50 protein-coding genes (2 of these 50 only partly in view) are annotated in these 57671 nt (G+C 36.7%); 25 read left to right on the top strand and 25 right to left on the bottom strand.

The annotated features are described in order from the left end of the window. Both FW781_RS11330 and FW781_RS11335 read right to left on the bottom strand, forming a co-directional pair. A protein-coding gene (locus FW781_RS11330; protein WP_149387538.1) for a TAT-variant-translocated molybdopterin oxidoreductase crosses the window boundary here: on the bottom strand, nucleotides 1-2704 show its 5' portion. Its footprint begins 356 nt before the window's first position; only the first 2704 of its 3060 coding nucleotides appear in the window; it begins with the start codon at nucleotides 2702-2704; its stop codon lies beyond the left edge, outside the window. A gap of 23 nt (nucleotides 2705-2727) precedes the next feature. Beyond that, nucleotides 2728-4086 (bottom strand): c-type cytochrome, encoded by a 1359-nt coding sequence (locus FW781_RS11335; protein WP_002982405.1) that lies wholly within the window; start codon nucleotides 4084-4086, stop codon nucleotides 2728-2730. Nucleotides 4087-4270: 184 nt separating this feature from the next. On the opposite strand from FW781_RS11335, the gene FW781_RS11340 reads away from it, so the two are divergent. Then, entirely contained in the window at nucleotides 4271-4828 is a 558-nt protein-coding gene (locus FW781_RS11340; RefSeq protein WP_149387539.1) for an SPOR domain-containing protein, read from the top strand. Between the two features lie 56 nt (nucleotides 4829-4884). Here FW781_RS11340 and FW781_RS11345 read toward each other — a convergent pair whose 3' ends face one another. From FW781_RS11345 to FW781_RS11370, 6 genes are all read right to left on the bottom strand, one after another. Next, nucleotides 4885-6162 carry a DUF6080 domain-containing protein gene (locus FW781_RS11345; RefSeq protein WP_228720187.1) on the bottom strand — a complete coding sequence of 426 codons (1278 nt, stop codon included), beginning with the start codon at nucleotides 6160-6162 and terminating at the stop codon, nucleotides 4885-4887. Between the two features lie 75 nt (nucleotides 6163-6237). After that, nucleotides 6238-7053: a T9SS type A sorting domain-containing protein gene (locus tag FW781_RS11350; RefSeq protein ID WP_172625710.1), complete on the bottom strand. Its 816-nt coding sequence runs from the start codon at nucleotides 7051-7053 to the stop codon at nucleotides 6238-6240. Nucleotides 7054-7139: 86 nt separating this feature from the next. Then, the gene (locus FW781_RS11355; protein ID WP_149387541.1) at nucleotides 7140-8681 is read right to left on the bottom strand and encodes a protein adenylyltransferase SelO; all 1542 of its coding nucleotides are present in this window, start codon (nucleotides 8679-8681) and stop codon (nucleotides 7140-7142) included. A 75-nt stretch (nucleotides 8682-8756) separates the two neighbouring features. Then, nucleotides 8757-11135, bottom strand: coding sequence for a transglycosylase domain-containing protein (locus FW781_RS11360; protein ID WP_149387542.1), 2379 nt, complete (start codon nucleotides 11133-11135; stop codon nucleotides 8757-8759). Between the two features lie 6 nt (nucleotides 11136-11141). After that, nucleotides 11142-11606 (bottom strand): gliding motility lipoprotein GldH, encoded by a 465-nt coding sequence (locus FW781_RS11365; protein WP_149387543.1) that lies wholly within the window; start codon nucleotides 11604-11606, stop codon nucleotides 11142-11144. After that, nucleotides 11599-12978, bottom strand: a complete 1380-nt coding sequence (locus FW781_RS11370) for a PSP1 domain-containing protein (RefSeq protein WP_149387544.1) — start codon at nucleotides 12976-12978, stop codon at nucleotides 11599-11601. Before FW781_RS11370 ends, FW781_RS11365 begins: the two co-directional genes overlap by 8 nt. A gap of 438 nt (nucleotides 12979-13416) precedes the next feature. On the opposite strand from FW781_RS11370, the gene FW781_RS11375 reads away from it, so the two are divergent. The 5 genes from FW781_RS11375 (at nucleotide 13417) to FW781_RS11395 (ending at nucleotide 19417) form a co-directional block, all read left to right on the top strand. Next, nucleotides 13417-14655 (top strand): OmpP1/FadL family transporter, encoded by a 1239-nt coding sequence (locus FW781_RS11375; RefSeq protein WP_149387545.1) that lies wholly within the window; start codon nucleotides 13417-13419, stop codon nucleotides 14653-14655. A gap of 12 nt (nucleotides 14656-14667) precedes the next feature. Continuing rightward, on the top strand, nucleotides 14668-16227 hold the full coding sequence (locus FW781_RS11380) for an SGNH/GDSL hydrolase family protein (protein ID WP_149387546.1): 1560 nt from the start codon (nucleotides 14668-14670) through the stop codon (nucleotides 16225-16227). Between the two features lie 85 nt (nucleotides 16228-16312). Beyond that, a complete protein-coding gene (locus FW781_RS11385; RefSeq protein WP_047380211.1) occupies nucleotides 16313-17251 on the top strand; it encodes a ribose-phosphate pyrophosphokinase in 939 nt (312 codons plus the stop codon). Nucleotides 17252-17307: 56 nt separating this feature from the next. Next, nucleotides 17308-17949 carry a 50S ribosomal protein L25/general stress protein Ctc gene (locus FW781_RS11390; RefSeq protein ID WP_149387547.1) on the top strand — a complete coding sequence of 214 codons (642 nt, stop codon included), beginning with the start codon at nucleotides 17308-17310 and terminating at the stop codon, nucleotides 17947-17949. 247 nt (nucleotides 17950-18196) lie between these two features. Beyond that, nucleotides 18197-19417 carry an aminotransferase class V-fold PLP-dependent enzyme gene (locus tag FW781_RS11395; protein WP_149387548.1) on the top strand — a complete coding sequence of 407 codons (1221 nt, stop codon included), beginning with the start codon at nucleotides 18197-18199 and terminating at the stop codon, nucleotides 19415-19417. 57 nt (nucleotides 19418-19474) lie between these two features. On the opposite strand, the gene FW781_RS11400 is transcribed toward FW781_RS11395, so the two are convergent. Then, the gene (locus FW781_RS11400) at nucleotides 19475-19600 is read right to left on the bottom strand and encodes a GNAT family acetyltransferase (RefSeq protein ID WP_149387549.1); all 126 of its coding nucleotides are present in this window, start codon (nucleotides 19598-19600) and stop codon (nucleotides 19475-19477) included. A 153-nt stretch (nucleotides 19601-19753) separates the two neighbouring features. Between FW781_RS11400 and FW781_RS11405 the strand changes: the two genes are divergently transcribed. Further along, nucleotides 19754-20578, top strand: a complete 825-nt coding sequence (locus FW781_RS11405; protein ID WP_149387550.1) for a T9SS type A sorting domain-containing protein — start codon at nucleotides 19754-19756, stop codon at nucleotides 20576-20578. Nucleotides 20579-20665: 87 nt separating this feature from the next. Here FW781_RS11405 and hemE read toward each other — a convergent pair whose 3' ends face one another. From hemE to hemA, 4 genes are read right to left on the bottom strand one after another with little or no spacing between them, the layout of a single operon-like run. Then, nucleotides 20666-21697: a uroporphyrinogen decarboxylase gene (hemE, locus tag FW781_RS11410; protein WP_149387551.1), complete on the bottom strand. Its 1032-nt coding sequence runs from the start codon at nucleotides 21695-21697 to the stop codon at nucleotides 20666-20668. 48 nt (nucleotides 21698-21745) lie between these two features. Further along, complete coding sequence (locus tag FW781_RS11415; RefSeq protein WP_149387552.1) at nucleotides 21746-22429, bottom strand: uroporphyrinogen-III synthase; 684 nt, start codon at nucleotides 22427-22429, stop codon at nucleotides 21746-21748. 57 nt (nucleotides 22430-22486) lie between these two features. Next, a complete protein-coding gene (hemC, locus tag FW781_RS11420) occupies nucleotides 22487-23395 on the bottom strand; it encodes a hydroxymethylbilane synthase (RefSeq protein ID WP_149387553.1) in 909 nt (302 codons plus the stop codon). Continuing rightward, the gene (gene hemA / locus FW781_RS11425) at nucleotides 23382-24656 is read right to left on the bottom strand and encodes a glutamyl-tRNA reductase (protein WP_149387554.1); all 1275 of its coding nucleotides are present in this window, start codon (nucleotides 24654-24656) and stop codon (nucleotides 23382-23384) included. The genes hemC and hemA overlap by 14 nt, the downstream gene beginning before the upstream one ends. Nucleotides 24657-25085: 429 nt before the next feature. Here hemA and FW781_RS11430 point away from each other — a divergent pair, with 429 nt between their 5' ends. The 6 genes from FW781_RS11430 (at nucleotide 25086) to FW781_RS11455 (ending at nucleotide 31438) form a co-directional block, all read left to right on the top strand. Then, on the top strand, nucleotides 25086-26111 hold the full coding sequence (locus tag FW781_RS11430) for a rod shape-determining protein (protein ID WP_045491741.1): 1026 nt from the start codon (nucleotides 25086-25088) through the stop codon (nucleotides 26109-26111). A 28-nt stretch (nucleotides 26112-26139) separates the two neighbouring features. Then, nucleotides 26140-26994, top strand: a complete 855-nt coding sequence (mreC, locus tag FW781_RS11435) for a rod shape-determining protein MreC (RefSeq protein WP_149387555.1) — start codon at nucleotides 26140-26142, stop codon at nucleotides 26992-26994. Continuing rightward, nucleotides 26987-27493: a hypothetical protein gene (locus tag FW781_RS11440; RefSeq protein WP_002982456.1), complete on the top strand. Its 507-nt coding sequence runs from the start codon at nucleotides 26987-26989 to the stop codon at nucleotides 27491-27493. Before mreC ends, FW781_RS11440 begins: the two co-directional genes overlap by 8 nt. Continuing rightward, nucleotides 27490-29535, top strand: a complete 2046-nt coding sequence (locus FW781_RS11445) for a peptidoglycan D,D-transpeptidase FtsI family protein (protein WP_149387556.1) — start codon at nucleotides 27490-27492, stop codon at nucleotides 29533-29535. The genes FW781_RS11440 and FW781_RS11445 overlap by 4 nt, the downstream gene beginning before the upstream one ends. Then, entirely contained in the window at nucleotides 29532-30761 is a 1230-nt protein-coding gene (gene rodA, locus FW781_RS11450; RefSeq protein ID WP_149387557.1) for a rod shape-determining protein RodA, read from the top strand. The genes FW781_RS11445 and rodA overlap by 4 nt, the downstream gene beginning before the upstream one ends. Before the next feature lie 101 nt (nucleotides 30762-30862). Then, entirely contained in the window at nucleotides 30863-31438 is a 576-nt protein-coding gene (locus FW781_RS11455; RefSeq protein WP_149387558.1) for a pentapeptide repeat-containing protein, read from the top strand. Between the two features lie 182 nt (nucleotides 31439-31620). Here the strand turns inward: FW781_RS11455 and FW781_RS11460 are convergent, their stop codons facing one another. Then, nucleotides 31621-32331, bottom strand: a complete 711-nt coding sequence (locus FW781_RS11460; RefSeq protein WP_077413391.1) for a C40 family peptidase — start codon at nucleotides 32329-32331, stop codon at nucleotides 31621-31623. A gap of 339 nt (nucleotides 32332-32670) precedes the next feature. Further along, entirely contained in the window at nucleotides 32671-34866 is a 2196-nt protein-coding gene (locus tag FW781_RS11465; RefSeq protein ID WP_149387559.1) for a glutamine synthetase III family protein, read from the bottom strand. Between the two features lie 478 nt (nucleotides 34867-35344). Between FW781_RS11465 and FW781_RS11470 the strand changes: the two genes are divergently transcribed. The 5 genes from FW781_RS11470 to FW781_RS11490 all read left to right on the top strand — a co-directional run bounded on the left by FW781_RS11470 (nucleotide 35345) and on the right by FW781_RS11490 (nucleotide 41283). Further along, nucleotides 35345-37036: a DUF6909 family protein gene (locus FW781_RS11470; RefSeq protein WP_149387560.1), complete on the top strand. Its 1692-nt coding sequence runs from the start codon at nucleotides 35345-35347 to the stop codon at nucleotides 37034-37036. 142 nt (nucleotides 37037-37178) lie between these two features. Then, nucleotides 37179-37649, top strand: a complete 471-nt coding sequence (locus FW781_RS11475; RefSeq protein ID WP_149387561.1) for a DinB family protein — start codon at nucleotides 37179-37181, stop codon at nucleotides 37647-37649. Between the two features lie 215 nt (nucleotides 37650-37864). After that, complete coding sequence (locus tag FW781_RS11480; RefSeq protein WP_149387562.1) at nucleotides 37865-39703, top strand: M1 family metallopeptidase; 1839 nt, start codon at nucleotides 37865-37867, stop codon at nucleotides 39701-39703. Between the two features lie 229 nt (nucleotides 39704-39932). Then, complete coding sequence (locus FW781_RS11485; protein ID WP_149387563.1) at nucleotides 39933-40691, top strand: type III pantothenate kinase; 759 nt, start codon at nucleotides 39933-39935, stop codon at nucleotides 40689-40691. A 64-nt stretch (nucleotides 40692-40755) separates the two neighbouring features. Continuing rightward, a complete protein-coding gene (locus FW781_RS11490; RefSeq protein WP_149387564.1) occupies nucleotides 40756-41283 on the top strand; it encodes a GNAT family N-acetyltransferase in 528 nt (175 codons plus the stop codon). 145 nt (nucleotides 41284-41428) lie between these two features. On the opposite strand, the gene FW781_RS11495 is transcribed toward FW781_RS11490, so the two are convergent. The 6 genes from FW781_RS11495 to FW781_RS11515 form a co-directional block, all read right to left on the bottom strand. Continuing rightward, nucleotides 41429-41860 carry a nucleoside deaminase gene (locus FW781_RS11495; RefSeq protein ID WP_149387565.1) on the bottom strand — a complete coding sequence of 144 codons (432 nt, stop codon included), beginning with the start codon at nucleotides 41858-41860 and terminating at the stop codon, nucleotides 41429-41431. Further along, nucleotides 41861-42478, bottom strand: a complete 618-nt coding sequence (locus FW781_RS11500) for a hypothetical protein (protein ID WP_228720188.1) — start codon at nucleotides 42476-42478, stop codon at nucleotides 41861-41863. Between the two features lie 53 nt (nucleotides 42479-42531). Further along, nucleotides 42532-43452, bottom strand: a complete 921-nt coding sequence (locus tag FW781_RS11505; RefSeq protein ID WP_149387566.1) for a helix-turn-helix transcriptional regulator — start codon at nucleotides 43450-43452, stop codon at nucleotides 42532-42534. A 558-nt stretch (nucleotides 43453-44010) separates the two neighbouring features. Further along, nucleotides 44011-44181, bottom strand: a complete 171-nt coding sequence (locus FW781_RS22430; protein WP_172625711.1) for a hypothetical protein — start codon at nucleotides 44179-44181, stop codon at nucleotides 44011-44013. A gap of 231 nt (nucleotides 44182-44412) precedes the next feature. Continuing rightward, nucleotides 44413-45450, bottom strand: a complete 1038-nt coding sequence (locus FW781_RS11510) for a patatin-like phospholipase family protein (protein WP_149387567.1) — start codon at nucleotides 45448-45450, stop codon at nucleotides 44413-44415. A 241-nt stretch (nucleotides 45451-45691) separates the two neighbouring features. After that, nucleotides 45692-46192 (bottom strand): M15 family metallopeptidase, encoded by a 501-nt coding sequence (locus FW781_RS11515; protein ID WP_149387568.1) that lies wholly within the window; start codon nucleotides 46190-46192, stop codon nucleotides 45692-45694. Nucleotides 46193-46393: 201 nt separating this feature from the next. On the opposite strand from FW781_RS11515, the gene FW781_RS11520 reads away from it, so the two are divergent. The 6 genes from FW781_RS11520 (at nucleotide 46394) to FW781_RS11545 (ending at nucleotide 52603) form a co-directional block, all read left to right on the top strand. Beyond that, the gene (locus FW781_RS11520) at nucleotides 46394-47977 is read left to right on the top strand and encodes a Na+/H+ antiporter (protein WP_149387569.1); all 1584 of its coding nucleotides are present in this window, start codon (nucleotides 46394-46396) and stop codon (nucleotides 47975-47977) included. Between the two features lie 194 nt (nucleotides 47978-48171). Then, nucleotides 48172-49443, top strand: a complete 1272-nt coding sequence (locus FW781_RS11525; protein WP_149387570.1) for a Y-family DNA polymerase — start codon at nucleotides 48172-48174, stop codon at nucleotides 49441-49443. A gap of 48 nt (nucleotides 49444-49491) precedes the next feature. Continuing rightward, a complete protein-coding gene (locus FW781_RS11530; protein WP_149387571.1) occupies nucleotides 49492-49764 on the top strand; it encodes a hypothetical protein in 273 nt (90 codons plus the stop codon). A gap of 232 nt (nucleotides 49765-49996) precedes the next feature. Then, the gene (locus tag FW781_RS11535) at nucleotides 49997-50857 is read left to right on the top strand and encodes a complement C1q domain-containing protein (RefSeq protein WP_149387572.1); all 861 of its coding nucleotides are present in this window, start codon (nucleotides 49997-49999) and stop codon (nucleotides 50855-50857) included. A gap of 10 nt (nucleotides 50858-50867) precedes the next feature. After that, nucleotides 50868-51680, top strand: a complete 813-nt coding sequence (locus tag FW781_RS11540) for a hypothetical protein (RefSeq protein ID WP_149387573.1) — start codon at nucleotides 50868-50870, stop codon at nucleotides 51678-51680. A gap of 11 nt (nucleotides 51681-51691) precedes the next feature. Next, a complete protein-coding gene (locus tag FW781_RS11545; RefSeq protein WP_149387574.1) occupies nucleotides 51692-52603 on the top strand; it encodes a hypothetical protein in 912 nt (303 codons plus the stop codon). Here the strand turns inward: FW781_RS11545 and FW781_RS11550 are convergent, their stop codons facing one another. From FW781_RS11550 to FW781_RS11560, 3 genes are read right to left on the bottom strand one after another with little or no spacing between them, the layout of a single operon-like run. Further along, nucleotides 52604-54163, bottom strand: a complete 1560-nt coding sequence (locus tag FW781_RS11550; protein WP_149387575.1) for a helix-turn-helix domain-containing protein — start codon at nucleotides 54161-54163, stop codon at nucleotides 52604-52606. Nucleotides 54164-54178: 15 nt separating this feature from the next. Then, nucleotides 54179-54790 carry a YdeI/OmpD-associated family protein gene (locus FW781_RS11555; RefSeq protein ID WP_149387576.1) on the bottom strand — a complete coding sequence of 204 codons (612 nt, stop codon included), beginning with the start codon at nucleotides 54788-54790 and terminating at the stop codon, nucleotides 54179-54181. Between the two features lie 5 nt (nucleotides 54791-54795). Further along, the gene (locus tag FW781_RS11560) at nucleotides 54796-55929 is read right to left on the bottom strand and encodes a serine hydrolase domain-containing protein (protein WP_149387577.1); all 1134 of its coding nucleotides are present in this window, start codon (nucleotides 55927-55929) and stop codon (nucleotides 54796-54798) included. 100 nt (nucleotides 55930-56029) lie between these two features. On the opposite strand from FW781_RS11560, the gene FW781_RS11565 reads away from it, so the two are divergent. Then, nucleotides 56030-57358, top strand: coding sequence for a M48 family metalloprotease (locus tag FW781_RS11565; protein WP_228720189.1), 1329 nt, complete (start codon nucleotides 56030-56032; stop codon nucleotides 57356-57358). A 131-nt stretch (nucleotides 57359-57489) separates the two neighbouring features. Here FW781_RS11565 and FW781_RS11570 read toward each other — a convergent pair whose 3' ends face one another. Further along, nucleotides 57490-57671, bottom strand: the 3' portion of a protein-coding gene (locus FW781_RS11570) for a hypothetical protein (RefSeq protein ID WP_077413417.1). Its footprint extends 1348 nt past the window's final position; the window shows 182 of its 1530 coding nt (coding positions 1349-1530); its start codon lies off the right edge, out of view — the gene reads right to left on this strand; the stop codon is at nucleotides 57490-57492.

The following is a 57671-nucleotide window of genomic DNA, read 5'->3' on the forward strand; positions in this document are numbered from 1 at the left end:
GGTTATAAGTAAACCAGTTGAAACGTCTTACTTTGTACGGACAGTTGTTTGCACAATATCTTGTACCGATACATCTGTTGTAAGCCATATGGTTTTGACCTTGCTTACCGTGTGAAGTAGCCGCTACCGGACATACAGTTTCACATGGAGCGTGGTTACAGTGCTGACACATTACAGGCTGGAAGATTACATCCGGGTTGTCTGCAGGGTGGTTTAGTGCACCTCCGTCTCCGAAAGCAGTACCATACAATTCAGGTACAGCCATTCCTTCTTTCAATCCTTCGTATACTTCTACTTTTTGTCTTGAAGAATAGTAACGGTCAATTCTTAACCAATACATATCTCTTGACATTCTTACCTCTTCTTTTCCTACTACAGGAACGTTGTTTTCTGCCTGACAAGCAATAATACATGCTCCACAACCAGTACAAGAGTTCAAGTCGATAGATAAGTTGAAGTGAGGACCATCTGTATCATCGAAAGCATCCCAAAGGTCAATTTTTCTTGCTGGAAGTGCTCCACTGATGGTGTGGTATTCCAAAGGCTTATTCCATCCTTTGTGCTCATCATCAAAAGCAACGTTAATGAATTCAGCTAAAGGAACTTCCTTCGCGATCTCATAACGACCCATTAATGTATTTTGAAGCTGGATCCCTGCAAATTCGTGATCTTCTCCTGTCTTCTCGATTTTAACACCTGAAAGAACAAGGTTAGAACCATCAAATAAAGGATAAGCATTTACCCCTGTATCTGCAGTTGCTCCTGAGTTTTTCTTACCATAACCAAGTGCAAGACCTACAGATCCTTCAGCTTGTCCTGGCTGTACAAATACAGGAACGTTTTCTATTTTTACTCCGTTTACAGTAAGGTTTACAATAGAACCATCTAGCTGCATTCTTGCGTTAAGATCATTGTCGATTGCAAATTTCTCTGCGTCTTTAGGAGAAATTGTAAGGTAATTATCCCAAGACATTCTTGTAATTGGGTCAGGTAGTTCTTGCAACCAAGGGTTGTTTGACTGAGTACCATCTCCCATTGAAGTCTTAGTGTATAATACTAATTCTAATTCAGAAGCTTTGAAGTTTCCTAATTCAGCAACAGCTTGTGCAGCGTTTCCACCTGCGTAAGATAAAGTTGCAGCATTTGTAGAAGGGTTGATACCGTTATACAATGCCTTATTGAAAGAAGTACCGCCTAAGAGTGAAGCTGAACTTGCTTTTAGATAATCATAGTAGTTGTTTGCAGCATTGTTTTTACCATTCTTCCAAACCAATAGAGACTCTTCAATCTGTCTTGATTTGTAGATTTTCTGAATAGTAGGCTGCATCAATGAATATACTCCTGTCTGTGGTTCGATATCTCCCCAAGACTCTAGCCAGTTAGCTACAGGAATTACAGCTTTCGCTGCTTTGTACATTTCATTTTTCTTATCTGCTACGGCAATTACGTAAGGAACTTTTGATAAAGACTTTTTGAAATCTTCTCCTTTTGGATGAGAGTAGATAGGATCTACGTTGTTGGTAACTAATACACCAACTTGCCCTCCGTTTACCCATCCCAGGAATTCCTGGTATCTAGCACCGTTAAATTCTTTCAGTAAGTTTGCTTTACCAGTGAAAGCTACTGAACCTAATTTCTGGTTGATTAAGTGCGCTAAAACCTGTGCTCCTTTAGAGCCATCAGCAAAAACAACAGCTTTGCTTCCTTTTGCTTTCAATTCATTAGCAATTTCAGTTGCAGTCTTATCAGAAGTACCACCACCTACGATTGCATTGTAAACTTCAACTAATGTTTTGTTTACAGCACTTGGTTTTAATCTGTATCTTGAGTCAGCATTAGCACCGGTTAATGACATGTTAGATTCCACTTGGATGTGTCTCAACATGCTTGCTCCCGGTTTTCTAGCTGCTGCATAAGAAGTTTCTAAGCTTGAAGCGTTATAGTCTCCTAAGAAATCAGCCTGGAAAGCAACTACCAATTCAGAACCTTTAAGGTCATAAACAGGCAATGCTCTTTGTCCGAATACTTCCTGAGCTGCATCTAATCCTGCAGAATAAGGGAAAGCATCATAAGTTACTAATTCAGCTGTAGGATATTTAGCTTTGAATTCAGCAAATAGCTTTTTGAAAGTTGGTGAAGCAAAAGAGTGTGATAAAACCACAATCTTTTTGCCAGACGCTTTAGCTTCTTCTAAACCTTTAATAACGAAACTGTCTACTTTATCGAAAGTTTCATCTTTACCGTCTAGTTTAGGCTGCTTTACTTTATCATTGTCATAAAGAGAAAGTACACTTGCCTGAGCTCTTGCATTAGTTTTACCTAAATCGCCACCAGCCGGGTTGGGTTCAATTTTGATGGGTCTACCTTCACGGGTTTTTACTAAAACACTAGCAAAGTCGAAACCGTCAAAATATGTTGAAGCGTAATAATTAGGGACTCCCGGAATAATATCATGCGGCTTTACCACATAAGGAATCGTTTTGATTACCGGAGCTTCGCAGGCAGCTAAAGTAACTGCTGCTGTAGAGAATCCTAGTAATTTAAGGAAATCTCTTCTTGAAGTACTTGATCCGTTTTTCTCAGCATCTCCAAGGAAATCTTCTACCGGAATTTCTTCCTGAAACTCTTTAAGAGCCAGCTTACCATTTAAAGCTGGGTCTTTAAGTTCATGAATACTTCTGAATTGTATTTTGTTTGAAGCCATTTATACTTCTAATTTTTTAGTTATTAATAATGACATTTACCACACTCAAGACCTCCAATTGCATCTACAGTGATCTTACCTCCATCTTGTGGATATTGTTTTTTCAACTTGTCATGTAGATTTTTGAAGTACTCTTTATTATAACCGTTGTTCATATCAACCTCAGTCGTTCTGTGGCACTCGATACACCATCCCATAGTAAAGTCGTTAGCCATTTGAACAACATTCATTGTATCAATTTTACCGTGACAAGCTTTACATACAACATCAATTTTGTTGTTAGGATTCTTTTTATTGAAAGAATTGATGATCGCTTGTTCTCCAGCAATTACGTGCTGAGAGTGGTTGAAGTAAACGAAGTCTGGCATGTTGTGGATTCTTGTCCATTCAACCGGTTGTGTTTTTCCTGTGTACTGTTGTTTTGCAGGATCCCAACCTGTCGCAGCGTAGATCTTCTGGATTTCTCCGTCATAGAATGCCTTATCTTTTCCTGGCTCCATGTAGTGATCTGCGTTGTATTCAGAAATTGTTCTGTGACAGTTCATACAAACGTTCATAGAAGGAATTTCAGATACTTTTCCGTATTTAGCACTAGAGTGACATAGCTGACAGTCAATTTTCTGTTCTCCAGCGTGAATTTTGTGAGAGAAGTAGATAGGCTGCTCAGGCTTGTACCCTTTGTAAACCCCAATCCACATCAACCAGTTCCATACTCCATAAGCGGCTAAAATAGCAAGGATTGCTAATAAACCTTTACCAATGTAGTGGAACTTCTCATACATTTCACTGAAAGAACGAACTCTTGTTTCGTTAAGTCCAGCTAAGTCTTCAGATTGACCCAGTTTTACCAATTGTCTTAGTTTTACCAAGATCCAAACCAGTAAAGCTGCGATCGCTAAAAGTGAAATGATAACAACGTTTGTAGTAGTTTTGTCTGCAGGTGCTGCCGCAGTAGCGTCAGTTGCAGGAGTTGCTTCCGGCTTTTTCTCTTCCGGAGCAGGAGGATTAGTCGTGAAAGCTAAAATGTCGTCAATATCCTTATCTGTAAGATTTGGAAAGACCTGCATTTCAGTCTTATTAAACTTTTCAAAAATCTCATTGGCGTATTTATCCCCAGAAGCTCTCAGAGCTTTGTTGTCTTTGATCCACTTGTGAAGCCAATCTTTGTCTACACCACCTTCTGTCTTTACTCGTTCTACAACCCCCTTTAATGGTGGTCCAACAACTTGTTTGTCCAGCGCGTGACATGCAGTACAATTCGCTTTGAAAAGTTTCTCTCCGTTTTTAGGATCGCCGTCTTGCCCGTAAAATGAAGCACTGGTTGATAGCAATAAGCCTATTGCGATCAACGTTTTTTTATAATGCTTTCTCCAACTAATCATTTAAATTATCTTATGTTAGTAAATTATTGAACATTCAATCAATTCGGCAAAAATAATATTTTTAACAGGAATTTAACGGTAAAGCGAAAGGGGAAAATATCATTTACGTTTAATTTGTATTGATTCTAAATAACCAGTTTGGTATAGTTTTTTAATTTGTATAAATTTGCGAAAACAAGTTTAAATGAAAAATTTGATTAAAATATTTTCGATATTATCACTATTTGGTTTTTATAGTATTGAAGCCCAGCAAGTTGTTAAAAAAGATACCCTTTCGGGTACTGAACTTGTTATGACAATGGATTCTAAAATAAATGCAGCCTTGGAAGGAATTGAAGGAAAATGTGCTAAAGTTACTCCTGCAAATTATCCCAAAGATTCCGGATCTAATGATATTGGAGTTTCTACAGGGATCAATACAAAACCTCCAAAGATTTTTGTGCCGAGCAGAGAACTTACCAATGCTGAAATCTGCAAGAAGAATCCTAGAATTTTAGGTTTTAAAATTCAGATTACCACTGTGAAAAGTAATGAAGAAGCCAATGAAGTAAAGTCTTATTTCAGAAAAAGATTCCCTAATCTTAAAGTGGAGACGGATGCTTCTTTAAGACCTAACTACAAGATTTTGGCAGGAAGTTATTTCACAAAACAAAGTGCAGCGAGTGATCTTTCGAGAATCAGAGAGTATTTCAAATCTGCAGTAGCCGTACAGTACAGAATTTTCTGTGCGGAAGCAAAATAGAATTGAATTCATTTCAACATAAAAACAAAAAAGCTGAGAAATTTTCTCAGCTTTTTTTATTGGTAATAGGTTTCCATAAACCAGAAAAATTCAGCCATTCGAAATAAATTGTTGGCCAGTAGATAAACAAATAATGAGATCACAGTTAATGTTAAAACTGACATTATTTTCGGGGACGATCTGTAGGCATAAAAAAGCCATCCCAAAAGAAGTGGGTACACGAAAACAAAATGTCCTCCATAGATAGATGAAGTATGAAGTCCAAATCTCATCACACAATGGATTACAATGTCAACGAAAAAAGAAATGGCAATAACCTGAACCCATTTATTTTTGAAATTTTTAAAATAACTCCAAATAATCAGAACCAATAATATGGCTATAAAAAAGTAAGGAAAAGGAGAAGAATAAAGGTCCATATAAAGCCCTTTGAAGTCGAATCCCTTCATATTGTGTTTATCCGAAATAATAAATCCCGGAAAAAGAATATTACCTCCGAAAAAGAAAGAAAGAATCATATCCCAGGTCGGCATTGACTCTACATTAGAGAATTTTTCGTACTGCTGGTTGGTCTTGGAAAAAATATTCTGATATTTAAAATCAATTCTGTTCAAATAAAGCAGTACAAAACAAATTACGGCAACAGTTATCCTAAACACTGCATTTCCGAATTTTTTCCAGTCTCTGAAAAGATTTTTTTCAAAAAGGAGGGGAATAAAAACTTTTACAAAATTGGTAATCGTAAGCCCGCCGATGGTAATTCCTGCAAGCGAAAGAGCAATTGCAGGTGTTTTTTCTTCCTTTCTGAGTTTTATAGCTGAATAATAATTGTATAACGAGAGTAAAAACAGGGTATAGGTGAAGTTTTCCGGAGTAAAGGACAATATGATATTGGTTGAAAAAACTCCAAAAAACAAAATGATTAAGCCACTTAACCATAGTGGGAGACAGATAATGTTCTTTAAATATTTAAAAACCTGAACAATGTTTAAGCTGATGATGATATTGCTGAGCCAGGCCAGTGTAAGCCTGAAGTTGGCATCCATTTTTCCGCCCGAAATGAATAATGAAAATTCTCTTACCCAATTGAAAAAATAATAGGATAGAGGGTGTCTTTCAAAGCTTCCTCCTGTCATAAGGATAGATTTGTTATCAAAACTGAAATATGCATCCCATGGAATTCTGCTGTCAAATATAATCCTGTAATGAAGGGCAATATATGAGCCTAAAATTCCATAGCAGGTCATAAAAAAGAGAAAAACTGCCAGTTCGGTGTAAGTGGAAGGGAAAATCAATTTAAAGAAATTGATGATTTTTGTTTTGATAAAAGACACGTGTCAGATTTTTTGCAAAAGTAAAATAAAAAAACCACCAAAGCTGGTGGTTGTGTAAAGATTGTATAAACGTTGTTATTGTTTGATTACTTTTTCTGTTTTCGAAGTTCCGTCAGAGAAGTCTACTTTTAATAGGTAGTTTCCTTTTGGAAGTGAAGAGATATCTAATCTTTCAGAAGTATTATTGAATACAGATTTTCCGCTCGCATCAATTACGGTAGCAGATTTGATTTTTTTATCTGTTTTGATGTTGATTTCTCCTCTTGTTGGGTTTGGATAGATATCAGTGATATCTTTAGCTTTAGCACTTGTTTCCTGGGTAGATAGTGTAGCACTTGATAAAACCTGTACATCATCTATTGAAAGGCTGTCTGCATCATTAGCAACATAATGGAATCTGAATTTAACATTTGCCTGCCCGGCATAAGGAGTTAAACTCACTGTAATTGCCAATGTTTCATAATCAATAAAGAATCCATAGTCTTCTTCAACCCATACCTGGTTCCATGTAGTTCCTCCGTCTGTGGATACTTCTACTTTTAAGTCTCCGTTAGGGTTGGGATCAACCATGTATTCATAGCCTATTTTGGCATTAAATTTCAGTACTGGGTTTGTTGTTCCTACTAAGCTGAAAGAAGGACTTGTTAAATGAGCGTCCTGTGCTTGGGCGATCCATCCGATCCCTGCAGATTTTCCTCCCGTGATATTAAATGTAAGCTGTCCGGATGCATTGAAGATAGTTGTTGTAAAACCCCAGGGTCTGGATGCTACATTTGTGCCTGTTGTCCATCCTGTAGGAGGAAATGTCGTACCTTGGAAAGTCTCTGAGAGAATTTGTGCATTCCCAAATATGAAAGAGACTAAGAACATGAATAGTAATTTTGTTTTCATTTGTTTTGGTTTTGAAGTTGTTAGTAAATGTAATAAAAAAATGAAAATAATTACTTTTTTTTGTGCTATTTGTGAATATTTATTATTTATGAGCTGCATGAAAGGGTTGAGCATCCCGCAGTGTCATCGTAGCCGGATGGTCTTTTTACAGAGAACTCAGGGTATATTTCCTGATAAGGAAATTGTAAAGCTTTGGTGAGTTTTTCCAGCATTTCTTTTTTGCCGTTACTGATCTCTTCAATGCATTCGTAAAGAAGATAGTTTCTCAGGATGAATTTTGGGTTTGTCTTTTCCATCAGGGCTAATGAAGCCTCTTTTGATATAGAATTTAAATCTAACCTTGCTTTATAACTCTTAATGAAATTATTAAGTTTTTCCAGCATTTGATCATTCAAAAGGTTATAAGAAACCTTTTTAAAATGTTCTTTTATGTCAGTCTCCGGAGTTATTTTTTGCAGTTGACTGAAAAACAGGGTGTAGTCTAGCTGAAGTTCCTGCATTAATCCCTGCCAGTTGGTGAAAAAATCCTCATCTTCTTTTTGAAGCTGATCAAATCCGAATTTTTTACAAAGCATCTGGTCATGAGCCTCCCAGAAATACGTTCCAAAATTATTTAAAGTGTCTTCTAAAAACTTTTCATCTTTAATTAAGGGATGAAGGGCATTAGCAAGCTGCCAAAGATTCCATTGGGCAATCTGTCCCTGTTTTCCGAATGCGTATCTTCTTCCCGGAAGGTCTGTGGTATTAGGGGTGAAATTCAAATCGTATTCATCCATCATGGAGTAAGGTCCATAATCAATAGTTAATCCCAGAACAGACATGTTGTCCGTATTCATCACTCCATGTACAAATCCTACTCTGAACCATTCCACCATTAAGTCTGCGGTACGGGTACAGATATTTTGAAAGAAATCTCTGTATCTCTGACTGTCTGATGATGTGATTTCCGGAAAATAATTTTCAATGGTAAAATCGGCAAGTTCCTGCAGACTGTTGTATTCTCTTTGAGCAGACATCAGCTCAAAATGTCCAAAGCGCAGGAAGCTTTCAGCGGTTCTGATAACTACTGCTCCTTTTTCAAGCTGAGGATTTCCGCTGTACATAATATCACGCATTACGTCTTCGCCCGTAAAAGCCAGACTGAGTGCTCTTGTTGTAGGAACTCCCAAATGATGCATCGCCTCACTCATCAAATATTCCCTTACAGAAGACCTCAATACGGCTCTTCCGTCAGCATGTCTGGAATAAGGAGTTGCTCCTGCACCTTTCCATTGGATTTCTGTCTTTTTCCCGGCTTCATTTGTGATTTCACCTGCAAGTATTGCTCTTCCGTCTCCGAGTTGTCCTGCCCAGTTTCCAAATTGATGTCCTGCATAAGCTGTAGCATAGGTTTTAACGTTTTCCGGGAGGTTATTTCCCACCAGAAAGTCCAGATCTTTATCTTCAAATTTTCCCAATCCTATTTCTTTGGACAGGATTTCATTAAAAGCAATCAATTCAGGTTGGTTAAAACCAGCAGGTTTGATGGTAGCAAATAAAACCTTTGGGGTGTTTCTCTGCATAGGGTTGTTTGAAAAATCACCTGGGAAATTCTCGATAAATGGTTGTCTGATACGTTCGATATTCATGCTTCAAAGGTATTAATTATAAAAGAAAAGACCTTCCAAATTATTGAAAGGTCTTGTGTATTTCTAAAAGAGAATTTATTTATTGAAATCTACTTCATCATTGGAATGAAGATTTTCATTGATGTTGTCCTCTTTCTTTTCTGTTGGTTTTTTAGGCGTAGGATCTGCCGGTCTTGGATTTTTGATCTCATCGATCGTCTGAAGACTTCCGTCATCTCCATATCCTCCGCTTAATCCTTTAAGGTTTGAACAGCCGTCTTTCCAATCGGAAGGTTTAACAAACTTATCATCAGGAGTAATTCCTAAGCTTTTATCTGCCCATACTTTCTTCATGAAAATTGCCCAGATCGGCAATGCCATTTTTGCACCCTGACCTTCACCGGTTCCAAAGAAGTGAGTTGCTCTGTCTTCCCATCCAACCCATGCTCCGGTTGCCAGCTTTGGCGTAATTCCCATAAACCATCCGTCGGAGTTGTTCTGAGTTGTTCCTGTTTTAGCAGCAATTTCTACTGCTTTTGAAATTCCTCTTCTTCCCAGCTCTCCGGAAGCGGTTCCGTATTGTGCAACCCCTTTCATCAGTTCAATCATGGTGTAGGCATACATTGGGTTCATAACCTCTTTTGGTTCTACATTTACTTCCTTGATTACCCTACCGTTGGCATCTTCAATTCTCCAGATCATTTCCGGCTTATTGTGGTTACCATAGTTGGCGAAAGTACTGTAAGCACCAAGCATTTCATAAATAGTAATGTCGGATGAACCTAAAGCGATTGTATTGTTTCTCGGAATATCTTCTGTTACACCCAGATCTCTTGCGGTCTGGATAACAGCATCTACTCCTGTCATTTCAATAAGTCTTGCAGCAACAGGGTTTTGAGAGTGTGCCAATGCATCTTTTAAAGTAAGCATTCCTCCTCTTCCCGGTACATGCCATCCGTTATGATCATAAGTTCCGTTAGAAACAGCCGAACAAGGAGTCATTCCCAGTTTCATGATCGCAGTGGCATACACGAAAGGTTTGAAGGTAGATCCTACCTGTCTTTTCCCTTGTTTGATATGGTCATACTGGAAATGCTGCCAGTCAATACCTCCTACCCAGGCTTTGATCTCCCCGGTTCCCGGAACCATAGACATCAGACCTGCCTGTGCAATTTGTTTGTGGTATCTGATAGAATCCCAAGGAGACATTTCAACTTCTTCTTCGCCATTCCAAGTGAATCTTGAAGTTTTGATTGGCTTTTTGAATTCCATCATAATGGAGTCTTCCGGCATCCCGTCAGCTTTTAACAGCTTGTATCGTCCGGTTCTTTTCATAGCCTGAAGCATCACATCTTTGATCTGTTTATCATTAAGATAGTAGAAAGGTCTGTTCTTTCTTCCTCTTTGTTCTGCGTCAAATCTTTTTTGAAGATCCGTTAAGTGTTCTTTGATTGATTCTTCTGCATACTTCTGCATCTTAGAATCAAGAGTAACATATATTTTTAAACCGTCTTTGTAAAGGTTAAGTTTTTTGCCGGTTTCTTTTTCATGAGTTTCAAGATATTTATCAATCTCTTTTCTCAGATAGAATTTGTAATAAGCCGAATATCCGTCAGTGATACTTTTAATAGGATGGAAGTCTACTTCGATAGGAGTGTTGGCTGCTTTTTCATAAGTGGCAGCATCAATATATCCGGTTTTCTGCATCTGATCCAATACAACATTCCTTCTTTCTTTTGCCTTTTCAGGGTATCTGTAAGGATTATTTTTTCTTGGATTTTCAAGCATTGCTACAAAGGTTGCCGCTTCAGGTAATGTAAGTTCCGAAGTCTTTTTGTTAAAATAAACTCTGGAAGCCATTTCAATACCGTTAGCGTTGAAAAGGAAATCAAATTTATTGAAATAAAGAGTGACAATTTCTTCTTTAGTATATCTTTTCTCAAGGCTTACTGCTACTACCCATTCTTTTAATTTCTGGAATGCTCTTTCAACTTTATTTTGAGAAGCATTTCCTGTGAAAAGAAGTTTTGCCAGCTGCTGGGTAATCGTAGAACCACCACCACGGCCGCCGCCATATGCCACGGCTCTGGCAATAGAATATAAGTCGATTCCCGAATGTTCTTTGAAACGCTCATCTTCTTTAGCCTGAAGGGCATAGATAAGGTAAGGAGGAAGATCCTTATAAACGATAGGCTGTGTTTTTTCCTTTTCGAATTTACCCAGCATCACTCCGTCTGAAGAAATAATTTCTGAAGCGACAAAGATATCAGGGTTTTCAAGTTCTTTTACATCAGGCATTTCCCCAAGAAATCCTTGAGAAACTGCAAAGAAAAGTCCTGAAATTCCCAAAACTACCGCAACGAGTCCAATCCAAATAAATGAAACCCATTTTCTCCAGGAGGTATCTTTCTTTTTTTTAGGAGGCAGGGGAAATGTTTTCCCCTTATTTCCTGCATTTTTTTTGTTTTCTTCCATGTATGGTTACGGTTTAGCCGTTTCTATTTTTACCCCAATATCCTCAATTCCCGAAAGGTTGTCATTTCTCATTGCCTGAGTCAGACCGATTTCATATTTTCCTTTTCCCGGAAACTGATATTTCAGTTTATACTGAAACAAAGTTTCCTTTGTATCACCAAAGCCTGTACCAAGCCATTCTCCATTGGGTTTTGCCAGTACATAATTCAAGGTATCAGTTTCCTTTTTTTTGTTCTGGAGATTGGTGAAATTCACAATGAATCTTATATTGCTGTAAGGATAACTATTGTTGTTTCTTACAACAAATATAATATTTTTAGGATTCTGCGGATCTGAAATTTCAAGATTAAATTTTTGCTCATTTTTCTTATTCCATTTGTTGTCAACGGAATTCATGATGACATCTCCTCCTGAGGAAGAGTTACAGCTAAAGAAAAGGATAAGGGAAAATAATCCTAAAATTTTATGCATTATTATCTTTTTTTGGAGGATATTTCTTTTTAAATTTCTTCTTGTTCGGGTTGCTTTGTGGCTTGTTGTCAGCGTCAGAATTGCCTTCTGCTTTTTCCACAGGCCCTTTTTGCTGAGGATGTTGTTTTTGAGGTCTTGGCTGGTTTCCAGATTGAGCATTAGGGTTTTCGGGTTTTTCAGATCTTTCCGGTCTGTTTCTTTTTTGCCCTTGTGGCTGGCCTTGTTGTCCCTGTTGGTGATTGTTTTGCTTATTCTGATTGTTTCTGTTCCTGTTTCCTCTGTTTTTCTTTTCAAAACGATCCACACTGTTTTCCTGAATCAAATCAATATTTTGAGCGGAAGCTTCTGGTTGTTTCAAGTCTTCCAGAGGAAGTATTTTTTCTCCTCTTTTATTTTTTGAAATCAGTTTTTTAACAAGGTCGATATCAAAATCATACCATGCCATTGAGCTGTCAACGTAAGCAAACCACATTTTCTTTTTGAAAACATCAATTTTGATACAAAATGCTTTTCCTTTCTCTGTCTCTAAAGTGGTTGAGGAAGAAGGAAAATTGCTTAATGCGTCCAAATAGCTGTCAAGCTCATAATTAAGACAGCATTTAAGTTTCCCACATTGTCCGGCCAGCTTTTGAGGATTAATACTCAGTTGCTGATATCTTGCAACATTGGTGTTTACTGATCTGAAATCCGTAAGCCATGTAGAACAGCAAAGTTCACGTCCGCAAGATCCAATTCCACCTACCTTTGCAGCTTCCTGTCTGAAACCGATTTGTTTCATATCGATCTTGGTACGGAATGCTCCGGCATAATCTTTAATTAACTGTCTGAAATCCACTCGGTTTTCAGCGGTATAATAAAAGGTGATTTTTGAAGAGTCACCCTGGTATTCCACATCAGTAACTTTCATTTCAAGGCCTATTCTCTGAGCAATTTTTCTTGCTTCAAGCTTTACGCCGTCCTCTTTTTTTCTTGCTTCCTGCCATACCTCAAGATCTTTTTGGTTGGCCTGTCTGTATATTTTGAGTGCCAATTCTTCAGAAAATTTTTTCTTTTTCATCTGAATTTTTACTAATTCTCCCGTAAGGCTTACAACGCCTACATCGTGTCCCGGACTTGATTCTACTGTAATTACGCTACCAATATGTAAAGGAATATTATTTACATTCTTATAAAAAGATTTCCTGTCATTTTTAAATCTAACTTCTACAAAATCACACCTGTTAGGTGCCGGATTGTTGATGTCAGAAAGCCAGTCAAAAACACTTAATTTATAACTATTCCCGCAGGTATTTACACTTTCACAGCCATTTGCGGTTTTCTTAGGGCCGCAAGAATGTGCAGAATCGCCGGATGTTTTACATCCACAACTCATATTACTATTATTTATAATCTGCAAATTTATGTATTTTTATCTTTATGCAATTCTAAAATACTTAAATAACCTGAATTCGGAATAAAACATTCATGTATTTTAAGCAAGAATGAAAGCTGGAGACTGAAAGAAGCCTGTTATAGAGGAAATAGTTGGAAAAGAGATTTTTTAACTTTAACATTTATTATCATTTGATTCCCAATTCTGAATTTTTGAGATAAGATATTTTGAAAGTTAAACGTTTGTTTAAAGTTAAACAGCGATATATTGGTTCTTTTTAAATGTTTTTAAATGCTTAATAATTAAAAATTTGGCTTTTGTTTATTTGAAGGTGTTATTTTAAACATAGTTTTCTTTTAGGATATTGTTTAAAATATTAGCAAATATTAACAGACGTATTCAAAATAATTTTATATTTGGCTTATATAATAATAGTCTATGAAAAAAATATTAGTATCAACTGCTTTATTGGCGGGCGTTCTATCTTACGCAGGAGGCTTCAGAGTTTCCCTGCAAGGGGTAAAACAATTGGCAATGGCGCATACTAGTGCTCATGCCGAAGACGCGAGTGTGACATTCTTTAACCCTGCGGGTATGTCATTTATCCCTTCCAAACTGAGTGTAGTGGCAGGAGGGTTTGGTGCAAGTAATAAAGTTACTTTTCAAAACTTCAATACTTTACAAAGTGCAGAAACAGATAACCCTATAGGGACTCCTTTCTATGCGGCGATTACTTATAGACCAATAGAGAAACTTACGGTAGGTCTTAGTGTTACAACGCCTTTTGGTAGTACAATAAAATGGCCTGAAAACTGGGAAGGTAAAGAATTGGTTCAGAAAATGGAACTGAAAAGTTTCTATTTCCAGCCAATGGTCTCTGTAAAACTTGCTCCTTGGGTGTCTTTTGGTGCTAGCTACATCTATGCAAGAGGAAAAGTAGATTGGGACAAGGCAGTAACGCAATTCGACGGGAAAGTTAATATTAATGACGAAAATGCAACCGGACATGGATACGGATTTGGTTTCTATTTCAGACCTGATCCGAAATTGGACATAAGTATTGCCTACCGCTCAGCAATAGATATGAAAGCTAAAAGCGGAACGGCTACATTCCAGTTTCCATCACAATCGGTTTATACACAGCTGAAGCTGAATGCTGCAGGACAAGATGGTTTCTCGGCAGTTCTTCCATTGGTTGAAGAATATACAATTGGTTTAACCTATAAAGTGACACCAAAATGGCAGGTTTCTGCAGACTTTAACTATCATGGATGGGAAAGATACAGTAAACTTACTTTAGATTTCGAGAATGCTCCTATTGGAAACAACCCATCGGATCCTACTATTCTTACCAATCCTAAAAACTTCAGAAACTCCAAAACATTCAGACTGGGAACTCAGTATGCGTTCACTGATATGATCTATGGACGTCTGGGAGCTTATTATGATGAAGCACCTTATACAACAGATAACTTCATTCCGGAAACACCTTCATATGATACCTATGTGGTTACAGGTGGTGTGGGCTTCAAGCTGAAGCAGTTCGGAATTGATGTTGCCGGAGGATATGCAATGCCTCAGTACAGAAAGGTAAACAATGTTAATATAGGGCTTAACGGACAGTCAAAAGCAACAGCTTTCTACTTTGGTCTAGGTTTCTCTTATAATCCATTTTAATTTTAGAAGACTATGAAAAAAATTATAATATCGACAATTGCAGTTTCTGCACTTCTTTTTACAGTAAGCTGTAATACGGATTTCGATACGGATGTGAAAGATATCCCGGTAACAAAAGGAGACGCAGACTTTTCAAAATATATATCGTTAGGAAACTCCCTTACTTCAGGATATCGTGATGGTGCACTGTATAGCAGCGGCCAAAATGAATCTTATCCAAGTATGATCGCCGCACAGATGAAACTTGCTGGTGGAGGAGACTTTAAACAACCTTTGATGCCTAATGATATAGGAGGGTTCAATAATCTTCCTGGTTTCCCTGGCAAATTAACTCTTCAGGTAGTTAATGGATCTTTAGCTCCTGTGCCAAGTGGAGCAGCGGCAGCACTAGATGTATTGTCCGGTGGAGGTACTTATAATAATATGGGGGTTCCTGGTGCGAAGTCATTCCACTTAGTAGCTCCTGGATATGGTAGCCAAGCGGGTCTTGCAACAGGAACGGCCAATCCTTATTTCGTAAGGTTTGCTTCTTCTGCTACAACAAGTGTGCTGGCTGATGCTATGACTCAGAAAGCAACGTTCTTCTCTCTTTGGATAGGAAATAATGATGTATTGTCATATGCTACCAACGGAGGAACAAACTCTCAGACTGTAGGAGGAGTTACAACCTATTCAATTGCTACGGTTCAGTCAGGAAATACAAATCCTACAACTTATAAATCAAATGACATCTCTGATCCTGCACTGGTTGCCGGATCTATTAAGGCGGTTTTAGATGGTCTTAAAAGTGTAGGAACAACAAAAGGAGTTATTGCTAATATTCCTTCTGTTACTTCAGTACCTTTCTTTACTACAGTGCCTTATAATCCTTTGACACCTGAGCTTTTGGGTTCAAATCTGACAACTCTTAATACAAGTTTGTATGGTCCTTTGAAGCAGGCACTTACTGCTTTTGGTGCTGGAGATAGAATTAATTTACTTTCTGCAACAGGTCCAAACCCTGTTTTAATTAAGGATGTTGCGCTGACAGATCTTTCAGCTCAGCTTACAGCAGCACTTACTCCTTCTTTAGGATTGCCTACAGCTACTGCTTTTGGACAGATTTTTGGACAGGCAAGACAGGCTACAGCAGATGATTATATTTTGCTTACTACAAGTTCTGTAATCGGAAGTACTGCACCAATGGTTCCGTCTCCGGTAAATATTTATGGAATTTCTTATCCATTACAAAACCAACATGTATTAACAAAAACAGAAGCGGGCTATGTGAAAACAGCTACAAACGCATATAATGCTTCTATAAAAGGTCTTGCTGATTCTTATGGGCTTGCATTTGTAGATGCTAATGCGAAGATGCTTGAACTGAATTCACAGTCAGGAATTGTATTTGACGGAGTAAAGTATACTGCAACATTTGTTAGAGGAGGAGCTTTCTCTCTAGATGGAGTTCACCTTACAGGTCGCGGATATGGTGTCGTTGCCAACGAATTTATTAAGTCTATCAATGCGAAATACAAGTCTACACTTCCGCAGGTAGATCCGAACAAATATTCAGGAGTTAAATTCCCTTAATAATTGATAAAATAAAAACTTAGAAACCACAGGAGTAAATCTTGTGGTTTTTTTTTAAATTTGCAAAATCTTTTAAAAAGTAAAAATGGCCGATCAGTTAAGTTATCTATTTTGTACAAGAACCAGCAGGGACTTGGCAGAGAAAATTGCCCAGAATTATGGGAAAGAATTAGGGAAAATCAACTTTCAGGAGTTCAGCGACGGGGAATTTGAGCCTGTTTTGGACGAATCTGTAAGAGGAGGAAGAGTTTTTCTAATTGGATCTACATTCCCTCCTGCAGACAATCTTTTGGAGCTTCTTCTAATGATTGATGCAGCGAAAAGAGCTTCTGCAAAGAGCATTACCGTTGTAATTCCTTACTTCGGACTTGCCAGACAGGACAGAAAAGACAAACCAAGAGCGCCGATCGGTGCTAAGTTAGTTGCAAACCTTCTTACAGCAGCAGGAGCAACAAGAGTAATGACAATGGATCTTCATGCAGATCAGATTCAAGGATTCTTCGAAATTCCGGTAGATCATTTGTATGCTTCCAGTATTTTCGTAGATTATATCAGATCTTTAAATCTTGATAACCTTACTATTGCTTCTCCGGATATGGGAGGTGCGAAAAGAGCTAAAAACTATGCAGGTCACTTAGGTGCTGAAGTAGTAATTGCTTATAAGGAAAGAAAAAAGGCAAATGTTGTAGAAGAAATGTTCCTTATTGGTGATGTTACAGGTAAAAACGTAATCCTTATCGATGATATGATTGATACTGCAGGAACACTTTGCAAAGCAGCAGATATCTTAATTGAAAAAGGTGCGAAAACAGTAAGAGCTATGGCAACTCACGGAGTGCTTTCAGGAAAAGCTTACGATAATATTGAGAACTCAAAATTATTGGAAGTTATTGTAACTGACTCAATTCCTGTTAAAAATAATTTGTCATCTAAAATAAAAGTGCTATCTTGCGCCCCGTTATTTGCAGATGTTATGACCATGGTTCATGAGCATAAATCAATTAGCAGTAAGTTTGTTATTTAATTGATTTTAAACAGATTGCAAATTAAAATAAGAATAATTTTTTAAATTTTTTATAAATGAAATCTATTACAATTCAAGGTACAAAAAGAGAAAACGTGGGCAAAAAGTCTACAAAAGCTTTACGTGATGCTGAATTAGTTCCTTGTGTTGTTTATGGAGGTGAAGCACCTTTAAACTTCTCTGCTGAAGAGAAAGCTTTTAAAGGATTAGTATACACTCCTGAAGCACACACGGTATCTATTGAGGTTGACGGAAAAACAATTCCAGCTGTTCTTCAGGACATTCAGTTTCACCCAATCACGGACAAAATTCTTCACATAGACTTCTACCAACTATCTGACGATAAGCCAGTAGTTATGGAGGTTCCTGTAAGAATTACTGGACGTTCAAAAGGTGTTGTAGCTGGTGGTGTTTTACGTCAGTCTTTCAGAAAACTAAAAGTAAAAGCTATCCCTGCTAACCTACCTGACGAAGTCGTTGTAGATGTTACTCCATTAAGAATTGGTAACAAACTTTACATCGGTGGTATCAAAACAGAAGGATATTCTTTCATGCACCCAGACAATGCAGTAGTAGTTGCTGTTAAGATGTCTAGAAATGCAATGAAAGGAGGTGCAGCAGCAATGGATGATGAAGATGAAGAAGAAGTTGCAACTGAAGAAGGAGCAGCTCCGGCAGAAGAAACTGCAGCAGAATAAGAATTGCTTATTTAAACAATATAGACCCGTCATTTTTTTGACGGGTTTTTTTATGTGCAGCGTCAAATAATGAAGGGGTTTACCAATGATCTTAGTGCATCGTTTTATCAGCTTTCTTCACTATATGCTATCGAGTATTTCTATCAACTGACAACTATCAGCTCTCAGTCTCATGCTTCCTTTCGGAAAAAAAGCCGTAAATTTGAAGTGTTCTAAATAAGAACGTGTTAATTTAAAAAATAAATAAATGTTTGACATTCAGGAAATAAGAAGCCAGTTTTCTATATTGGACAGAGAAGTGAATGGTAAGCCATTGGTTTACCTGGACAATGCAGCTACATCTCAAAAGCCAAATTCGGTTTTGGAAGTCTGTCACGCATATTATACAGAGCTTAATGCCAACGTTCACAGAGGAATTCATACCCTAAGCCAGCTGGCAACGGAAGAAATGGAGCTTTCAAGAAGAAAGATTCAGAAATTCATCAATGCTGAACACGATTTTGAAGTCATTTTTACAAAAGGGACAACGGAAGGGTTGAACCTTATCGCTTATATTCTGACACAGAAACTGCAGAAAGATGATGAAATTATTATTTCTTATCTGGAGCACCATTCTAATATTGTTCCATGGCAGATGCTTTGTGAAAGAACCGGAGCAAAACTTCGTGTTATTCCTATTGATGAAAACGGAATTCTTCAGATGGATCATTTTGATCAGTTTTTAAGCGAAAAGACAAAGGTTGTTTCTGTAAACCAGGTTTCCAATGCATTGGGAATCGTGAATCCTATTGAAGAAATTATTGCAAAAACAAGAAAAAATACAGACGCTTATGTTGTGATTGACGGTGCACAGTCTGCTCCGCATTTCAATATTGATGTACAAAAGCTGGATTGTGATTTCTTTGTGTTCTCAGGTCATAAAATGTATGCTCCCATGGGAACGGGTATTTTGTATGGGAAACGTGAAATATTAGAAGCTTTACCACCATTCCATGGAGGAGGAGAGATGATTGCAACATGTTCTTTTGAAGGAACTACTTATGCAGGTCTTCCATTTAAATATGAAGCAGGAACACCTAATGTAGGCGGAAATATTGCTTTAGGAGCTGCTGTGGATTTTATGAACAGAGTGGGGCATACTAACATTCAGAATCATGAAAATGCCTTATTGGAATATGCCCAGAGACAGCTTTTGGAAATAGAAGGAATTAAAATCTATGGAGAAAAAGCAAAAAGAACTGGTGTTGTTTCCTTTAATCTTGAAGGGGTAGGAATAGCCTCAGATGTAGGAATGATCCTGGATAAAATGGGGATTGCTGTAAGAACAGGACACCATTGTACACAACCTATTATGAACTTCTTTAATATTGCAGGAACGGTAAGAGCCAGTTTTGCTGTGTATAATACTTTCGAGGAAATTGATATTCTGGTAGAAGGAGTGAAAAAAGCACAACGAATGTTGAGCTAATCAATACTATATTCCTTATAATATAAATTAAAAGCAGCTGTTGAGCTGCTTTTTTTATTAGTCCATCGGAACACAATAGCATTTACCGTCAATAATAACCTGATAATAGCCAATGGCACATTCAAGGCAGATTTCTCCTCCTGCCATAATGCCTTTCAATTTTTCTTTGTTTAGTTTTTTCATATGATGTGATTTAGGGTTAAATTTAAAGATATAAATAATTAGTAAAATAATAGTGATTTTAGATAGGTTTTTATAACATATTGATTTTCATATTTAATTATGCTTTTATAATATATTATTTCTTAATTTTATGTAAACATAGAATGCTTTATTATGAAAAAAATATTTATCTTCTTTTTATCCATTTATGGAATGTGTGATGCTCAAGTCTTTTCTGAAAACTTTGACGGTAATGCTTTGCCGACCGGATGGACGGTAGAAAATCCGGATACCTCTTATAACTGGAATGTAGGAGCACAAAATGGTTTTGCAAGTTTTCCCAGCGGAGCTGCTTTTTTTGATGATGATGATGCAGGGCCAACCGGAATTAATACGAATGCCAGACTGATTTCTCCCGTAATTAATCTTACCGGAGTTGTAAACCCAAAGCTGTCGTTTAATTATGCCAATATGATTGATGTTCTTGATTCCACTTTAAAAGTTGAAGTTTTCAATGGAACTTCCTGGATTCAGGTTTTTACCTTTTCAGGTGAAGCGGGGGTATGGGATCTTGATTTTAATACCTTTTCATATGTGGTAACAAGTTATGATGCTGCTACAAATATAGACTTGACACCCTATGCAAATCCGGCTTTTAAACTAAGATTTATTTATGATGATGCTGGTGACTATTCTTACGGTGTGGTGGTAGATAATTTGAAAATTACAAGCGGGCCTGTTCTGGCAGCTTCAGAGGTTTCACATTCAGATAATATAGAAATATATCCCAATCCGGCAGGGGATAATATTCATATTAAACTTGATTCCCGAAATAAAGTAGAAAAAGTCAGTGTTGTGGATATGTCCGGGAAGCTTATAAAAACATTTGATAAGGAATCTGACACCTATGATCTATCAGATATGCCTAAAGGTGCTTATATTATCATGATCACAAATAATAATAAAGAAGTTCTGAAGAAGAAGATTGTCAAGAAATAGTCTTAGAATCAAATAGTAAACTTAATTATACAAAAAAACCTTATAGAATATCCTATAAGGTTTTGTATATTTTTAAAAGAAATAATCTTATACATTCGGTTTCCAGTCTACAACCGCTCTGATGAATGCTTCAGCATTTTCAATAGGAACATTCGGCAGAATTCCGTGGCCTAGATTTGCAATATATCTGTCTTTTCCGAAACGGTTGATCATTTCATTCACCATTTTCTTGATCGTCTCAGGAGTGGAATGAAGTCTTGCAGGATCAAAGTTACCCTGTAAAGTCATCGTGTGGTTTGTCAGTGTTCTTGCAAATTCCGGCTTTATAGTCCAGTCTACACCAAGAGCAGAAGCTTTAGACATTGTCATATCTTCCAGTGCAAACCAACATCCCTTTCCAAATACAACTACATGGGTAAGCGGGCTTAAGGCTTCAACAATCTGATTGATATATTGCCACGAGAATTCCTGATAATCCGTAGGAGAAAGCATTCCTCCCCATGAATCAAAAACCTGTACTGCAGAAACTCCTTTTTCTACTTTTCTCTTTAAATAAGCAATCGTAGTATCTGTAATTTTTTGCAGTAATAAATGGGCAGCTTCAGGCTGTTGGAAACAGAAAGATTTTGCAATATCAAATGCTTTACTTCCTTTTCCTTCTACACAATAACAAAGAATGGTCCATGGAGAACCTGCAAAACCAATCAATGGAATCTCATTGTCCAGTTTCTGTAAAGTAAGTTCAATAGCATCAAAAACGTAGCCTAAAGTATCATTCACATCCGGAGTTTCAATATTCTGAACCTGTTCCATTGTTCTGATGGGAGTATCTAACCATGGTCCAACAGATTCTTTCATTTTGAAATCAATTCCCATTGCCTGTGGCACTACCAAGATATCAGAAAACAGAATCGCTGCATCCAAAGGAAATCTGCGGATAGGCTGTAATGTAATCTCAGCCGCAAGTTCAGGGGTCTGACATCTTGTAAAGAAATCATACTGATCTCTCAAGGCAATGAATTCCGGCAGATATCTTCCAGCCTGCCTCATCATCCAGACAGGAGGTCTTTCAACGGTTTCTCCGCGAAGTGCTTTTAAATATAGGTCGTTTTTTATCATAATCTATTGTAAACTAATATTACCGGCAATATTTCGGCAATAAATATTCTAAATTCTACTTCTGATTTCTTTTCTTATCAGTTCAAAGATGGAAGTCAGTGTATTTTCTTCAGAAGTAAAAATGTCTTCCTGCGTATAATTTCTCAGCTCACCTGAAGTGGTTTCGCCAATTGAAAAAAGCTTCATGCCTTCCAGAGAATTTCGCCTTGCAAAACTACGAACTCCGCTCGGACTAAAAAAAACTGCAGCATGATATTTTTCATCTATTACAGGATTGATTTCCTCAGTATTATATATCGTAACTTTTTTGTACTTAATGTTTTGTAATGGAAGCTCTTTGTCAAGAACATTGATGGCCAGGTTGCCGCAGAAATGGAGGAACTGCTCATGCTGGCATTTTCCAATAATGAATCTGGAAAGAGTATCAGCATTTTTCAAAACCTTAAATGTCCCGAAGCCGTGTTTCCTTAATTCCCTCTTCGTTTTTTCGCCAACACAATAAATTTTGTTGTAATTCTTGGCTGTAAAATCTTCATTAGGCTTAAACCTGTTTTTAAAAAATGAAATAACTCCATTAACGCTTGTAAAAATCAACGAGTAGTTTTTCAGATCAAAGGGATTGATCGTAATCGGTTTGGTCTTAATTACCTCAATACAGTCAGCCAAAATATCCTCTCCTAATTCTTTGGATATTATCGTGTGGTCTATATTTTTGGTAAATAAGATTTTCATGCCTGTAAAATTAAGAAGATGTAAAAGATGGGCGAAAAGGATTTATAATCTGAAATATCAGATCTGGCTTTTGATTTCTGCCATTAATTCTTTTCCTCCGTTTTCAAGAACAACTTTTGCAAACTTCTCTCCAAAATTTTCTGTTGGAGTATAGACAAAGTTTTCATCCACAGCAATGCAGTTTTTCCCATCCAGAGAGCAAAGTGCCGCCTTGAAGCGGATCTGATCCGCGATGATTTCTGCAAAAGCTCCGATAGGCGCAGTACAGCCTCCTTCCAAAGTACTTAAGAAGTTTCTTTCAATCTCTACACATATCTGGGTCGGGTTGTGGTTGATCTGACGTACAATTTCGTTAATTTCAGGTTTGTCAGTATGTCCTGCAACGGAAATTACCCCTTGTGATGGAGCACAAATCATTAATGGAAGCATCTCGTAATCGATTTCCATTTTCATTCTTTTGATCCCGGCCAAAGATAGAATGGTTGCATCAAAGTTGCCGTCCTCAAGCTTTTGAAGTCTGGTTTGAATATTTCCACGGATATCCGAAAACTCGGCATTCGGATAATTTCTCAGCCAGAACGCTCTTCTTCTCAGACTGCTGGTCGCAAGTTTAAGCTCATGGAATTCTTTATTCCTTGCAGATTCTTTTCTGATCAGGATGTCTTGTGGATAATCTCTCTCAAGATAAGCGATCATCTCAATATTTTGAGGCAATTGAGTAGGAACATCTTTTAAAGAATGTACGGCAATATCAATCTCGTCATTCAATAAGGCAATATCAAGGTCTCTTGTGAAAACCCCGGTGATTCCTAAAGAGTATAAAGGTTGATTGAGATTCTTATCGCCAGAAGAAACGATAGGAACAATCTCCGTTAAATAATTGTTGTTCTGAAGGTGCCTTGCAACCTCTCTAGCCTGCCAAAGTGCAAGTGCGGAATTTCTCGTTCCGATTCTAATGCTTTTCATTGAATTCGTTGTTTGGTTGTTCAACTAATATTTCGTGCATTAATTTACTAATTTCTTCGGCTTTTAAAGGGTTATCAATGATATATTTTGCAAAACGGTTGGTGATTTTCTGGATCATTTTGTCAGAAAGTTCCATGTCCGTGATGTTTATGTATTTATTTTTTTTGTAAAAATTATGCATTTCATTGCGTTCCATGTTCTTTAAAACGGCTTTGAAATGATGGATATTCGGTGCCAGCTTTCTCTTTTTTTCCCATTCAATAAAGTCTTTCATCAGTTCCTTGATGATTTTTTCAGCTTTCGGGATTTCTCTTTCACGCTGTTGAATTGTTTCCTGGATCTGTTTTGAAAGCTCATCCACATCAATCAATGTTACGTTCTCATTTTCGGTGACGTTCTTTTCAACGTTATGTGGAATAGAAAGATCAATGACCAGTGTTTCTTTTCCGTTCGGGAAATGAGACTTATTGACAATAGGATGTTTGGCCCCTGTTGCGACAATAAGAATATCGGTGTTTTTTAGTTCCTTGTCAAAATCAGAATAATCAACATGAGGAATGTTATATTTCTGGGAAATCTTTTCGGCTTTCTCCTGAGTTCTGTTGGCAATTTTAATTTTCGGCTGAAAGACATGCTTTACCAGATTCTCAACAGTGTTCTGCCCAATCTCGCCTACTCCCAAAAGAAGAATGTTCTTTTCAGCAATCCTTTTCTGACTGTTCAAAATATAATGCACCGCTGCATAGGAAACAGATGCTGCTCCATTGGAGATTCCGGTTTCATTTTTTATTCTTTTCGAAATCTGAATAGCTGCATTGATAGCTCTTTCAAGATATGGATTAGAATTTTGTCTCTCTTTTTTGAAACGGCTGTATGCTTTTTTGATCTGTCCGATAATTTCAAAATCTCCGATAATCTGACTTTCAAGACCGGCGGCAACTCTGAAAAGATGGATCAGAGCTTCTTCCTTGGTGAGAATATTGGCAAACTGAAGAAAATCCGTAAGATGTACTCCGATGGTTTTGCAATACTCTTCAGCAACTAAAAGGTAATTGGGAGAAGTGGTATAAATTTCGGTCCTGTTACAGGTGGAAACCACAAATGCATCTCCAAGATCTTCCTGGTGGACCCTGGAAACAAAGTTTTTGATGTTTTCATCAAAGAATGCAAACTTTCCTCTCGTTTCTACGTCGGCTTTCTCGTAGCTTATAGAAAGCACGGCAAAATTTGACGTTCGATGAATGTTGGAATACTGTAACATAAGCAGTCGCAAATTTACGCATTTTTTAATTAATCACTCTCAGATAGTGTATATGATAATTATCGTAAAAAACTATAAGGTGATAAAGATTATAGAGTAGGGTGAGAAAAGTTGGTTTGCTTCTATTAGGGAAGTTTCTTACGTTTTCTATTGATTCTTTTTATTAATTATTTTTTTAATGTAAGGCAGGGCTGTTTAGAAGCCCGGTTGTATCTTCTGTATCTGCCTTTTCATTCTTTTGTGATTTCGCTTTTTCACCCTTTTAGCAACCCATTAATTTTAGTTTAACTCAAAGTCTGTAAACATCTAAACTGAAAGTTAATAAAGAATTATAAATTTTAATAAAATTTTAACCAAATTAAGTTGGTGGGAAATTTCTTTAGTAGTCTTAAATTTATATCTTTGTAATCTTAAAATCAGAAGAAAAATATGAGTTTATTTGATATGTTTACGCAAGAAATTGCGATAGACCTGGGAACGGCTAATACCCTTATTATCCATAATAATAAAATTGTTATAGATCAACCTTCAATTGTTGCAATTGAGCGTTCTACGGGTAAACCCATTGCTGTAGGTGAACAGGCTAAGCATATGCAAGGTAAAACTCACGAGGATATCAAAACTATCCGTCCTTTGAAAGACGGTGTTATTGCTGATTTCCATGCTTCTGAACATATGATCAAGGAATTTATCAAGAAAATTCCGGGAATCAAAGGTAAATTCATTCAACCGGCATTACGAATTGTAATCTGCATCCCTTCTGGTATTACTGAAGTTGAAAAAAGAGCGGTAAGAGACTCTGCTCAGAAAGTAAATGCAAAAGAAGTACGATTGATCTATGAGCCAATGGCAGCAGCAATTGGTGTGGGAATAGATGTGCAGAAGCCCGAAGGAAACATGATCATTGATATAGGTGGAGGTACAACAGAAATTGCTGTAGTAGCTTTAGGAGGTATCGTTTGTGATAAATCTGTGAAAATTGCAGGAGATGTATTTACTAATGATATTGCTTACTATCTTAGAACTCACCATAACCTTTATATCGGAGAAAGAACCGCTGAAAGAATCAAAATTGAAGTAGGCTCTGCAGTAGAAGATCTTGATGTAGACATCGAGGATATTCCGGTACAAGGAAGAGACCTTATTACAGGGAAGCCTAAAGAAATTATGGTTGGATATAAAGAGATTGCCCGTGCATTAGACAAATCGATCATCAGAATTGAAGATGCTGTAATGGAAACTCTTTCTCTTACACCACCGGAGCTGGCAGCTGATATTTACAAAACAGGTATTTATCTTGCCGGAGGGGGAGCGTTATTAAGAGGTCTTGCGGACAGAATCCACAAAAAAACAGGCCTGCCTGTATTTGTTGCTGAAGATCCGTTGAGAGCTGTTGTTCGTGGAACAGGTATTGCCCTTAAGAATATGGATAAGTTCAATTTCTTAATTAAATAATTTTAACTTTTTACGACTTTATATCTGAATGGGATTTTTGCTGAGATTATTTTCGAAGAATACTCTTTTCGTCTTCTTTATATTTCTGCAAATTATTGCTCTGGTTTTGATATTCTCCAGAAATGCCATGCAGAAATCCTGGCTGGCGGGGCAGACTGCTGCGTTCAATTCCTGGGTTTCCGGATATATTGATGAAGGAGTTTCTTATCTGAAGCTGAAACAGATCAACGAAGATCTTGTAGTTCAGAATAAAGCACTTATGACTGAGCTCTATGGAAAGGACGGATCTAAGAATCCTGTTTTCAAAAGAGTTCATGATACTATTGGTGGGGGGCAGATCTATACTTTTGTTGATGGGGAAATTGTTTTCAACAGTATCAACAGAAGAAACAACTATTTTACAATCAACCGTGGCCGCAGAGACGGAGTCTTTCCTCAGATGGGGGTAATGGCGCCAAGAGGTATTGCGGGAATTGTAATTAATTCTACAGACAGTTATGCATTAGTTCAGTCAGTCTTAAGTGTTAACAAGATCAGGATTAATGCAGCACTCAAAAACTCAGGATATTTCGGGACTTTAACGTGGAATGGTGATAATTCCAGAGTGATGCATCTTGCAGATATTCCAAAATATGTTGCTCTAAAAGTAGGAGATACAGTTGTTACAGACGGTAAATCTGCAATCTTCCCTAAGGGAGTGACAATTGGTACTATTGCAGGATATTCTGTAGATAATAAAACCGGCTTTTGGGATATCTCCGTTGAGCTGAGTGAAAAAATGGGAGCGTTGAACAAAGTATTTGTAGTGAAGAATCTTAAGAAAGCAGAAGTGCAGAAGATTCAGGACACTATGCAGGCTGTAATAAAAAAAGAAAATGATTAGCAGGACTTTATTTACTGATATATTGATCATGATTTTTCTTGTGGCATTACAGATATTTGTATTGAACAGGATTACGCTTTTCGGGAAATATACTCCGGTATTATATCCCGTATTTGTTATGTTCTATCCCTTTTTCAGGAATAAATTTCAGTTCCTGGCATTGAGCTTTTTAATAGGATTGTCTATTGACGGGTTTCTTTATTCGTGGGGAATCAATGCATTTGCAACAACGCTGATTGCCTATTTCAGGACACTGATCTTCAGGACTTCTACCGATACGTCTACGGACTTTTTCTCTTTTCAGTCCCTTCAGTGGGCACAGTTTTTACTGTTTTTATTTTCCAGTATTTTCCTGCACCAGCTTTTAGTGCAGTATATAGAATTCTTTAAATTTAGCAGATTTTTCGAAATATTGTTTAATGTGTTGGTAACTAGTGTAATTTCATTTATATTTATAGTCATCTACGCATTAATCTTTAAAATCAAACAAAAAGTTTGAACACACGTTATTTTAAAATTTTTTCCATCCTCGTTGTCATCGCCCTTATTTTTGTGGCGAGGCTTGCCTATTTACAGTTATTTACAGACCGTTATGCATTAAATGCAGCGAATACCTCCATCAAAACCGAATATGTTATTCCGCAGCGTGGAGTTATTTTTGACAGGAATGGTAAAATCATGGTGGGAAACCAGCCCGCTTATGAAGTTTCTTTTACACAGGCTTTAATGCGTCCTGATTTTGATACGCTCGGATTCTGTAGTCTTATGAAGATCTCCAAAGCAGATTTTGTTAAAAGAATTGATGTAATTAAAAAGGAAAAATACTATTCTAAACTGACTCCGATGACTTTTCTGAAGGATCTGAGCAGAGAGGACATCGCAAGAGTTCAGGAAATTATTTTTAAATATCCGGCTTTTAATATTGTACAAAGACCTCAGCGTCAATACGAAGTTTCTACTTCAGGTAACCTTCTGGGATATACCAGTGAAGTCAATGAACGTGAAATAAAAAAAGACTCTGCATACTATTTACCGGGAGATTTTATCGGAAAAACAGGAGTTGAAAAATCCTACGAAAAAGAGCTTCGCGGAGTAAAAGGAGTGAAATATATCCAAAAAGATATCAGGCTCCGAAATATTGGTTCTTATAAAAACGGGTCTTTGGATAAGGATGTAATTACAGGTAAAGATATTACCTTAACCATTGATTATGATCTTCAGAGAACCGCTGAAGAAATGCTTGTGAACAAACACGGTGCTATTGTAGCTTTAGACCCTAATAACGGGGAAGTACTGGTTGCGGCTACCGGACCGGATATTGACCCGAATCTTTTCACCGGACCTTACAAATCAAAAAACTTATATGCTCTCTCAAAAGATACGCTTTACGAAAATAAGCCCACTTTTGATCGTTCTTTGCAGGCAGGTTATCCTCCGGGATCAACGTTCAAATTGTTGACTGCCCTGGCTGCCATGCAGATGGGAGTAATGGATGAAAAGACTATTTTCCCTTGTGGTGGTGGGTTTTTCTATAAAGGAAAAAGAATTAAAGGCCATGGTGGAGCCGATCCGCTCATTCCTTCCATTCAGGTTTCCAGTAACTGCTTTTTTACGTATGCATTTATTGCAATTATCAAAAAATATCCGGGAAATCCTTCAAAAGGTGTTGATGAATGGAAAAAGATCATGAGCAGCTTTGGAGTGGGAGAATTTTTGAATAATGATTTTGCTGTGGGAGCAAAAGGAAGAATACCTTCCGGAGATTTTTATGAGAAAAGGTTTAAAGCTATCATGAAAGCAAGTGGCTCCAAGAGAACTGATTTTAAAAACTGGGACGAAATGTCAACCGGAGCTATCTATAATGGGATGGGGCAGGGTGATGTTTTGGTAACCCCTATTCAGCTGGCCAACTATGTAGGTGCTATCGCTAACAAAGGATGGTATTATACGCCTCATATTGTTAAAGCAATTGATGGAAAGCCTAATCCAGATCCAAGATTTAAGGTTAAACACAAGACATTAGTTGAGCCAAGACATTTTGAACCTGTTTTAAAAGGTATGGAAGCTGTGGTTTTGAGAGGAACAGCAAGAGGATTGAAATCCAATGATTTTACACAATTAGCCAAAACGGGTACAGCACAGGTTCCGCAAGGAAAGGATAATTCGATCTTTGTATTGATTGCGCCTGCTGATAAACCTAAAATTGTGGTGGTAGCAGTAATGGAACATGCAGGATTTGGAGCAACATGGGCAGGACCAGCTTGTACGGTAATTGCTGAAAAATATATTACAGGTGATCTGAAAAGAGAAAATCTTTATAAAAAAATGATCACCTCAAGCTTTATGCCGGAGTATAAAAGGCAGTGGATTGCAGATTTGAAACGTAAAGGTTTATACGTTGACCCTAAACCGGATTCAATAAAACAAAAAAGAATAAAAGATAGCCTGGAGCTGGTGAGACAGCAAAAAGCCAAGCTGCAAAAGAAAATAGAAGAGGAAGCTAAAAAGAATAACACTGCTAAAAAAACTGTTAAGCAATGAAATGGACTGAAGGAATAGATAAATTAGGCCTTGGGCTGTATTTTCTGCTTTGTGTTTTTGCCATTGCAAATATTTACAGTGTTGACCAGAAACTTGGGGAAAAGCAATTGATCTTTTTCTGTATTTCGTTATTTGTGGGACTCATTATATTTTTCAGCAGAAGTAAATTCTTTGAAAATATGGCCGGGATTATTTACATCGGCGGAGTCTTGTTGCTTATCGGGCTTTTTCCCTTTGGAAAAGAAATTCTGGGACAGAAGAACTGGTATAAATTCGGAAGTTTTACCATGCAGCCTGTAGAATTTGCGAAGATAGGAACCGCGCTGATGCTTGCAAACTATGTTTCCGGACCTGATTTTAACCTTAAAAACCGAAAGTCTTTATTGACTACTTTAGCCATTATTGGTGTTCCTGCGGTTGTTGTTCTTGCTATTCCCGATGTAGGTTCCATGCTTGTATTTATTGCATTTTTCATTGCTTTATACAGAGAAGGGCTGAGCGGTCTTTTATTTGGTATAGGATTCCTTTTTGCCGGAGTTTTTCTAATTTCATTAGCTGTGCCTCCTATTTATGTTGCAATAGCAGTTCTGGTAATTGCCGGTATTCTGATTGCGATGAATTATCATAGAATGTCCTGGGATGTGATTTCAATTTCTGGAATTTCAGGATCTATTCTTTTACTGTGCGGACTGGCTTTCGCATCTCCAACTATTTTAGAAAAACTTCCTAAACACCAGAGAGAAAGAATTGATGTTCTTTATAAAGGTGAAAAGGCATTTAGAGATACTTCAGGATACAATTTATTATATTCCAAAACAGCTATCGGATCCGGTGGGCTTTGGGGGAAAGGATACCGTGAAGGATCAGTTACCCAGGGGAAATTTGTACCGGAACAGGAAACAGATTATATCTTTTGTACAGTGGGAGAAGAGTGGGGCTTTTTAGGAAGTGCAATTCTCATCTTATGTTACATGATCTATATAGGAAGAATATACTATCTCGCAGAGAGGCAGAAATCCACTTTTAACCGTGTCTTCGGATATTGTTTTGCCTCGATTCTTCTGATGCACTTTTCGATCAATTTAGGGATGGTTATGGGCCTTTTCCCTACGGTTGGGATTCCTCTTCCGTATTTCAGTTATGGAGGAAGTTCTTTACTGGCATTCTCTATGATGACTTTTATTTTCTTTAAACTTAATTATTCGGATAAAAACAGCCTGGTGTAAAGGTTTTGAAGATCAAAAAATAACGTTTAAAAGCTGAAATTTTTATTCTTATTTAAAATCTGCTCTGGGTGGAGTATATTGTCATGATAAATCATAAAAATATGAAAGATGCTTATTTCGTGGATCAGAATTTTGAAAACACAGACTTTTCTCAATTGGAAAAAGGAGAGTACGATAACTGTACTTTCCGAAACGGTAATCTTGAGTATGCAAACCTTTCCGGATTCAGCTTTACAGATTGTGAATTTATAGAGTGTAACCTCAGCATGGCAAAGATTATGAGGACGGCTTTTCATAATGTGATTTTCAAAGAATGTAAAATGTTTGGCCTCCAGTTTAATGACTGTAACGCATTCGGGCTATCTTTTACATTTGATGGGTGTGCTTTAAATAATTCTGTTTTCTATCAGACATCCATTAAGAAAACGGTTTTCAAAAATTCCAGATTAATTGAAGTAGACTTCACTGAATGTGATGCCTCAAATGCCGTCTTTAGCAACTGCGATCTGTCTGGCGCTGTTTTCGATACTGCAAACCTTGAAAAAGCAGATTTCAGAACATCGGTCAATTATTCAATAGATCCGGCTTTAAACAGGCTTAAAAAGGCCAGATTTTCACTTTCTGAAATATATGGACTCTTATATAAGCTGGATATTGAAATTGATAAGAACAGCTAATGGCGTCGTTGTGTAATAGCAATTAAAATTGAATAGATATTCATTCAATAGAAGCAGGTTTTAACCTGCTTTTCTTTTAAGGACAGTTTCAAGGCTTTAGCCAAAACTTGCTGTAAATAGCGCATATAAAAAAGCCATCAGAATTCTGATGGCTTCATTATTTAAATCAATTATTTATAAAATTAAAAATTTGCTGGTGTAGCGGGAGTAATTGCTGCTAAGTTATTGTAAGCTTCTCCTTCTTCGTTGATCACTCTTTTAGCGAATCTGAACTTAGGTCCCCAATAAGAATCATTCAGTGAAGAAATCATTACTCCTTTTGATGTTGCTGCGTGGATAAACTTAATCTCACCTTCTTCAGTAACACTTTCTACAATACCTACGTGAGAAATTCTTCTTCCGTGAGAAAAGAAAATCAAATCTCCTTTCTGTAGTTCTCCTTTTTCAATTCTTTCTCCTTCCTGAGCCTGAGATGCTGCTACTCTAGGTAGACTAAGACCTGCTGCTGCTCCGAATACAGAAAGAACAAAAGCTGAACAATCTATACCGTTTCTTGTAGTTCCTCCATATCTGTAAGGAGTTCCAAGGTATGTTTCAGCTTCTTCAAGGATACCGTCAATGGTTTTATTGTGTTTGATTGCTTTTGCAATCTCAGAATTCTTAACTGCTTTTTTAGCACTAGCGATAGATGCAGCTTTTTCAGCCAGGAAAGAGTCGATAAGTTTCTGCTTATCCTGCTCCATTCTTTTGTTATCTATAGAAGCTAGTTTGGCATCTGTTTTGTATTCTTTTGTGTAAGTTGCTGGTTTTGAAACCACATAATTTGTAGCACACGATTGCAATGAAACTGTAGTAACTAAAGCAACTAAATAAAACAAAACTCTTTTCTTCATATATATTTGATTATCCGTGTTAAAAAGGAATATTTATTTTCAAAAGCAATACAAAAGTAGAGATTCCGAGCAAAAGACCCCTGATATGATAATTGTCAGGATCTTACTTTAACACATTTTAACATATTATTTGCATATGTTAAAGAAAAATAAACCGCAACAGCCTATTTTTGGTAAGTGTGCGGTTTTTTTTATTAAGATTCTTTAACAAACTATATCGACTTTCTTCTATATATAAGGTTTTATAATTTAAAGCATTCATTTTCAAGACTGTTAATAAAACAAAAAAATTCCCCAAGATGCCGGGGAATTTAAACTAATATGGAACTTTACAGGACGTTATTTTGTAAACAACATTTCTCTGTATTTTGTCATCGGCCAAAGCTCATCGTCTACCATCATTTCCAATGCATCAGAAGCTTCTCTGATTGGGTCAAATAGTGGTTTTACTTTATTACAATAGCTTTCTGCCTGTTTTTGGCTGTCTGATATACTTTTTGCTGCCTCTCTGGCTTTCAGAAGATCTTCAACACCAAGTTTGATTTTAGAAACATTTTCAGAAATGCTTGTAATTAAACTCATCTGTTCTTTTGCTAAAATTTTGAATTCTTTGTCACCAAAGATTTCTTTAAGACCTTTTACGTTTTCAATTAATCTGTTCTGATAATTTAATGCAGAAGGAATGATATGGTTTCTCGCAATATCACCTAAAACTCTTGATTCAATATCAATAACAGTAGAGTATTTCTCTAATTTAATTTCGTTTCTTGCTTCAACTTCTCTGTGGTTAAAGATTCCCATCTCTTCATATAGATCTAAGAATTTTTTATCCATTTCCTGTTTTAAAGCTTCAGGAGTTGTTTTAAGGTTGTTCAATCCTCTTTTCTTAGCTTCTTTTGCCCAGTCATCAGAATATCCGTCACCTTCAAACATAATGCTTTTACACTGCTTGATGTATTCTCTCAATACATTGAAGATCGCTTCATCTTTCTTAAGACCTGTTTCAATTAAAGCATCAACTTCTTTCTTGAAATCATTTAATTGTTTTGCTGCGATAGTGTTCATTACAGTCATAGACTCTGCACAGTTTGCAGAAGAACCTACCGCTCTGATTTCAAATTTATTTCCTGTAAATGCAAATGGAGAAGTTCTGTTTCTGTCCGTATTATCTAATAGGATCTCAGGAATTTTTCCAACGACATTTAATTTTAATTCTGTTTTTTCCTCAGGAGATAATTTTCCGTTGGTTACTTTTTCAAGTTCTTCCAAAACGCTGAACAGCTGGCTTCCGATAAATACGGAAATAATTGCTGGCGGCGCTTCATTGGCACCAAGTCTGTGATCGTTGCTTGCAGAAGCAATACTTGCTCTTAAAAGGTCTGCATATTCGTGAACCGCCTTAATAGTGTTAACAAAGAATGTTAAGAACTGTAAGTTTTTCTTTGGGTTTCTTCCCGGGCTTAGCAGGTTTTCTCCTGTATCTGTTGCTAAAGACCAGTTATTGTGTTTTCCGCTTCCGTTTACTCCTGCGAATGGTTTCTCGTGGAAAAGAATGTGGAAATGATGTTTGTGAGCTACTCTTGCCATGATGTCCATCAACAAAGAGTTGTGGTCTACCGCAACATTCACTTCTTCAAACATTGGAGCAAGCTCGAATTGGTTTGGTGCAACCTCGTTGTGTCTTGTTGTTGCAGGAATACCTAATTTCATACATTCAATTTCCAACTCTTTCATGAAGTTCATTACTCTTGTAGGGATGGAGCCGAAATAGTGGTCGTCTAATTGTTGTCCTTTTGCCGGAGAATGTCCAAGTAATGTCTTACCTGTTAATACAAGGTCCGGACGAGATTGGTATAATGCTGAATCTACAAGGAAATATTCCTGTTCCCAGCCTAAAGTAGGGGTTACCTTTGTTACGTTTTTGTCAAAATACTGCATTACATTAGTAGCAGCTTCGTCTACAGCATTCAAAGCTCTTAAAAGTGGAGCTTTATAATCTAACGTTTCTCCTGTATAAGAAATAAAGATAGATGGGATGCATAATGTAGTTCCCATGATGAAAGCGGGAGAGGTAGGATCCCAAGCGGTGTATCCTCTTGCTTCAAAAGTATTTCTGATACCTCCGTTAGGGAATGATGAAGCATCCGGCTCCTGTTGGATCAATAGATTTCCACTGAACCTTTCAATAGCTCTTCCTCCTTCAATAGGGGTAAAGAAAGAATCATGTTTTTCTGCCGTCGTACCTGTTAAAGGCTGAAACCAGTGTGTATAGTGCGTTACGCCTTTACTCATCGCCCAGTCTTTCATTGCTACAGCTACCTGATCAGCAATATGTCTCTGGATTTTAGTTCCTTTTTTTACCGCATCCATAATAGAATTGAATGCTTCCTTTGTTAAATATTCTCTCATGGTCTCTTCTGAGAAAACATTTGTACAGAATAATTCTGACAATTTTGCAGGAACCTCAACAGAGTTGTCTTTTCTGAAGTCCTTAAATGGTAGAGTTTCTAGTGCTTTGAATCTTAAGGTTGACATGTTTGGGTGATTTTTGATAGGGCAAATTTACAAAAAAAATGAATTGAAAATATTTTAACCCTAAAATTTTTAGGGGTGTTTTTATATTTTGTATAATTTAAACGATTGTTTGGGTGTTTTTGATGGGGTTGTTTTCCGGTTTGCAATTAAAAATCACCATTTGCAGGCCTGAAAAAACCAGGATATTGACTTTAACTGTCAAAAAAGAAGAGTAAAGGAATTGTATACCATTAAAAATACAATTATTTTAAACTAATTCTTGATTTTTTTTGAAAATAAATAAAAAGATGGATGGTACTACAGAAAATACATAGAGTAAAGGATCGAAATTATACCAGGATAAGCATCAGACAAAATAATAGAACGAGTCAGAATATTCTAAAATAAACCCGCGTATCTATAGGTTTTAAACAACTTATTAAAAGATAGTTAAAATAAGTTGAGTGGAGATTTTGTATATTTGTGTGAAATTTATTTTATGACAAATTCTAGAGCAAGAGAAACAACGGAGGCTATTGAAAGACTATACATTTCTATGAGACACTTATTTTATAGAGGATTTTTCAAGCCAGGAGGAGTTTCAGGAGAGAGCATCAGAAGCTTGCTGAAGACAATCAACCCAGAGATTTATGGTACCATGAATATTCCAAGCAAATTGGAGCTTGACGGGTTGATGTATGTTTTAGACAGACTTCCGGAAGGGATTGAGGAATGCGCTTTTATTCATCTTACATCAGATGAAGGGTTTGATAAAGGAAGTTTCGAACCTATTGTTCCAAAGAAAAGAAGAAGAAACTGTTATAGGATAGACGAACACCAGATGAATATTGAAGTTCTTTTGGGACGTTCCGAAATTTATGACATTCTTACCCACCTGACATTCCTGTTTATAGAAGCTGATAAAATCCGTAATCTGGCATTTATTCAGGATGAAAACTGGAAGCCGACACGTGCCTTTAAGATTATCGAAGAGGTGGTGAAAGGAGAAAAGAAATTCAGCAGAAAAGAAAAAGAGGTGGCACTTATTCATCTTTCTTCTTTAATAGGAAGATCTTTTGATGAAACATTAAGAGCTTACAATACTTTCGGTGATGATCATAATCCTGACCGTTTATTCAAAATCATCTACAACTTAGGAAAAGTAAGCCTTGAAGATGCCAAAAGCACCAGAGAGAGAGAAATTCATTTCAGTTCTATATTAAAGGAAAGAGTAGGGCATCATTATTTTGGTGAGAAATGGGCGAATAAAGTAAAAGAGGTTTTATTTGAAAATGATCTTCATATGAGACCTTTGCATATTATTTCTGCCAATATGCATTCCGTGAAAAATATGCTGTATGCCAATAATGCTCTTAAAAAGAAACAGCATCAGGAGATCGACTATAAATTATATGAAGATATCTCCAACAAAAAAGAACTTCGTGACAAAGTATCAAAATATGCTTTGGAGGAAGGGATGATTCATATTGCTGATAAAAGTGGAAGTAATATAGATGTTCAGATTATAGACCTGAGCAAGACAGATCTAAAAAATACACCGTTTGCAGACAGTAAGTTTACAGGAGATGATGTGATCATGGTCTTTGACTATGCTTTCGGAGAGCAGGCTTTTGAGGTAATGGATGAGCTTTTAAGACCTTTTGAGCATAAAGGAGAAATCTATATGATGAAAGTGAAATCTGTTTCTATTATGGGTAAAGCAGGAATTCTTACAGGAGAAAAAGGAGATATTATGATTCCTACTTCTCATATTTTTGAAGGAACTGCAGACAACTATCCATTTGAGAATGCATTGAAGCTGGAAGATTTCAAAGATGATGAATTAAAAGCTTTTGAAGGTCCAATGATTACTGTTTTAGGAACTTCACTGCAAAACAGAGATATCTTATCCTATTTTATGAATACTTCATGGAAAGCGATTGGACTTGAAATGGAAGGAGCACATTATCAGAAAGCAATTCAGGTAGCTTCAAAGATCAGGCATCATATTTCACCAGACCTGTTTGTAATGTATGCTTATTATGCATCGGATAATCCACTGGAAACAGGAAGTACATTATCTTCAGGAGGTTTAGGTCTTACAGGAGTAAAACCAACCTATCTGATTACTTTAAGAATCCTTGAAAAGATTTTAAGAAGCGGAAAAAAAGAAGTTTCTGCTAAAAAATAATTGTAATTCAATATTATAATATCAACCTCAGATGTATTTTGCATTTGAGGTTTTTTGTTTTTGTAGGTCCTTGTCAAGGTTTAAGGATCTACGGTAGAAATTCTTATATTGTATATCTTAAAAAAACAAAAGATAGCAGCCTATGAGTTCAGTATCACAATTATCAAAAAGATTCAGAGAGGTTTTGCTGGATGGTCTCTGGATTGCCAATACCAATTTTAAAGACCAGCTTTCAGACATTACCTGGGAACAGGCGGTAACGAAGATTGATTCTTTAAATACCATTGCTATGCTCACTTTTCACATTGATTACTATATTGCAGGCATTGTCAATGTTTTTGAAGGCGGTGATCTTGAGATCAAAGATAAATTCAGTTTTGATCTTCCTCTCATAGAGTCTCAGGAACAATGGAAAAATCTGTTACATAAACTATGGATGGATTCTGAAAAGTTTGCAGCATTACTGGAACAGATGCCTGATGCTAAACTTGATGAGGTATTTGTTGATGAAAAGTATGGAACCTATCGAAGAAATATTGATGGAATGATTGAACATAGTTATTATCATCTCGGACAGATTACTTTAATCAAAAAACTGTTGAAAAGCAGATAAAATTACATATCCATATCTTCAAAAAGATATCCTCTCTGCGATCCTTGTCAAAGTTTTAACCTTGACAAGGATTATGGCAAATAAAGCTCAGAAAATTTTTAACAATCCAGCTTAATATTCATCTAAAACTATATTAAACAAAATGAAATCTCAAAATAACTCCTATTTGAGGGTCTTGTTTAAATTACCTACCTTTAAAAAAAATAAAATTTTAAATGAGAAAATCGGCTGCAATCATTTTTGCGTTTATCATTTCACAATTTCAGGCTCAGCAAGGAGCTTATTATCAGCAGGCTGCGAAGTACAAGATGGATATTGATGTCAATGCTGAAAAATTTACCTATCAGGGAAAACAGACTTTAGAATACACCAACAACTCACCGGATGAGCTGAATGTAGTGTATTTCCATCTATATTGGAATGCTTTCAAACCTAATTCCATGATGGACCAGCGAGTAGCTTCCCAAGGCAAGAATGGCGACGGAAGGCTTCAGAAAGACGGTATTTCCAGGCTGGCTTCCATTCCAAAAGATCAGGAAGGCGCTCAGAATATCCACTGGATTAAACAAAATGGAAAAGATCTGAAATTTGAAGTTCAGGAAACCATTATGAAAGTATACCTGGCAGAACCTATCAAACCGAATTCTACAACTACTTTTACGATGGACTGGGATTCTGTGATTCCTCAGCAGATCAGAAGAAGCGGAAGAAACAACCGAGAAGGAGTAGATATGACAATGACGCAATGGTATCCGAAAATTGCAGAGTACGATTATGACGGCTGGGCAACTTTTGATTATCTGGGAAGAGAATTCCATGCCCCATTCTCAGATTTTGATGTTACTATTAAAATCAACAAAGATTATGTTGTAGGAGCTGGAGGAATCCTTGAAAATCCGACAGAAGTAAAGGGCTATGATACGAATGCTAAAATAAAAACCGAAAAAGACAAGAAAGCAACCTGGAAATGGACAGCGAAAAATATTCTTGATTTTGCATGGAGTGCAGACAGAGATTATTCTGTGGAAAGCTTCAATGTTCCGGAAGGGCCAAAAGTATATCTGGTATATCAGAAAAATGATAAAACAAAAGCATGGGGTGAATCACAGCCTTATATTACCAAATATTTCCAGATCATGAATGCTCACTTTGGAAAATATGTATACCCAACATATGCATTTATTCAGGGAGGAGATGGCGGAATGGAATACGGAATGTGTACCATGATTTTAGGGGAAGCTAAAAGCGTTAAAGATTTAATGGGCTTAATGGCTCATGAAGGATCTCACTCATGGTATCAGCAGATGTTGGCTACCAATGAATCTGTACGTCCATGGATGGATGAAGGTTTCACAAGCTATGCAGAAGGTTACACGATGTATCAGTTGTTCCCTGAAGATCTGCCGAACCCTTTTGTGGAAAGACTGGATGCCTACAGAAAATTTATTAAAAAAGGAATCGAAGAACCTGCGGTTTGGCTGGGAGATCATCATGATAATGGTACAGCTTATACATATGCATCTTATGTAAAAGGTGAGTTATACCTGGTGCAACTCGGATATATTATGGGAGAGCAGAATCTTGCAGAAACTTTAAAGCAATACTATGATCAGTGGAGCATGAAGCATCCTTCAGACAGGGATTTCCTTCACATTGCACAGAAAGTTTCCGGGATGGATCTGAAATGGTTCCATAATTACTGGATCAATACTACAAAGACTATTGATTACGGAATAAAGGATGTAAAATATGATGCAAAATCTACAACCATTACCTTAATCAACAATGGTCAGGTTCCAATGCCAATTGATTTTGGAGTGATGACAACGGATAAAAAAGTTGTTACTTACCAGATTCCGTTGAATATGACTCATACATGGAAACAAAAGGATATTTATGGTGATCTTAAAACAATGCCTTACTGGCCTTGGACTCAGAAAGAATACACCCTTACCATTCCTTATACTAAATCTCAATTGTCTGTTCTGGGAATTGATTTAAGCCAGAGAATTGCTGATGTGAATATGGAAGATAATTTTGTAGAAGTAAAATAATAATTACAAAATAATATGATAAACGGCGCGGAAACTCTATTTTCGCGCCGTTTATCGTAAAGAAAGGACAAACAGGTAATGTTGATAGGCTGCAGGTATATTTTTTAAGATAGACTTAATTTATAAAGAGATCCAAGGTTAGTTTTTATAAAAATGATTAAATTTAGTCCCTCAAAATCAAGCAGGAATTTCAATTATAAATCATGAATTTCTTCTGAAAAATATATCAATGAATTCAATCGTAATAAACGTAGGAAACAGCAATATCAGATTTGGTCTTTTCAATGGCGATAATTGTGATATTTCGTGGGTAATCAATACAAAACCGTACAGAACAGCAGATGAGCTTTACGTACAGATACTGATGCTTTATCAAACCTATAAAATTGAACCAACAGAAATTGACAAAGTAATTATCGGGTCTGTAGTACCTCAGCTTACCAAGGTAATGAGCTCAGGGATTAAAAAGATTCACGGGACTACTCCTGTGATTGTTGATAGGTCAACTCCTTCAGGAGTTCAGGCGAAATCTAAGCAGATGGGAACAGATATCTATGCAAACCTTGTGGCAGCACACAATTTGTATCCAAACAGAAAGAAGATTGTCATAGATTTCGGAACTGCTCTTACAGCCAGCTGTGTCACAGAAACAGGGGAGACACTAGGAGTGATTATTGCTCCGGGAATTGTTACCTCCCTAAATTCATTGATCCATCAGACTGCCCAGCTTCCGGATATTGAACTGAAAAAACCAAAATCTGTTTTGGGATTGGATACGGTAACCTGTATGCAAAGCGGAATGGTATATGGTTTCCTGGGAATGGTAGAAGGTTTTGTAAACCGTATCAACGAGGAGGTAAATGACGATTGTTTCGTAGTAGCAACGGGAGGTGTGTCCCATATCTATAAACCCCTGACAGATAAGATTCATGTGATGGACAGGCTTCATACATTGAAAGGTCTTTATTTCCTTGGGAAAGATTTATAAATTAAAAGAGTAAGACTGGGTTGAATGCAAGTCTTATTTTACACTTAACTTTAACCTTAATAGAATGGAAAAATTTCCCATCATAGAAACCGAAAGACTTATTCTTTCACAGCTGGAAGAAAAAGATATTCCTTTTATTGTTGAATATCTTCAGCATAGGATTTTTTCTGATCTTACCTCTAATATTCCTTATCCTTATATTGAAAATGACGCCAGATCGTGGCTGAAAATGTCAAAAGAAGCTTTTGAAAACCATAGTGGATATACCTTTGGAATCCGTGATAAAGAAGGGCTTATCATTGGAGCTATCGGTCTTCATGACAGAGAAGATGATAAAGCAGAGCTGGGTTACTGGATAGGAATTCCTTATTGGAATAAAGGATATGTAACCGAAGCAGCAAGGGCAATCGTAAATTTTGGTCTTAATGAACTGGGTTTCCATAAAATATTTGCTACTCATTTTCTTCACAACCCGGCATCCGGAAGAATAATGGAGAAAATAGGAATGGAACAGGAAGCTGTTTTAAAACAGGAAATGAAAAAAGATGGGGAGTATTTTGATATAGTAAGATATTCTATTTTTAAAGACTGATCCAAGGAATATAGATACATTCCTGATTCTATAAAACAAAAGACAGAGGATACTTTAATTTTCTCTGGCTTTTTATATTACAATTATTTTCTGAACTATTGTAAAGTCTACCAAGACAAGAAGCGAATTGCTTTAATGGAAAGGGTTATCTCTTACTTTTAAAAAAATCTTTAACAATAGAAGAGCATTCGGCTTCCATAATTCCTGTAATGATTTCTGTTTTCGGATGCAGAGAAAGATGTTTGTTGATAAATCCCCTTTGTTCATCCCTTGCGCCAATCACTACTTTTGAGATCTGAGACCAGGAAAGCGCACCTGAGCACATCACACATGGTTCCATGGTTACATACAATGTACAGTCTTTTAAATACTTTCCTCCAAGGAAATTTGCTGCTGAAGTGATGGCCTGCATTTCTGCATGAGCGGTAACATCATTCAGGGTTTCGGTAAGATTGTGAGCTCTTGCGATAATCCGGTTGTTGGAAACCACAACACACCCGATAGGAACCTCATCTTTTTCCAAAGCCATTTCTGCTTCCTGCAGGGCCATTTTCATATAATATTCGTCGGTAAACATTTAATCGGTTATCGTTAAAGTTAAAGGTAGTTTGAAACGGTAGGCAGTAGGATCTCCTTTTGTCATTGCCGGAGAAAATTTTTCTGCAAGAGAATACAATGCTATCTCTGCCTGTCTGTTGAAGGTGAAATTATCGCCCTGTGCATGAACATTGCTGACTGTGCCATCTTTTTCTACAATAAAATCAACATCTGTCTTTATCATTTTTTCTAAGGAATAAACTCCGTCAACATAGAGTAGATTGGCTACTTCCTGTCTCAAAGAATTGAGCCCTCCGGGATAATCTGCAACCTTTTCTGCATCAGAAAATTTTTCAGATGAGGTTAATTTAGGATTTTTGATGGTTTGGAGGTCTTCCAGATTTCTTACTTTCAATAAAGCTCCGATCAGAGCATTATTTTCAATGCTGTCCATTTTTTTCATGAAAAAGAGAAAATCTCCTTTTATTGCTACCTTTTTATCGGTATTGGATTCAGCATCAAACTTTTTTTTGAACTCTTTATTCAGCATATTTCGGTGCTGGTTGTAATAGCTCTTTACAAGCCGGAATTCTTCTTTCTGCTGCGCAAGAAAAAAGGTAGAAATAAAGCAGCTAATGCCAACAAATAAAGTTTTCAATAAGGGTATATTTATGTAAATATAACAAAAAATATGAAATATATTTTTTATAGTCAGCTTTCAAGATAGCGGTTCAAAGATTCCTGCAAATGATTTCGGATTTCATCAACTAAACCTTTAGGTTCCAGAACGGTGACTTCTTTTCCATAAGAAAGAATTTCCTGCATAAAGTCATAAGTAGGGTGAAGGAAGAATTCAAAATAAATCTCCTCCGGAGTTTCTTTAGTCTCTTTCTGCGATTGATGAAGAGGGAAACTTCTGATATATTCTCCCTGATGACGGCTGCATTTCAATACAATATTCTGTGGTTTCTGCTCCGTCAGATTCATGACTCCGAATGCATTTTTGAAATGTTCTCTGAAATTATATTTGTATTTCTCTCTAAACTGATTTTTAGCTACGTCAAGATAGTTGATTCTATCAAGCCCGAAAGATTTTAAAGCTTTATCTTTTGTGTCAATGGCAATAAGATACCATCGGTCTTTGGATTCTTTTAAGGCTAAAGGATGAACTTTTCTGGAGGTCATCAGTTTGTTTTTGTAATTGTAATGTTCGAAACTTACCACCCTTTTATTTCGGATGGCGAAGAACAGATCATAAAAATGTTCCACACCCGTTGGTTTACGGCTTTCAAAAAAGATAAAATCTGAAAAATCCGGGTGAAGATTCAGAGCGTTACTTACCTGGAAAGATTCCAGCAATTTTTGGTTGTATTCATCCACCTCCATGATGGGGCGGCTCTCGATATAATATCGGTTGTCTCCCTTTTTCTTGTTGTGAATGGAAAGATTAAAAAGATCGGAAATCTCCCGGATATCCCTCTGAAGAGTACGGATAGAATAGCTCTTGATCTCAGCATCCTGGAATTCAAAAGAATTTAAAAGATAGTCCTCCAGCTGGGAATAGGTAGCCGGAGAACTTTCTAATCTTTTAATAATTAGGGCATATCTTGTCAGATAAAAATCTTTCTTCATTTCTTTTTTTTATGTTACAGCAGAGCTGCGTTTCATGGTAACGTTTTATAAGACAAATATATGCGGTTAATGCGACAAAACGTGTCGTGTTTTAATTTTATTATAAACTTATTGCCCGTAATCTATGAAAGAATTTATAAATAGATGAAAGTAGTAGGTGTAATTTCTGTTTTTGAAATAGGGCAATTAGAAATAACAAAAGAGGTTTTATTATTCTGTTGGTTTTCCTTGTAAATGATTTTTATAGTGTCTTTAAAATAATCTGAGATGACATTGAAAATTCCATAAATCAAAAACATTATAAAATACTTTTTTAATCTTCTTTTGTTTTCATAAAGCAATGTGTGATTTATTGGTTAATAAATTGATTGTTATATTCTGTTTTCAGTGAAACAGAATCCGTTGTACTATATTTTCAGACATAGTTCTGGCTGTCCGGCATTTTGTGAATGGTGAATTCAAAGATGTTGAGAATGTTTAATGAGATTGCTGTGTGCGTATTATTGAGAATTAAAAGTAATGCTGGACAGCGTCAGAACTTGTCGTATTTCATTATATTTAAAAAGGATCTTCTTCAAGTACACCTTCTTCAAAATCTTCTCTGAAGAAGTTTTCAATAGTGTTGAGATAGTTTTCATAATCCATCTCAGTGTTTTCGATATCGCTCCATTCTATGGTATAGAGATCTTCATCGAAGAGTATATCTGTTTTATGATCTGGTGTTTCCATGTTTTGTGTTCTAATGTGTTGGTTATATTTTGAACATATTTCAGGCTGTTCAGCATAAGTGAATGTTGAATTCAAAGGCTTTTTAAAGTTTTATGGATTGTTGTTTTGTGTCTTTCTGATACTCCAAAGGTAGTAGGGCAAAACGACAAAACTTGACGTGTTTAAAAAATATTTTCTAATTTTTAAATATAATCTTCAAAGCTTATATTGAGTTATTATAAGGCTAAAAGCTTATATTTTATTTTTGATGAGTTTTTGAACAATCTGGTTCAAAGTTTCTCTGTTGTCATCAATATAACTCAGTCCGGCCTGTATCAGATTTTCAATATTCGACCTTCTTACGTTATCCATTGCAGGAGATGCATTTTTCAGTGAAGGATTCAGGCGGTAATAGTTTTTCTGATTTCTCAAACCCAGTGTCTGGAACATCTGTTCCAACTGGTAATCTACAGTTTCTGCATTGGCAGACATCAAAATATCAATAATCGGGCTTACCCAGCCAATTTTCCCTGATTTTTGTAGCTTTTTAAAAGGATAAGGTCTGGCTTCAATTCCTGTTCCGATAGAAACAATAATCATATCATTTACACTCGGATGATTGGCTTTCTGATGGTTTTTTAAAACTTCTGCAAAAGGAATTTTTCTTGCTTCTGCATAAGCACAAAGAGCTGGATTATTGGCAAACATTCCTCCGTCAATCAGGCTGAAGATCTGTCCATACATCGATTTGATCTGCACCGGACTGAAATAGGTAGGAGCAGCCGAAGTCGCTCTACAGATATCTTTTACATAGAAGTTATCTGTGCTGAGGCTGGCTTTCCATGAGTTGAAAAGTTTTGCTCTTCTGTTTTCAATATCATAACTTGTTATTAGACATGGTTTTATTAATTCTTTTAATTCTAAATTTCCAAAAAAGTCATTTAAATTCCTTTCAAGTGATTCCTGTGGAATTTTTTCATTCAATAATCCGAATGGATTAACCAGTTTTTCCCAAAAGGAAACCTGGAAGATATCGCCGCCCTTTTCCGCATATAATTCTAATCCTTTTTGAATAGAATATTTTGCCTTTCGGGCTTCGTCGGGACATAGAATAATAGAAGCAATGAGACCTCCGGTACTGCTGCCTGCCACCAGATCAAAATAATCCCCAAGCTTTGCTGTGGGTTTATCATAATACTGGAGCTGCTCTTCTATGTAGCGTAGAATAATGCAGGTAATGATTCCTCTTATTCCGCCTCCGTCCAAAGAAAGAATGGTTGTCTTTTTCATGTTATTTTTCATTTTTTTTAAAGAAACATATGGCAACTTTAGACAAGTAAAACCAATAGATTTCCGGAAAATATCTATTGGTTTCAGCTTATTATAAGGATTGTTTTTTGGTATTTCTTATAAAACAAAGATAGACGGAGGAAGCGACAGAACTTGTCGTAATATAAATGATGATCATTAATTTTATCAAAAAACAAACCTTTAAATCAAATGGTTATGATTTTTTTTCAATAAAAGAGAACTAAAAAACAACATAATTTTGCTCGTCTCTAGGCATCTTCAGGAGCGTTCTCCAGCTTGTCTTTACAGGGCCTTTTTTAGAGGGAATATTCTTTTTTTCAAAATGAGGAAGGTCTTTGAAGGTTTTCCAGTTTCCGCCCCAGTCCCAGCCATGGCGGGCAAAGATCTTTACACACTCATACCAATCGGCAACTTTGTCATTATCCCAGTCCTTTGCCGTATCCCAGCTTGCTGTTTTGCGGCCGATCATCAGACAGATATCTACAGCAAGACCATAATTGTGGATGCTTTGCCCTGCCTTGGCATTGGTCACCTTCTTTCCTGAAGTAATTCTTCCGATCGCATAAAGCTTTTCCTGCTCCTCAAAAGATCTTAATCCCTGCGTGATCCGTATCTTGGCTCTTCCGGTAAGGGCTTCATCACATTCCTGTATAATCTGCTTTACTTCATCTCTTACCATTGGGTGAAGTTTCTGAATTCGTTCCAAGGTTACTTTGTCCATATTTCTTATTTTGTTACAGGACAAAGGTATAGCGCGGAAGCGACGGAACTTGACGTGTTTTATTTATTTCTATAACATTTTACTTGGAGTAAAAAAGATTACAGCCGTTTTAAGTATAAAAAAAATAAGAAAAAATTGTTTTTAAATTTTTAAAAATCAAATAGAATTAGTAAATATGATGCGTAAAAAACACAATGTCAAATGCATACCATCTTACCCTTTTTACTTGCCATGGTGGCAGCCATTGTATTACTCAATATGTGGGCTGTCAGATTAAAAATTGCTTATCCTATTTTACTTGTAGTATTTGGGCTTTTTGTTTCTTTTATACCCGGTTTACCGGTTGTAAAGATCAATCCGGATCTTATATTTTTTATTTTTTTACCTCCTTTATTATTTGAAGCAGCATGGTCTATTTCTTTTAAAGAGATGAAAAGATGGTGGCGTATTATCGGGAGCTTTGCCTTTCTGGTTGTTTTTTTTACAGCATTGGCGGTAGCTGTAACAGCTAATTATTTTATTCCGGGATTTACTATTGCTTTAGGATTTCTGCTGGGAGGAATAGTGTCTCCTCCTGATGCGGTAAGTACAGGTGCCATTATGAAATTTGTAAAAATACCAACTACTACATCCGCTATTCTGGAAGGAGAAAGTCTGTTGAATGATGCATCTTCATTGATTATATTTCGTTTTGCTCTGATTGCTGTAGGAACCGGACAATTTGTATGGCAGGAAGCTTCCTTAGACTTTTTATGGATGATTATAGGTGGGGCGGGAATTGGCCTGCTGCTGGCCTGGATTTTTGTTCAGGCTCATAAACGCCTTCCTACAGAACCGTCATCTGATATTGCTTTGACACTTATTGAACCTTATCTCATGTATTGGGTGGCAGAGCAGTTTCACTGTTCCGGAGTTTTAGCAGTGGTCTGTGGAGGCCTCTATATGTCAGCTAAAAGAATGATATTTTTAAACAGCAGCAGCCGTATAAAAGGATACAGTGTGTGGGAAAGTTTTGTATTTATCCTGAATGGTATTGTATTCTTAATTATAGGGCTGGAGCTTCCCGAAATCGTTGGTGGATTACGGTCAGAAGGAATTCCTTTGAAAACTGCCATCCAATATGGAATTTTGGTAACAGGTATCCTGATTGCTGCCAGAATAATAAGTGCATACGCTGCAATGGTGGCCACTTTGATTTTTCGGCCAAGTGTGGCACCACGTGCATCTTCTGCAAAAAGGCGTTTTCTGATGCCTCTTATGCTTGGATGGACGGGGATGAGAGGTGTTGTTTCATTAGCCGCTGCATTGGCTATTCCTATTACTCTTGAAAACGGGCTTCCTTTCCCCAACAGAAATCTTATCCTGTTCATTACCTTTGTTGTGATCTTGCTTACCTTACTTGTACAGGGCCTTACGCTGCCGTATATTATCAAATATGGACATGTGTTTGATGATTTTACTGATGAAGAAAAAGATAAACGGGCCAGGGAAGAAATAAAACATAAGCTGAAGCAGCACATCTATCATTTTCTTAAAAGCAAGCATGAAAACGAACTGAACAGTCATGCCGGATTAGAACGGATGCTGAAACACTGGGAAGAAAAAATAGAAGCCAATGATACCGAATGGATGAATGAAAAAGCAAAAGATATCTTTTTTGAGATGCTGGAAAGCCAGAGACAGTTTCTTGCAGAACTCAATAAAGATGTTTCTATTGATGAAAGTATAATTCGTCATCAGCTTTATCAGATTGATCTTGAAGAAGAGCGGTTAAAAATGATTTAATCTATACGAGGGGCATTGAATAATATGTTTTTTTGAAAACCAAATTAAATCACTAATACGACAAAACATGTCGCATTTAAAAATTTCATTCATTTGTTTTTCAGGTTGTTAAATATGATGTTAATTATAGTGTAAAAGATTATTTTATTCTTTAAAAGGTCTAATTTTGTATAGATATTTACTATACAATTGTCATGTATGCTCTGGTAGATTGTAACAATTTTTTTGTTTCCTGTGAAAGGACTTTAGATCCTGATCTTGAGGGCAAACCCGTTGTGGTTCTTTCCAACAACGACGGATGTGTTGTATCCAGAAGTAAAGAAGCAAAAGATCTGGGAATTCCTATGGCAGCTCCGGCATTCAAGTATAAGGAGCTTTTTCAAAAACATGATGTGAAAAGCTTTTCTGCAAAATTTGAATTGTATAATTATAAAAGCCAGCAGGTAATCAATATTGCCAAATCCTATGTTCTTGATCATGAAGTTTACAGTATTGATGAGCTTTTTCTTGATTTAACAGGATTTAAGTATATCGATATCTATGAATATTGTTTTAAAATCAAAAAAGAGATTGATGAGAAAGAAAATATTCCTGTAAGTATCGGAATTGCTCCCACTAAGACTTTATGCAAAGTTGCGAATAGAATTGTAAAAGATTTTCCGGATAATTTTAATGGAGTTTATATTCTGGATACCCCTGAAAAAATTGAAAAGGCACTGAAATGGCTTAATATCGGAGACGTTTGGGGAATCGGAAGAAGGCTGGCTGTCAAAATGAATGACAGTGGCGTTCATAAAGCTTGGGATCTTCTTCAGAAACCTGAAATATGGGTTCGAAAAATTATGGGGATTCATGGAGTAAGAATGATCAATGAACTGAAGGGAATTCGTCAGCTGGAACTGGATGCTCCTTCTCCTAAAAAATCTATAGCGGTTACCCGAAGCTTTATGCAGATGCTTACCAAAAAAGAAGAAGTAAGAGAAAGGGTAGAAACCTTTGGAATGTACTGCTCAGAAAGATTAAGAAAGCAGAATACCTGTTGTAAAATGATTACTGTTTTTGTGCAGACCAACCGTTTTAGGAAGGATCTGCCTGAATACAGAAATGCAATGACCCGGATTCTTTCCAATCCTACGAATTCATCAATCTTAATAGGAAGAGTGGTGAATGAACTTTTTGAAGCCATTTACAGAGACGGGTTTCATTATAAAAGAGCAGGAGTGATGGTGAACGATTTTGTACCCGAAGATCAGAGACAAATCAGCCTTTTTGAAGAAGATATACAAAATCAGCACCTTCCCGTGATGAAAGCTATGGATGCTATGAATAGAAAATATGGGAAGGATAAAGTCCGTCTTGGAAGCATGAGTGGTGAAAATACCTTTGGACGTGCAAAACTGTCTCCGGAATATGAAGCTTTCCTGAAAAAAAATACATTGCCGGAAGCTAACTTCAGGTTTCATTAAAACGATTCCTAATTCAAAAATTCTGTTTATTTTAGCCATTCTTACTGTATGAAAAATAAAACGACTGAGATCAATAATTTATTAGAGCAATTGTCCCAGGAAAAATTTTTCGGATATGAGTTGGTTGATTATTGGGATGGAGATACTACAGCTTTAGGATTGCAAAAAGGAAATATTGTTATCTATATTTCGGCATTCGACTTTCCCAAAACCGGCCATTATGATGTCATTATTGAAGAATCTGAGACAGGTAAAATATTGAAATCAGGAGAAAATAAATCCTATGATGAGCTTATTCATGGTCTTCATCTTTTTTCCTAATGATGCTTTCGCGATAATATTTTTCTTTAAAAATTAGAAATTCTTTAAAAATTTCCCGTAAAATAGAGTTTTAAATAGTAAAATTCCGTATTTTGACAATGCGAAATAAAGGCTTATTTGTCTTGTTCTCAGTGGTTTGCATGTTTGTGGCTTAAAGGCTGCTATTGTAGGTGACGTGCTTTTACATTTATCTTTGACCGAGAATTGTACACGTTTTAAAACCACAAAGTAAATGAAAAATCTAAGTATTTGGATGAAAGGAATATTGATTTCCTTATGCTTTACCATAAGTCATTCAAAAGCGCAAGTTGGTATTAATACCTCAAACCCTCAAACCACTTTCCATGTGGATGGAGCAAAAGATAATTCTTCATCCGGAGTTCCTTCCGCTGCTCAAACTGCCAATGATGTTGTCATCACCACTACAGGAGAAATAGGAATTGGAACATTATCTCCTGCTGTTAAAATAGATACACGGTCTGCAGCTAACACAGATAATTCAATAGGAATAGGAGAGACCAGTCAGGCTGCTCCATCAGCAGGTGGAGGCGCTGTAAGATATAATCCGCTGAATGGTGGGAAAATGCAGTACTCAGATGGTGTTGTATGGCAGGATCTTATTTCTTCTCCCACCAAAGCTGTAGTGGTAGCCAATCTTCAGGCAGCAAACTTTGCTGTTAAAATTCCTTATCAGGTTTCTACAGGTATTGCCGGATGGACGGAGATTTCTGATCCTACAGCAAACTTTACTCCAGGAACAGGTGTTTTTACAGCACCAAGAACCGGAGTATATCTTGTTTCTTTTACCTATGATTTTGTAAGAATCCCTATAGTCTCAGGCTACTTTTCGGAAGCAAGATATGTCGTGAACGGGAACAATACTGTTAAAAAATGTGTGAAATCTTTCTCCAATATTTCAAAACAGGCACAAGTTGCAGGTTCTTGTGTGGCCGGTGTTCAGCTGAATAAAGGTGATACTCTTCAGCCCTATATCTACCAGTCTGTTTATAATGGTAATCTAAGTCTGAGGACAGATCTGACTTCTGCAAGCAATGATTATGGCTTTGTAAACCTTTCTATTTTAGAACAATAACACACTTGATATGAGAAAAAAATTAGCAATGGCTTTATTCATTTGCTTTGGTATGTGGATGCAGGCTCAGATAGGAATCAATATGTCTGCCCCGGAAGGAACGGTACATATAGATGGACAGAAAAACACAAATGTCTCAATACCTTCCAGTTATTATGATGATGTAGTTATTACACCCGCCGGAAATGTAGGAGCAGGAACAAAATCCCCCAAAACAAGGCTGGACCTTAGATCCAATGAGCGCTTAAATGCAATTGGAATTGGCGGAACTTCGCAGTCTGCTTCTGCAGCAAAGGCCGGAGCGCTGAGGTATAACTCAGGAACTCAGGATCTGAGCTATTCTAACGGAACCTCATGGATCACACTGGCTCATAAGGCACCCAATGATTTTGTAGATGCAGAAAACTCTTCAGTACAAAGCTTTGCTGATGGAGTGCAGACTGCTGTTACAGGCTGGACTAAAAAAACGGATGTGAATAGCAGTTTTAATGCTGGTACAGGAACTTTTACAGCCTCAAAAACAGGCGTATATATTGTGTCCTTTACCTTTTCGCTGACTTCCGGAAGTATAGCCAATGATTCAAGGTATGAGACTTTAATTCAAACCAACTCAACGTCTTCCACCACGAATAAAGTGTTCAAATGTGTAGGAAGTTATCCCGGAACCAATACCATTGGAAACCGTGTTGCGGGAAACTGTTCAGGAATTTTTAACCTGAACCAGGGGGACAATATTACCGTAAGCCTGAATCAGAAACTGGGAAGTTCAAAAACTCTGGACACTGATGCCACACTTACATCTTTAAGTATTTTCGGATTATAAAAAGACAGATGATGAAAAAAAATTGTTTACTGGTTTTAATGACCTTAAGCTTCCAGTGTGTATTTTCACAGGTTGGAATCAATACTCCAAATCCACAGGGTATCCTGCATATTGATGGACAAAAAGATAATCCTGTTTCAGGATCGACATTTACTCCGGCTCAGCAAAGTAATGATATTCTTGTGAACAGCACTGGGAAAATAGGAGTGGGAACTCTCGTTCCGGTTACAAAAATTGACGCCAGAAATTCCGGGAACGGAGCCATTGGCTTTGGAGCTTCTTCACTTACAGCATCTGCAGCCGACGAAGGAGCCGTACGTTATAACAGTGGAGTGGAATATTCTAATGGAAATGAATGGCTTCCTTTACTCACAGCACAACCCACCAATAATAAAGTAATCGTTATTGCAGCCAAAACTAATAATAATGTAAAGCTGGCAACTCCGTCTATTCCGACAATAACTGCAGGCTTACAGAACAGGGCAAGTAATTATCTTGTAGACTGGAGTAAAACTTTTGAAAGTAATTCCGGTACAAATTTCAATGCTGCTACTGGTATCTTTACCGCGCCCCGCAACGGAATTTATGTGGCTTCTTTCACAACAGATCTTGCCCCATTAGCAATTAATTATACTACGGACCCTTTAAATCCTATTCAGATAGAAGCGATCTGGCAGCTTTATGACAATACAACAGGATTAGCGGTCACTAATATTGTAAATACGGTAAAGTGTGTCAATACCATGTCCTCCAACAGTGTAGGAAATATTGATGCAGGAAGTAATTGTACCGCCTCATTTTACATGACAGCAGGGCAGAGACTGATGCCTTATATTTGGTTTAATTTAAATAATTCAATCGTTGCCAATTTTTCATTAAATAATACCGGCGGTTATAATAATCTTACCATAGCAGAACAGTAATCAGGAGATTTCATCCAGTGTTTTGATAAATGCAGACGGATGCATCCCTGTAATCTTTTTAAACTCGAGAGAAAAAGCACTGTGAGATGAATATCCTGTGACTTCAGCAAGGTGATTGATCTTATATTTTCTGTATTGAGGTTCATTTTTTAATTGGTTGACAATATAATTGATCCTCAGATGATTGATGTATTGATTGAAATTAAATTTCTTATGTTTCTTAATAACTGCTGAAAGATATTTTGTATTGATATTCAGTGTGTTGGCAAGATTATAACGAGAAATGTTTTTGTTGTTAAAATCAAGACTTTCCTCAAATATTTTTAGTCCGTGTAATATGTTTTCCTCTACTTCAGGCGAAATTTTTATTTCTGTCGGAGTAGGGGAGTTTTTTGTCTGAATATCCTCAGATGCCTCCTGGGGATCTTCTTCATAAACCACTGGAGAAATACCTTCTTTGTAAATTTTGGCAACAGCTTCTTTATGCTTTTTACGGAGACGGATAGTATTGAAAATAACAGCTCCTAAAATAATCATCAAGATCAGACAGGCTATGATGAGGCCTTTTGAAGTAGAGTGGCTTTCATTGAGCTGCTGATGAAAATTTTCTTCTTTTTTGGATAATGTGTTGTTGACGGCCATTGCTTTGTTGTAAGCGATGCTGTCTTTTAATTTAAGATTTTCAATTTTATATTTCTCCGTGTTGGAATCGTCGTGAAGCAAAGCATAAGCTTCTTCAAGGTTTTTGGTAACCTCAATCTTTTTTTCATTGAAGCCATACTGATCTACAATTGCCAGAGATTTCTTATAATAAAGCACCGCACTGTCCGGCTTATTTTGCTTTGAAAACGAAAATCCGATATCATTAAGGACGTTTGCCCGAAGATAATAATCATTTTCTCCCACCAAAGAAAGCGCCTGTCCGAAATAATATTTTGCTTCCTTAAATTTTTTTATTTCAGATAAATTATACCCCATATTGGTATAAGCAGAGATCAAAAGCTCATTTCGTCTGGTTACATTTTTTAGCTTCTGAAATTCCCGAATGGCATTTTTAGAGTAAAACTCTTTCTCTTTATATTGATTCCTGTTAAGAAGGATCAAAAAAGAATTAAAGATCATCCCTTTCAGCTCATGTCCTTCCTCCGTATTATTGTGTTTTACTTCAGAGAGGGCATTTCGGAGGCTTGTAGAAGATTCTTTAAGCAGTCCGAGCTTTGCATATTGAGTTCCCTGCATTCTGTATGCAAGTGCTTTCCCAATATTATAATTGCTTTCGGTAGATATTTTAAGGGCCTTATCTGCAAAATCAAGACTTTTTTCAGCATCAGATTGTAAATAGCTGTTGAATGATTTCAAATAATAAGCTTTGGCAAGAAATTCAGGGAGATTTTTTTTCTGTGCTGAATCTATAATCCTATTCAGAACGATTTCCGAACTGTCCGGATTCTTGGATGAAAGAGTACGGGCATACCTGTACTGTCTCTCCAAATCAAATGCCTGAGAGAATGTAGAAATCGAAATAATAAGGAAGAAAAAGAGAATAATTTTTTTCTTCATTGTGTTTTTTGTGTTTTATTTTTTTTGGTATTTCCAGTTACGGCTTTTACCTTCCGCTATCCACTCCAAAGATTGTTCCAATCTTTTATTCCGGGTTGCTTCTGTTTTTGCTTCTGTCACCCATGCAATATATTCCTTTCTGAAGGATGGTGAAGCCTTTTCAAAAATGCTGAGTGCCTTTGGATGAGCCTTTAAAGCTGACTGAAAATAATCAGGAACTTCCATTTCTGTTTTGGAAGGTGGGGCTTTTTTCATAGTAACGCCCATATCCGTAAGTTCCATGGCTTCTTTAATTGCTTTTTTCAGCTGAGGTTTGGAGGGAAGATCTTCAAGTTTTGTTACTTTTCCTAAACTGAACATTGAGCTTCTTTCGGCTGTAGTTTCTATTTCCTGTAATGTTTTCATCTCCTGATGCAGCCAGAATCCAAGACTGCAATACTGCTTGAAAGCTGTAATAGAACAAAGGATTTTGCCTTTATACATAAACGCAGGAAACTTCCATTTGATCGCTTCTTCAGCATCAGGGCAGACTTCGTGAATCGTTTCACGGAGGTAATTTAAGATAGGTTTTGCAAAATCCGGAGATTTTTCAATGTATTCATCAACTTTTACGCTGTGTTTATCCATAGTGTTTATTGGAATAATTGTACAATTTCGTTCACAAAGAATTTTACCTGATCAGGTCTTCCTCTGTCATTTTTAGGGTTGTTGGAGTAGCTCCCGGTTTTTACAATAACGATATTGTGTTCAGGAACCATAATAATATATTGTCCCTGTAATCCCAGGAAATAATAATGTTTGATAGGATTGTCATGGTTGATCCACAGTCCCATTCCATATATGTCTTCAGACTTTTCAGTTGGAGTTCTCATTTGTTCAATGAAGTCAGCATTGAGAATCTGCTGATCCCCGGCTTTTCCATCATTCAGAAACAGCTGTCCCAGCTTAGCAAAATCTCTGGCATTGGAATGAATGCAGCAATATGTTTTTTCCATACCATAATCGTCTGTGCTCCATTTTGCATTCTGTTCCATTCCCAAAGGAATCCAGAATTTTTCCGATAAATAGCTCGCTAGGGGTTGATTCAGAGTCTTCCGGAGGGCAAAACCAAGAAGTTGTGTAGAGCCACTCTGGTATTCAAATCTTGTTCCCGGTTCTTCTTTAAATTTTCTTGAGAATACAGCTTTTACAAGGCTTTTTCCATAATAAGCTTTGGCATTGGGAAGAAACGGATTATTGTAATTTTCATCCCAGTCCAGACCGGATTCCATTTGGGCCAGGTTTTTAAGGGTAACCTGATTTCCGAATGTTTTATTTTTAAATTCCGGATAGAAATCAGAAAGCTTTTCATCAATAGTAGAGATAATGCCTTCTTCCAATGCTTTTCCCAACAACATGACAGTCACTGCTTTTGCCATCGAAAAAGAATTGGTTTGTGAAAGCTGGTTATAACCATCCCAATATTGCTCATGAAGAATTTTTCCATTTCGTATCACAACAAAAGCTGCTGCTCTGGAGCGTTTTAGGTTTTCAACTAAATGTTTAGGTAAATCTTTTTTATTGTAATCCGGATCTTCTTCCCATAGCTCAGGTTCCTCTGTGGCAATAGGGTTGCTCGGGAAAAGATTTCCGTCATCAATATATGCACTTGATTTTCCTTTAAGATAAGTTTTTGAAATACCACTAAATAAATAATCATATCCCAGAAAATAAGCCGCTGCAGCACCAGCTACCGCTCCTCCTATCATATACTTTAGTATTCTCATTTTTTCATAAATGGGTCTTTAACAAATTTAGAATAATTTGGCTATAAAAATTAAAATGAATCATCAAATACGTTATTTTTGTTCTTAATTGATGAAAACTATGACCAGAAAACTTATTGTATCGGCGTACTTCCTATTTTCAATTATGGGAATGGCCCAGATTTATAAACCGATAGATACAGCAGATTATATACAGAGACAAGCATTTTTAAAGAGTTTTGAAGGAAATAATGAAGCGACTGTAAAAAAATTGAAATCTCAGTATTCAGGGAAAACAGGCTCTGAATTATCCAAAATTTATAAAGAATTCGGAACAGACTTTCAAAAGCAGGTGAAGAATAAGGATTTTATCTTTACATCTGAATTTGAAATCAGCATACAGTCTATGATTCAGCGCCTTAAAAAGAATAATCCTAAAATTCCTCAGGACCTGAAAATTCTGATCGCAAAAGATAATACTCCCAATGCTTACTGCCTTGCTGACGGAACTTTTGTAATCAATATGGGGCTTTACAGCTGGCTCAATAATGAAGAGCAGATTGCGGCTGTGATTTCCCATGAACTGGGGCATAAAATAGAAGAACATTCCCTGAAAACTTTTTTGAAAATTATCGAACAGGATAAATTGGATAAAGTATGGGTTGAGAATATAAAATCAACTACCACCAGCCGAAGCCAGAGCCAGAATCAGAAAGCTTTTGATATCTTTAAAAATACAGTGTATAAAAAAGGGGTGGAAAAAAGACAAAGCGAAATGCAGGCGGATTCTTTGGGGTATGTTATTTTTAAAAACAGTGATTTCAAGAAGTCTGAATTTGTAAATGCACTTCAAAGACTGCAGGATTTTGATACGATCTCACCCAGAGAACTGAAAATGGAAACCTATAGAAAGCTTTTTAATCTTCCAAAGCAGGCCTTTAATGAAAAATGGATGAAGAAGGAAGATTTTTCACTGTACAATTATAATTTCTACAAAGAAAAGCTGAACAAAGATTCCCTTGCATCGCACCCTGAAGTGTCCAGAAGAATTGAGATGCTTAAAAAAACATTTACAGAACTTAAAACTCCGATTGCTCCGGAAAAACCTTCGGAACTGTTTATAACCTTAAAGAAGACAGCAAGAATGGAAATTTTGCCCAACTATTTTCACTCAGAAGATTATGGGCAGGGAATTTATGCTGCGATGCAGTTTCTTCAGGACGACGAAGAAGAAAAATACTATAAAAGCTGGCTGGGAAGATGTTTTTCCAAAATATATGAAGCGAGAAAAAGCTATAATCTGAACCGGTATCTGGATAGGATAGAACCTAAAAATCAAAGTGAAAGCTATCAGCAGTTCCTGAACTTTATGTGGAATTTAAGTCTGGATGAAATAAAGAATATTGCAGACTTTTACCAGACCAGTGAAATGATTGCGAATGTAAACTGATCTTGATAAATATTTGAAATATCAATTGGAACGGGCTTCAGCCCGTTTTTTAAATAATAGAAAACTCCACTGGCTTTAGCCAAAACTTAAAAATAAGAACCCTGATGATTCATCAGAGTTCTTATTTTATACTAGTAATTTAATTTCTCCAAACGGATCTTATTGAATTTTTCTTTTTCATTATACTCCCGAAGAAGGATATAGCCTTCTTTTCCTACATACGGAGTTACCGCATAATTATCTTTTTCGGAAATAGGAATGATCTCCTGTTTGAATTTTCCGTCAATAATGGTATTGATGAACAAATTCCATC

The organism is Chryseobacterium panacisoli (assembly GCF_008274625.1).
GTDB lineage: Bacteria > Bacteroidota > Bacteroidia > Flavobacteriales > Weeksellaceae > Chryseobacterium > Chryseobacterium panacisoli.

Bases quoted from the DNA above. Each gene is read 5' to 3' on its own strand.
- FW781_RS11335 (WP_002982405.1), bottom strand. From the start codon at position 4,086: ATGATTAGTTGGAGAAAGCATTATAAAAAAACGTTGATCGCAATAGGC.
- FW781_RS11340 (WP_149387539.1), top strand. From the start codon at position 4,271: ATGAAAAATTTGATTAAAATATTTTCGATATTATCACTATTTGGTTTT.
- FW781_RS11350 (WP_172625710.1), bottom strand. From the start codon at position 7,053: ATGAAAACAAAATTACTATTCATGTTCTTAGTCTCTTTCATATTTGGG.
- FW781_RS11355 (WP_149387541.1), bottom strand. From the start codon at position 8,681: ATGAATATCGAACGTATCAGACAACCATTTATCGAGAATTTCCCAGGT.
- FW781_RS11360 (WP_149387542.1), bottom strand. From the start codon at position 11,135: ATGGAAGAAAACAAAAAAAATGCAGGAAATAAGGGGAAAACATTTCCC.
- FW781_RS11365 (WP_149387543.1), bottom strand. From the start codon at position 11,606: ATGCATAAAATTTTAGGATTATTTTCCCTTATCCTTTTCTTTAGCTGT.
- FW781_RS11370 (WP_149387544.1), bottom strand. From the start codon at position 12,978: ATGAGTTGTGGATGTAAAACATCCGGCGATTCTGCACATTCTTGCGGC.
- FW781_RS11375 (WP_149387545.1), top strand. From the start codon at position 13,417: ATGAAAAAAATATTAGTATCAACTGCTTTATTGGCGGGCGTTCTATCT.
- FW781_RS11380 (WP_149387546.1), top strand. From the start codon at position 14,668: ATGAAAAAAATTATAATATCGACAATTGCAGTTTCTGCACTTCTTTTT.
- FW781_RS11385 (WP_047380211.1), top strand. From the start codon at position 16,313: ATGGCCGATCAGTTAAGTTATCTATTTTGTACAAGAACCAGCAGGGAC.
- FW781_RS11390 (WP_149387547.1), top strand. From the start codon at position 17,308: ATGAAATCTATTACAATTCAAGGTACAAAAAGAGAAAACGTGGGCAAA.
- FW781_RS11395 (WP_149387548.1), top strand. From the start codon at position 18,197: ATGTTTGACATTCAGGAAATAAGAAGCCAGTTTTCTATATTGGACAGA.
- FW781_RS11400 (WP_149387549.1), bottom strand. From the start codon at position 19,600: ATGAAAAAACTAAACAAAGAAAAATTGAAAGGCATTATGGCAGGAGGA.
- FW781_RS11405 (WP_149387550.1), top strand. From the start codon at position 19,754: ATGAAAAAAATATTTATCTTCTTTTTATCCATTTATGGAATGTGTGAT.
- hemE (WP_149387551.1), bottom strand. From the start codon at position 21,697: ATGATAAAAAACGACCTATATTTAAAAGCACTTCGCGGAGAAACCGTT.
- FW781_RS11415 (WP_149387552.1), bottom strand. From the start codon at position 22,429: ATGAAAATCTTATTTACCAAAAATATAGACCACACGATAATATCCAAA.
- hemC (WP_149387553.1), bottom strand. From the start codon at position 23,395: ATGAAAAGCATTAGAATCGGAACGAGAAATTCCGCACTTGCACTTTGG.
- hemA (WP_149387554.1), bottom strand. From the start codon at position 24,656: ATGTTACAGTATTCCAACATTCATCGAACGTCAAATTTTGCCGTGCTT.
- FW781_RS11430 (WP_045491741.1), top strand. From the start codon at position 25,086: ATGAGTTTATTTGATATGTTTACGCAAGAAATTGCGATAGACCTGGGA.
- mreC (WP_149387555.1), top strand. From the start codon at position 26,140: ATGGGATTTTTGCTGAGATTATTTTCGAAGAATACTCTTTTCGTCTTC.
- FW781_RS11440 (WP_002982456.1), top strand. From the start codon at position 26,987: ATGATTAGCAGGACTTTATTTACTGATATATTGATCATGATTTTTCTT.
- rodA (WP_149387557.1), top strand. From the start codon at position 29,532: ATGAAATGGACTGAAGGAATAGATAAATTAGGCCTTGGGCTGTATTTT.
- FW781_RS11455 (WP_149387558.1), top strand. From the start codon at position 30,863: ATGAAAGATGCTTATTTCGTGGATCAGAATTTTGAAAACACAGACTTT.
- FW781_RS11460 (WP_077413391.1), bottom strand. From the start codon at position 32,331: ATGAAGAAAAGAGTTTTGTTTTATTTAGTTGCTTTAGTTACTACAGTT.
- FW781_RS11465 (WP_149387559.1), bottom strand. From the start codon at position 34,866: ATGTCAACCTTAAGATTCAAAGCACTAGAAACTCTACCATTTAAGGAC.
- FW781_RS11470 (WP_149387560.1), top strand. From the start codon at position 35,345: ATGACAAATTCTAGAGCAAGAGAAACAACGGAGGCTATTGAAAGACTA.
- FW781_RS11475 (WP_149387561.1), top strand. From the start codon at position 37,179: ATGAGTTCAGTATCACAATTATCAAAAAGATTCAGAGAGGTTTTGCTG.
- FW781_RS11480 (WP_149387562.1), top strand. From the start codon at position 37,865: ATGAGAAAATCGGCTGCAATCATTTTTGCGTTTATCATTTCACAATTT.
- FW781_RS11485 (WP_149387563.1), top strand. From the start codon at position 39,933: ATGAATTCAATCGTAATAAACGTAGGAAACAGCAATATCAGATTTGGT.
- FW781_RS11490 (WP_149387564.1), top strand. From the start codon at position 40,756: ATGGAAAAATTTCCCATCATAGAAACCGAAAGACTTATTCTTTCACAG.
- FW781_RS11495 (WP_149387565.1), bottom strand. From the start codon at position 41,860: ATGTTTACCGACGAATATTATATGAAAATGGCCCTGCAGGAAGCAGAA.
- FW781_RS11505 (WP_149387566.1), bottom strand. From the start codon at position 43,452: ATGAAGAAAGATTTTTATCTGACAAGATATGCCCTAATTATTAAAAGA.
- FW781_RS22430 (WP_172625711.1), bottom strand. From the start codon at position 44,181: ATGGAAACACCAGATCATAAAACAGATATACTCTTCGATGAAGATCTC.
- FW781_RS11510 (WP_149387567.1), bottom strand. From the start codon at position 45,450: ATGAAAAAGACAACCATTCTTTCTTTGGACGGAGGCGGAATAAGAGGA.
- FW781_RS11515 (WP_149387568.1), bottom strand. From the start codon at position 46,192: ATGGACAAAGTAACCTTGGAACGAATTCAGAAACTTCACCCAATGGTA.
- FW781_RS11520 (WP_149387569.1), top strand. From the start codon at position 46,394: ATGCATACCATCTTACCCTTTTTACTTGCCATGGTGGCAGCCATTGTA.
- FW781_RS11525 (WP_149387570.1), top strand. From the start codon at position 48,172: ATGTATGCTCTGGTAGATTGTAACAATTTTTTTGTTTCCTGTGAAAGG.
- FW781_RS11530 (WP_149387571.1), top strand. From the start codon at position 49,492: ATGAAAAATAAAACGACTGAGATCAATAATTTATTAGAGCAATTGTCC.
- FW781_RS11535 (WP_149387572.1), top strand. From the start codon at position 49,997: ATGAAAAATCTAAGTATTTGGATGAAAGGAATATTGATTTCCTTATGC.
- FW781_RS11540 (WP_149387573.1), top strand. From the start codon at position 50,868: ATGAGAAAAAAATTAGCAATGGCTTTATTCATTTGCTTTGGTATGTGG.
- FW781_RS11545 (WP_149387574.1), top strand. From the start codon at position 51,692: ATGAAAAAAAATTGTTTACTGGTTTTAATGACCTTAAGCTTCCAGTGT.
- FW781_RS11550 (WP_149387575.1), bottom strand. From the start codon at position 54,163: ATGAAGAAAAAAATTATTCTCTTTTTCTTCCTTATTATTTCGATTTCT.
- FW781_RS11555 (WP_149387576.1), bottom strand. From the start codon at position 54,790: ATGGATAAACACAGCGTAAAAGTTGATGAATACATTGAAAAATCTCCG.
- FW781_RS11560 (WP_149387577.1), bottom strand. From the start codon at position 55,929: ATGAGAATACTAAAGTATATGATAGGAGGAGCGGTAGCTGGTGCTGCA.
- FW781_RS11565 (WP_228720189.1), top strand. From the start codon at position 56,030: ATGACCAGAAAACTTATTGTATCGGCGTACTTCCTATTTTCAATTATG.